We start from the raw sequence: 43711 nt of genomic DNA on the forward strand, positions 1-43711 counted from the left end.
GCGCCTGGCCACTTACAGTGCGCGGCTGGCTGAACATCAGGGGCGCTTGTCGGCGCGCATCGGCGATTTGTTCCAGTTGGTCAGCGAGGCCGATTTCATCCGCCAGCTGGCCAAAGATGAGGTGACCGATGTCGGACACATCGAGCGTGCTCTGAAGGCTAAGGCCACCCGCACTGGCCGCGTATCGGCGCGCATCCTCGAAGACATACTTGCAGGCGTCATTCTGATCGACAGCGAAGGCGCGGCGATCGGCAAGTGCAACGGCCTGACCGTACTGGAAGTCGGCGATTCGGCGTTCGGCATGCCGGCGCGCATTTCCGCCACCGTCTATCCGGGTGGCTCGGGTATCGTCGACATCGAGCGCGAGGTCAATCTCGGCCAGCCGATTCACTCCAAGGGTGTGATGATCCTGACCGGTTTTCTCGGCAGTCGCTATGCGCAGGAATTCCCTTTGGAGATTTCCGCCAGCATCGCTCTGGAACAATCCTACGGCTATGTCGACGGCGACAGCGCTTCGCTCGGCGAGTGCTGCGCGCTGATCTCGGCCATCTCGCGTACGCCGCTCAAGCAGTGTTTCGCCATCACCGGATCGATCAACCAGTTCGGCGAGGTGCAGGCGGTTGGCGGCGTCAACGAAAAGATCGAGGGGTTCTTCCGTCTTTGCGAGGCGCGTGGATTGACCGGTGAGCAGGGCGCGATCATTCCCTTCGCCAACGTCACCACGTTGATGCTCGATGAGCGCGTGCTGGAGGCGGTGCGCCAGGAGCGGTTCCATATTTATGCGGTCCGTCATGTGGACGAGGCGCTATCGCTGCTGGTGGGCGAGCCGGTAGGTGCCGCAGACGAGGACGGGCAGTTTCCAAAAGGCAGTGTCAACGCCCGGGTGGTGGAGCGTCTGCGCGATATCGCCGAAATCGAGTTGGAAGACGACAACAAGGGCGACGCGGCCGCCTCGGAGCCGGCTCTGGCGACGGCACAGGCGAAGGGAACTGAGCGGAGCGAGTAAGCCTCGCGATTTGGCTAATAACTGGACGGAACGATACGGGCGGCGACGGGTCTGCAGTGGAGGAGAGTTCCCACTCTCTGTCCACATGGTTATCCACAACTTTTGGGGATAAACAGGTTGGCCGCCCATTCGTCCAGGATGGCGGCGCGCAACCTAGCGCGAGGATCGCCGTCATGTCTCACACGCTCTGTCTGAATCGCCAGTGCCTGGGCCTGGTTACCCGTATCGAATGCATTATCCGCCCACTGGCTGGAGGCAACGGCTTGTGGACGTTGCTTTGTGCGGCCGGCATCGATGCCAGTCAACCTACCGCGATCAAGGCGCAAGGCCCATTCCATGGCCCTCGCGAGGCTGAATCGGTGCTAAAGGCGATTGCGAGCAATCTCCATGGGCAGGGTTATAGCGAATCCGTTTCGCCCTCCATCTGGCAACTGCACATGCACGCGGAGCTGCGCAAGATCAACGCCAATCAGGCCCGCTATCTGGGCGGTTGGGAATCCAGGACCTGATTTTCGGTCCGACCAGCCCGTGTCTTGGCAAGCGGCGTTTTCGATAGAACGCCACTTTGCTGGATTTCTATCCACAAGAGAAATACCTGGGCACAGCGCCTTCTTGAAGACTCTGTCGCGCTGCGTATACTCGCTTGCCGGTATCTGCCCGCAGTGAGAACAGATGGAACGATTGATCGAGAACACCATGTACGCCGCCCGCTGGTTGCTGGCGCCTATCTACTTTGGCCTGGCGTTCGCCCTGCTCGCACTGGCGATCAAGTTCTTTCAGGAAATCTGGCACATCCTCCCGGCCGTGCTATCGCTGAGCGAAGGCGATCTGATTCTCAAACTGCTCTCGTTGATCGACATGGCACTGGTTGGCGGCTTGCTGGTGATGGTGATGCTTTCCGGCTACGAAAACTTCGTCTCGCAGCTGAATGTCGACGAAGGCAAGGAGAAGCTCGATTGGCTGGGCAAGATGGACTCCGGATCGCTGAAGATGAAAGTCGCCGCCTCGATCGTAGCGATTTCGTCGATCCATCTGTTGCGTATGTTCATGGACGCCCAGCAGCTCGAGAGCGAGCAGTTGATGTGGTACGTGATCATTCACCTGACATTCGTCTTCTCGGCGTTCGCCATGGGCTATCTGGACAAGCTCACCAAACATTGACGCCCATGCGGCTCCGCGAAGCGCTGCGCTTTGGCTTCGCACCCGGATTTAAGCGGCAGACGCCGTGAGCGCGCCAATGCTGCCAAGACAAAGCCCGGCCGCGAGCTGTGCTAGGCTGTCGGCCCTTTTTTCTGCGGAGCCCAGGCATGACCGATCTCAACCTTACCACCGACGAAACGCGCGTGAGCTACGGCATCGGTCGTCAGCTGGGCGACCAGTTGCGCGAGAACCCGCCACCGGGCATCAGTCTGGATGCGGTGATCGCTGGCATTCGTGACGCCTTCGGCGGGGCCGCCAGTCAGGTCAGCCCGGAAGATCTGAACGCCAGCTTTGCTGTGATTCGCGAGCGCATGCAGGCCGAAGCGCAGCGCAAGGCAGAAGCTGCTGCGGGTGAAGGAAAGGCTTTCCTGGCCGAGAATGCCAAGCGCGACGGCGTTACCACGCTGGCGTCGGGTCTGCAGTACGAAGTGCTGACTGCAGGCGAAGGCGCCAAACCCAGTGCTGCAGATCAGGTGCGTACTCATTACCATGGCACCCTGATCGACGGCACCGTATTCGACAGTTCCTACCAACGCGGTCAGCCGGCCGAGTTTCCGGTTGGCGGTGTGATCGCCGGTTGGACCGAAGCGCTGCAACTGATGGGCGTTGGCAGCAAGTGGCGTCTCTATGTGCCGAGCGACCTGGCTTACGGCGCCCAGGGTGTCGGCAGCATTCCTCCGCACAGCGTGCTGGTATTTGACGTCGAGTTGCTGGCCGTTCTGTAGACCAAAGGCTACGGGCGCAACGCCCGGGCGTAGGAGAACAGGAACAGGTTGCGCACCTGCTCCTTGAGCACACAGGGTTCGCTGGTGCTCAACTCCTGCAGGTCAAGATCGCCCTGGTCACGAAGCTCCTCCAGGGCGTCTCCCTCCAGTGAAACGCATATCGCTCCGGTGTGGCGGTCGAGAATCCTCAGGTAGGGGTGTGGTCGGTCCAGCCAGGCATCGATCAGATAAGTCATGTTCACCTCCAGTTGATTTCCTTAATGAGAATAATTGCTATTTGCAAACATGCAAGCGCAAAAATCCTCAGCGTCGATCAATGGTGGGCTGGTATTCGTGCAGATCGAGGGGCGGGGCGTTTGAAAAGGGTGCCCAGACGCGCTCGCTGATGGGCTGATTCAGTGGGTGCGGGCGACAGCGAAGCGGCTGAGTTCCACCAAGGCGTCCCGATAGTCGCTGGCGGGGAGAAGTTCGAGGCAGGCAATGGCCCGATCAGCATAGTCACGCGCCAGGCGGGCGGTGTACGCAAGGGCGCCCGAGGTTTCCACCGCGTTACGAATGCTTTCGAGATCTTCGATGCCGCCCTTCTGAATAGCCTTGCGCACCAGTGCGGCCTGTTCTGTGGTGCCCTCGCGCATGGTGTAGATCAGCGGCAAGGTCGGTTTGCCTTCGGCCAGGTCATCACCGACGTTCTTGCCCAGGGTTTCAGCGTCCCCTTGGTAATCCAGCAGATCGTCGACGAGCTGAAAGGCGATGCCCAGGTAGTCGCCGAAGGTGCGGAGCGCCTCGCGCTGCTTGTCACTGGCGCCCGCCAGGGTGGCGGCGCTATGCGTAGAGGCTTCGAAAAGCATGGCTGTCTTGCCGCGGATGACCTCCATGTAAATCTCTTCCGTGGTGCTAGCGTCGCGCACCTTGGATAGTTGCAGCACTTCGCCTTCGGCGATCACCCGCGTGGCCTGGGAAATGATGCGCATGACCGGCATCGAGCCCAGGTCAACCATCATTTCGAACGAGCGTGCATAAAGAAAATCGCCGACCAGCACGCTTGGGGCGTTGCCCCACAGGGCGTTGGCCGTGGAGCGGCCACGGCGCATGCCCGACATGTCGACCACGTCGTCATGCAGCAGCGTCGAGGTGTGCAGGAATTCGATGATGGCGGCCAGCAGGCGCAGCTGCTCGCCCTTGAGTCCCAGTGCGTTACCGCTTAGCAGAACCAGCAGGGGGCGCAGGCGTTTACCGCCGGCCGAGGTGATGTAGTCCCCGATCTTTTCCACCAGCGGTACGCGGGAAGTCAGTTGGTTGCGGATGATGCCGTCAACGGCGGCAAAATCTTCAGCCACTACTTGGTAAAAGGACTGGGGTTGCATCGGGGACGAGTACTCCTCGGAGATTGCGCGGCATGCTATGGGGCAGGTCAGACACTGTCAAGGCAAGGCCCGCCGGCTATTGCGCCGGCATGGGTGGATGCGTACAATCGCGGACCCTGAACTTTCCCCCTGGGCATTTCCCTGCCTTACGCAATTGCAAGGGCGTCCCTTCCGGCCCCGAGCAGCCATGCCAGCCACCAACTATTTCACTTAAGCGCTGGGTGAGCAGGATTAACGGAGATACACAGATGTACGCAGTTATCGTTACCGGCGGCAAGCAATACAAGGTCGCCGAAGGCGAATACCTCAAGATTGAAAAACTCGAAGTTGCCACTGGTGAAGCAGTCACTTTTGACCGCGTTCTGCTGATCGGCAACGGCGACGATGTCAAAATCGGCGCTCCGGTGGTTGATGGTGCCAAGGTCACAGCTGAAGTGATTGCCCAAGGTCGTCACGACAAGGTCACCATCATCAAATTCCGCCGTCGTAAGCACCACATGAAGCGTCAGGGCCACCGTCAGTGGTTCACTGAGGTCAAAATCACCGGTATTCAGGGCTAATCGGGCCTGAATCCCCTTATAGGAGTATTGAACTCATGGCACACAAAAAAGCTGGCGGTTCTACCCGCAACGGCCGCGACTCAGAAGCCAAACGTCTTGGCGTGAAGATGTACGGCGGCCAGGCCATCAAGGCCGGTAACATCATCGTGCGTCAGCGCGGCACCCAGTTCCATGCCGGTTACGGCGTTGGCATGGGCAAGGATCACACCCTGTTCGCGAAAGTGGAAGGCGTGATCAAGTTCGAAGTGAAGGGCGCTTTCGGCCGTCGCTACGTGAGCGTCGTCGCAGCTTAACTGCGGCGTTGCTGGAAAAGCCCTGTCATGCGACGGGGCTTTTTTGTTTCTGTATCCTGTGAGGCTCTTGCAAAGAACTGCTCGGTGCTCATTCAGTTTTCGCTGGGTTTTTTGCAAGACCCTTACGTTTCTTGTTTCTTAAGCCCGTCCTGCGACGGGAGGCGTTCCCATGAAATTCGTCGATGAAGTATCGATTTTTGTAAAGGCCGGCGACGGCGGCAACGGCATGATGAGCTTTCGTCGCGAGAAGTTCATCGAGAAAGGCGGCCCCAATGGTGGCGACGGCGGCGATGGCGGCTCCGTTTATCTGGAGGCTGACGAAAACCTCAACACGCTGGTCGACTATCGCTATACCCGCCGCTTCAATGCGCCTAATGGCCAAAAGGGCGGCAGCACCGAGTGCACCGGTGCCAAGGGCGAAGATCTGATTCTGCCGGTGCCGGTCGGCACCACCGTAATCGATGCAGCCACCCAGGATGTAATAGGTGATCTGACCAAGGCCGGTCAGCGTTTGCTGGTTGCTCAGGGCGGCTGGCACGGTCTGGGTAATACCCGCTTCAAGTCCAGTACCAACCGTGCGCCGCGGCAGACGACGCCCGGCAAGCCGGGAGATGCACGTGATCTGAAGCTGGAGCTGAAGGTGCTGGCTGACGTCGGTCTGCTGGGCTTGCCCAACGCGGGCAAGAGCACCTTCATCCGCTCGGTCTCGGCGGCTAAGCCGAAAGTCGCCGATTACCCCTTCACTACACTGGTGCCGAACCTTGGAGTGGTCAGTGTCGGGCGCTACAAGAGCTTCGTGATCGCGGATATCCCGGGTCTGATCGAGGGTGCATCCGAGGGTGCCGGCCTGGGGATTCGCTTCCTCAAGCATCTGGCGCGTACGCGTCTGTTGCTGCATTTGGTGGACATGGCGCCGCTCGATGAGAGCGATCCAGCCGATGCGGCTGAGGTCATTCTCAACGAGCTGGAGAAATTCAGCCCGGCGCTGGCTCAGCGTGATCGCTGGCTGGTGCTGAACAAGGCGGATCAGCTGCTTGAGGAGGATCGCGAGGAGCGGGTTCGTCAAGTCGTCGAGCGTCTTGAGTGGACGGGGCCGGTGTTCGTTATATCTGCGCTGGAGAGTGAGGGCACCGAGGCGCTGAGCCAGGCCATCATGCGTTATTTGGACGAGCGCACCGTGCGCATCGCCGAAGAGCCTGCATACGCCGAAGCGCTCGCAGCGCTCGATCAGCAGATCGAGGACGAGGCGCGGGCGCGCCTACAGGAACTGGATGACCAGCGGGCGCTGCGTCGTACCGGGGTCAAGGCGGCGGTCGATGCGGATGACGACGACTTCGATGATGACGATGACGACGAAGGCGGTGCGGAAATCTTCTACGTACGCTAAGGGTTGGTTCGCGTAGTTGCGCATCTATAGCTGGGTGGTCGTTGGGCTGCTTCGTCTGCAGCTCATCGAATGGTTTGGCCGGATACTGGATAGAAGGCGGGATCCATGCGGGACAAGGTGAGCGGCGCGCGGCGCTGGGTGGTGAAGATTGGCAGCGCACTGCTGACGGCCGATGGGCGTGGCCTCGATCAGGATGCCATGGCTGTCTGGGTCGATCAGATGGTTGCGCTGCGCCAGGCTGGGGTTGAGCTGGTGCTGGTGTCGTCCGGTGCGGTGGCTGCCGGCATGAGTCGTCTCGGCTGGACGGTGCGGCCCAAGGCTGTTCATGAATTGCAGGCAGCCGCTGCGGTGGGGCAGATGGGGCTCATTCGCGCGTGGGAGGCCAGCTTCGGTCGCTGTGATCAGCAGACCGCGCAGGTGCTGGTGACTCATGACGACCTGTCTGACCGCAAGCGTTATCTCAACGCGCGAAGCACGCTGCGCACGTTGATCGATCTCGGCGTGGTGCCGGTCATCAATGAAAACGACACCGTGGTTACCGATGAGATCCGATTCGGTGACAACGATACCCTTGCGGCCCTGGTCGCCAATCTGGTTGAGGCTGACTTGCTGGTGATCCTCACGGACCGCGATGGCATGTTCGATGCGGATCCGCGTAGCAATCCCGACGCCAACCTGATTAGCGAGGCGCGTGCCGATGACCCGGCTCTGGATGCCGTGGCCGGCGCGACGGGTGGCGCGCTCGGGCGTGGCGGCATGCAGACCAAGCTGCGCGCGGCGCGTCTGGCGGCGCGCTCGGGCGCGCATACGGTGATCATCGGTGGGCGTATCGAGCAGGTCCTGGCGCGGTTGAAAGCCGGTGAGCAGCTGGGGACCTTGCTGGCGCCCGAGCGCAGTCGTCATGCGGCGCGCAAGCAATGGCTTGCGGGGCATCTTCAGACTCGGGGCTCGGTCACGTTGGACGCTGGGGCGGTGCATGCGCTCAAGCAAGGTAATCGCAGTTTGCTGCCGGTCGGTGTCAAGGCGGCGCAGGGCGGGTTCCGGCGTGGAGAGATGGTGGTCTGCGTGGGGCCGGACGGGCGGGAAATCGCTCGAGGTTTGGTCAATTACAGTGCGGCTGAAACTCAGCGGATTCTCGGGCATGCTTCGGACGAAATCGAGAAGCTGCTCGGTTACGTCGACGAGCCTGAGCTCATCCATCGTGACAATATGATTCTGGTATGAGGTGTTCGATGCGGTTGGCGCAGGCGCTGGTAGTGCTGCTGGCTTGGCCGGCGATAGGTGTGGCGCGCGAAGTGGGCGAGGTCGACACGGTTTTCAAGTGGCTCGGGCCGAACCACAAAATCGTGGTGGAAGCCTTCGATGACCCCAAGGTCGAGGGTGTGACCTGTTATCTGTCGAGGGCCAAAACCGGTGGCATCAAGGGTGGGCTCGGGTTGGCGGAAGATCGCGCCGAGGCGTCGATTGCCTGTCGTCAGGTCGGGCCTATTCGCATGAACGACAAGTTCAAAGACGGCGAGGTTGTGTTCAAAGAGCGCACTTCTCTGGTTTTTAAAACCATGCAGGTGGTGCGCTTTTTCGACGAGGCGCGCAACACCCTTGTCTATCTGGTCTATAGCGATCGCGTGATCGAAGGCAGTCCGCAGAATGCAGTGACGGCTATTCCAATCCTGCCATGGGCGCAGCCGTAATCAGGAGCGGCGATGCTCGTTAAGCTTTTCATCGGTAGCAGTGGATCGCAGGCATAAAAAAACCGGCTCAAGGCCGGTTTTTTCAAGAACGTGCAGCTCAGGCAGCAACAGCGCCGAGGGCCTTGATATGGCCGTTCAGACGGCTCTTGTGACGAGCGGCTTTGTTCTTGTGGATGATGCCTTTGTCGGCCATGCGGTCGATGACAGGCACGGCTGCGGTGTAAGCAGTACGAGCTTTATCCAGATCTTTTGCGTCAATGGCTTTGACCACATTCTTGATGTAGGTACGAACCATGGAGCGCAAGCTGGCGTTGTGGCTGCGACGCTTCTCAGCCTGAATTGCGCGTTTTTTGGCGGAAGGGCTGTTGGCCACCGTCGAACTCCTCGAAAACGTGGGATTACAAAGCAAATAAGGCCGCGAATCATGCCGATGCGGCGTTGTCTTGTCAAGCGTGCATGATCATTCAAGGCGCTGGCCGGACAGATGGGGTGTCGCTAAACTCGCGACCTCTTCCACTGTCGTAACTGGCCATCGATTCGCTGACCAGTACCTGGTCGGAATCAAACTGCTGCAACTCTAGGAAGACAAATGTCCGAAACATCCGGCAAAGGCGGCTTGCTGCGGTCCAGTGCGGTAGTCAGTGTGATGACGCTGCTGTCCCGGGTGCTGGGCATGGTACGCGATATGGTCGTGGCGAGCTACTTCGGTTCCGGCGCGTCGGCTGACGCCTTTTTCATTGCCTTCAAAATCCCGAATTTCCTGCGCCGTCTGTTTGCCGAAGGCGCATTCGCCCAAGCGTTCGTGCCGGTGCTATCGGAATACCGAACCAAACGGACATTGGTTGAGGTCAAGCTGCTGGTCGATCGCACGGCGGGCATGCTTGGGTTGATTCTGACGGGTATTACCGCCATCGGGGTGCTGGCTTCGCCTTACGTGGTGATGTTGTTCGCGCCGGGTTTTCATGACGAGCCGGCGAAGATGCAGCTGGCTGGCGAGCTGCTGCGGATCACCTTTCCCTATCTGTTGTTGATTTCCCTGACGGCATTTACCTCCGGCGTGCTCAATACCTATGGGCACTTCGCGGTGCCGGGCTTTACCCCGGTGCTGCTCAACGTCTGCATGATCACCTCGGCGATATTCCTTACGCCCTATTTCGATCAGCCCATCATGGCCCTGGCCTGGGGCGTGTTCATCGCTGGCTTCGCTCAGTTGGCCTTCCAGCTTCCCTATGTTGCCAAGCTGGGGTTGTTGCCGCGGCCGCGAGTAAAGTTCGGTGACGAGGGCGTGCGGCGGATCATGCTACTGATGGTTCCCGCCCTGTTCGGCGTGTCGGTGAGTCAGATCAACCTTCTGCTCGATACGGTGCTCGCTTCATTCCTGCAGACCGGTAGTGTGTCGTGGCTTTACTATGCGGACCGACTTTCGGAATTGCCGCTCGGGGCGTTTGGCATCGCCATCGGTACGGTGATCCTTCCGAGTCTGTCGCGTCAGCACGCCGGCGAAGACCCGAAGGCCTTTTCCAATACACTTAATTGGGCGCTGCGCATGGTGCTGCTGGTTGGGGTACCCGCAGCGCTGGCCTTGGGGATTCTGGCCGAGCCGCTAATCGCCAGCTTGTTCTTTTACGGCGCGATGAGCGAGGAAGCGGTGGTGCAGTCGGCCAATGCGCTCGAGGCTTACTCGCTGGGCGTGCTGGCATTCATGCTGATCAAGGTGTTGGCGCCGGGTTTCTTCGCGCGGCAGGATTTGAAGACGCCGGTGCGGGTCGCAATCACCTGCATGATCGCCAACATGGTCATGAATTTGATACTCATCTGGCCGCTCAAACATGTCGGACTGGCGCTGGCAACCTCGCTGTCGTCGATGCTCAATGCCGGTTTGCTGTTCTGGGGGCTATACCGGATCGGCGTGTTTCAGCTGGCGCCGGGCTGGGGGCTTTTCCTGCTGCGTTTGACCGGCGGTTGTGCCGCCATGGTGGCGGTGGTCTGGTGGCTCAACGCGCCATCGGTCGAGTGGTTCGCCTGGGATTGGCAACGGCGCGCATTGCAGTTGGGGTTGCTGGTGGCGGCGGGACTAGGCGCTTTCGCAGCCGGGCTGGTATTGCTCGGTTTGCGGCCGCGCCATCTTCGTCACTGATCAGCAGTTCGCGTACGCCGCAAACCTGTCCGGGACCGCCGGCTCATGCGTATAATCGACGACTTTTCAAGCAAGAAGTGCGGTATGCAGCTGGTTCGAGGTCTTCATAACCTGCGGCCCCGGCATCGGGGTTGCGTCGCCACCATCGGCAATTTCGACGGGGTTCACCGGGGGCATCAAGCCATCCTGGCGCGTCTGCGCGAGCGTGCCGCCGAGCTCGGGTTGCCCAGCTGCGTGGTGATATTCGAACCGCAGCCGCGCGAATACTTTGCACCGGACAAAGCGCCAGCACGGCTGACCCGGCTGCGTGAAAAGCTCCAGTTGCTCGATGAGCATGGCGTCGACTTGGTGCTGTGCCTGGCCTTCAATCGCCGTTTGCGCGAATTGAGCGCCGCCGAGTTCGTCCACGCGACGCTGGTCGAAGGTCTCGGCGTCCGACACTTGGAAGTGGGCGACGATTTTCGTTTCGGTTGTGACCGTGCCGGCGATTTCAATTTTCTATTGAAGGCGGGCGCCGCGGAAGGGTTTACGGTCGAGGCTGCCACCACTATCGAGGTGGGTGGTGAACGTGTCAGCAGTACACGGCTGCGCCAGGTCCTCGCCGATGGCGATCTGGCATTGGCACAGAAGCTGCTCGGGCGGCCGTTCAGCATTACCGGGCGAGTCATGCACGGACAGGCGCTCGGGCGTCAGCTTGGCGCACCGACTGCCAACATTCAGCTCAAGCGCAGAAACACACCGCTCAGCGGTGTGTTCATGGTCAGCACGGATGTTGACGGCGTTGTACAGCCAGCGGTGGCCAACATCGGCATGCGGCCGTCGGTCAAAAGCGACGGCCAGCCGCATCTGGAAGTGCATTTGCTCAATTACAAGGGTGACCTCTATGGTCGTCTGTTGCGCGTGACTTTCCACCACAAGCTGCGTGATGAGCAGCGCTTCGCCTCGCTGGAGGCGCTCAAGACGGCGATTGAAACGGATATCGCCGCGGCTCGCGAATACTGGCGGGCTTCACCCTTTACCACGAGTCAGGACTGAAATGACCGATTACAAAGCGACCCTCAATCTGCCGTCCACGGCATTTCCGATGAAGGCCGGTCTGCCACAGCGCGAGCCGGAGACCCTGCAGCGCTGGAACAGCATTGACCTGTACGGGAAGCTGCGGCAGATCGGCGAAGGTCGCCCGAAGTTCGTCCTGCACGACGGCCCGCCCTATGCCAACGGCAGCATTCATATCGGTCATGCGGTCAACAAGGTCATCAAGGATTTCATCGTTCGCTCCAAGACCCTGGCTGGTTTCGACGCGCCTTACGTACCCGGGTGGGATTGCCATGGCTTGCCGATCGAGCACAAGGTCGAGATCACCTACGGCAAGAACCAGCCGGCAGACCTGACCCGCGAGCGCTGCCGTGCCTATGCGGCCGAGCAGATCGAGGGGCAGAAGGCCGACTTCATCCGTCTTGGCGTTCTAGGTGATTGGAGCAACCCTTATCGCACCATGGATTTCGCCAACGAAGCCGGCGAAATCCGCGCGTTGGCGAAAATGGTCGAAGGCGGTTTCGTCTTCAAAGGCCTGAAGCCGGTGAACTGGTGCTTCGACTGTGGCTCGGCGCTGGCCGAGGCGGAAGTGGAGTATCAGGACAAGAAATCCGATGCCATCGACGTCGCCTTCGAGGTCGAGGACGCCGACAAGCTGGCTGCTGCGTTCGGCCTGCCGAATCTGGCCAAGTCCGCCAGCATCGTTATCTGGACCACCACGCCCTGGACCATTCCGGCCAACCAGGCGCTCAATGTCCATCCCGAATTCGTCTATGCGCTGGTCCATACCGGCGAGCGTCTACTGGTGCTGGCAGAAGAGCTGGTCGAGTCCTGCCTGCAGCGCTACGGCCTGTCGGGTGAAATCATCGCCCGTTGCGAAGGCAAGGCGTTGGAGCTGATCCGCTTCCGCCATCCGTTCTACGAACGCTTCGCTCCAGTGTATCTGGCCGAATATGTCGAAACCGGCGCCGGTACCGGTATCGTCCATTCCGCGCCAGCATATGGTGAAGACGACTTCCGCTCCTGCAAGCATTACGGCATGGAGAACGATGACATTCTCGGCCCGGTGCAGAGCAACGGTGTCTACGTCTCCGACCTACCGTTCTTCGGCGGTCAGTTCATCTGGAAGGCCAATCCGGCCATCGTCGAGAAGCTGCGTGAAGTCGGCGCGCTGCTCAAGCACGAGGCGATCCAGCACAGCTACATGCACTGCTGGCGGCACAAAACCCCACTTATTTACCGCGCCACGGCGCAGTGGTTCGTCGGAATGGACAAGGTCGCCCACGATGGCAGCTCGCTGCGCCGGCGCGCGCTAGATGCCATTGAACAGACCGAATTCGTTCCGGCCTGGGGGCAGGCGCGTTTGCATGGCATGATCGCCGGGCGTCCGGACTGGTGCATCTCGCGCCAGCGCACCTGGGGCGTGCCGATTCCGTTCTTCCTGCACAAAGAAAGTGGCGACCTGCATCCTCGCACCGTCGAACTGATGGAGGCGGTTGCGCAACGCGTGGAGCAGGGCGGCATCGAAGCTTGGTCGAAGCTGGATGCAGCCGAGTTGCTGGGTGAGGAAGCGGCGCAATACGAAAAAATCAGCGACACCCTGGACGTCTGGTTCGACTCAGGCACCACCCATTGGCATGTGATGCGCGGTTCGCATCCGATGGGGCATGAAAACGGCCCTCGCGCTGATCTGTACCTGGAGGGCTCCGATCAGCACCGTGGCTGGTTCCATTCATCGCTGTTGACCGGTTCGGCTATCGACGGCCATGCGCCGTACAAGGGGCTTCTGACGCACGGTTTCGTGGTCGACGAGAACGGCCGCAAAATGTCCAAGTCGCTGGGCAACGTTGTCGCGCCGCAGGAAGTCACCGATAGCCTGGGTGCAGACATTCTGCGTCTGTGGGTCGCTTCCACCGATTACTCAGGCGAGATGGCGGTTTCCAAGGTCATCCTGCAGCGCAGTGCGGACTCCTATCGGCGCATCCGCAACACCGCGCGCTTCCTGCTGAGCAACCTCGACGGTTTCGACCCGGCACAGCATCTGGTTCCAGTCGATCAGCTGATTGCACTCGACCGCTGGGCCATCGATCGTGCCCTGCTGCTGCAGAGGGAAATCGAGGAAGCCTACCGCACCTACAAATTCTGGAACGTGTATCAGAAAGTGCATAACTTCTGCGTGCAGGAACTGGGCGGCTTCTACCTCGACATCATCAAGGATCGTCAGTACACCACCGGTGCCGACAGTCTGCCGCGGCGATCCTGCCAAACCGCGCTGTATCACATCGTCGAGGCACTGGTGCGCTGGATCGCACCGATACTGTCGTTCACCGCCGATGAGATCTGGCAGTACCTGCCAGGCAAGCGGAACGAATCGGTGATGCTCAACACCTGGTACGAGGGGCTTAGCGAACTGCCAGAGAATGTCGAGCTGGGGCGGGAGTTCTGGGATAAGGTCATGGCAGTCAAGGCTGCCGTAAACAAGGAGCTAGAAACTCAGCGCGCCGCCAAGACCATCGGCGGCAACCTGCAAGCCGAGGTCGTGCTTTACGCCGAAGACGAACTGGTGAGCGATCTGGCCAAACTGGGTAATGAGCTGCGCTTCGTGCTGATCACGTCGGCTGTGCGGGTCGTTCCGCTCTCCGCGGCGCCCGCCGATGCGGTTGAAAGCGAGCTGCCGGGTCTCAAGCTGCAGGTCGGAAAAACTGCCAATCCGAAGTGTGGGCGTTGCTGGCACCATCTGCCCGACGTAGGCACTCACGCCGAGCATCCTGAAATCTGCGGTCGCTGTGTTGAGAATATCGAAGGCGCTGGAGAGGTTCGCCGCTATGCGTGATAGCGCATCTGATTGCGCGACCCTCCGTGCATTTCTGCCGTCTGTTGCGAGTGCCGGCCTCGTAGGGTGGGCTTCGGCTCGCCGCCGTCATTCGAGGGCAGCAGCATGACCGGTCGCCTTGGCAAGCTCTCGTGGCTTTGGCTCAGCGTGCTGGTCATTGCGCTGGATCAGGCGACCAAGCACTACTTCGAGGCCAACTTCAGTCTGTACCAGAAGGTCGAGGTGATCCCGAACTACTTCGCCTGGACGCTGGCCTACAACACGGGTGCCGCCTTCAGCTTCCTGGCCGACCATTCCGGCTGGCAGCGCTGGCTGTTCACGGTGATCGCCATCGGCGTCAGCGCGGTGCTGGTGGTTTGGATGAAACGCTTGAAGTCAGCCGAGACCTGGCTCGCAGTGGCTCTGGCACTGGTCCTGGGTGGCGCGCTCGGTAATCTTTACGATCGCGTGGTGTTGGGTCATGTCGTCGACTTCATTCTGGTGCATTGGCAGAACCGCTGGTATTTCCCGGCATTCAACATCGCCGACAGTGCCATCACCATAGGCGCCGTGATGCTGGCGTTGGATATGTTCCGTAGCAGTAAAACGGGAGAAACGGTAAATGACTGAACAACGCATCGGGCCGGACATGCAGGTCACCTTGCACTTCGCGCTAAGTCTGGAAAACGGAGAACAGGTCGACACCACGTTCGACAAGCAGCCGGCGACGTTCAAGGTTGGCGACGGAAATCTGCTGCCAGGGTTCGAACAGCAGCTGTTCGGGCTCAAGGCCGGTGACAAGCGCACCTTCCAGATGGCGCCAGAACAGGGTTTCGGCCAGCACAACCCGCAGAACGTGCAAACCATGCCGCGCAGTCAGTTCGAAAATATGGAGCTGTCTGAAGGCTTGCTGGTGATTTTCAACGATGCCGCCAAGACGGAGCTGCCAGGCATCGTCAAAGCCTTTGACGACCGGCAGGTTACCGTTGACTTCAACCATCCTCTGGCCGGCAAGGCACTGACCTTCGACGTAGAGATATTTGACGTCAAGCCGGTCTGAAAGACCCAGTGGCGTACATCCACCAAGCAGCACCAAGCAGCACATAGCCCCCGCTTAGATGATGGGCTTCACGCCGCGGCGGGCCTTGCGTCATAGCGCTGACCAGGCGTTACACTCACAACTCACCGCCTCGAGTGCCGAGAATTCACATGCAAATCAAACTCGCTAATCCGCGTGGCTTCTGTGCCGGTGTCGATCGCGCCATTGAGATCGTCAATCGTGCGCTGGAGGTATTCGGGCCTCCGATCTACGTGCGTCACGAGGTCGTACATAACAAGTTCGTGGTGGAAGACCTGCGGGAGCGGGGCGCGATTTTCGTCGATGAGCTGGACCAAGTACCGGATGGCTTCATCGTCATTTTCAGTGCCCATGGCGTGTCCCAGGCCGTGCGGATGGAAGGGGAAAGGCGGGGCCTCAAGGTATTCGACGCTACCTGCCCGTTGGTGACCAAGGTCCATCTGGAAGTGACCAAATACAGCCGGGAAGGGCGTGAATGCATCCTCATCGGCCACCAAGGGCATCCCGAAGTCGAAGGCACTATGGGGCAATACGACACGGCCAATGGCGGCTCGATCTATCTGGTGGAAGACGAGGAGGATGTCGCCAAGCTACAGGTGCGGAACCCGGAAGCACTGGCCTTCGTTACCCAGACGACCCTTTCGATGGACGACACCAGTCGAGTCATCGATGCGCTGCGCGCGCGCTTCCCCAGCATTGGCGGCCCACGCAAGGACGATATCTGCTACGCCACCCAAAATCGTCAGGATGCCGTCAAGCAACTGGCCGGGGAGTGCGATGTGGTACTGGTGGTCGGCAGTCCCAATAGCTCCAACTCCAATCGCCTACGCGAGCTGGCCGAGCGCATGGATACGCCCGCCTACTTAATTGATGGCGCGGAAGACCTCAAGCAAGAGTGGTTCGAAAACATCGACCGTATCGGCATTACGGCCGGCGCCTCGGCACCCGAGGTGCTGGTGCGCGGCGTAATAGATCGGCTGCGCGAATGGGGCGCGACCGGTATGGACGAGCTGGATGGCCGGCCCGAGAACGTGACGTTCTCGATGCCGAAGGAGTTGCGGGTGAGGGCGGTTTAGAGCCGCTAGATATGCCAACCTGCAGAAAAACAAACCCGGCGATTGCCGGGTTTGATTCACGCACTGTCGGTTTGTCTACTTCCAGCACGCTTCAACGCTTTTTGTGCCGCTATTAGCTTTGACCCCACGAGCATTTAAAGACAAATTGCCGCAGGCTGCATCTCCGAAGTTCTGTGTTGCGGTCAAGGTGTAGCCACCATCGTTGGCATTCGTGCCGACCGTCAAAGTGTACTTTCCGTTATCCGATTTGACAGTTGTACCGGTAGTACCGCGCAGTCCCAGCTTGGCGATGTCCGCCGCAGTCGTCACATAGCGATTGTTCTGGGCGAAAAAGCGCTCCTGACTTGCCGCTGCATCATTGAGCAACGCTTGCCCTTCACTGCGATTACCACGGTTAACATATTCCGTGTAATTAGGGTAAGCGATAGCCACAAGTATTCCCAGAATGCCGACAACTATCATTAATTCAATCAAGGTGAAGCCTTTAGAACGTGCAGTCACGGCTGCTCCCCCTCTTCCACTCTGCGCACGGAGTCTGGATACAGATAAACCGACTCGATGATCGGGTGCGGCGAGGCTTCGGCTCCACTGAAGCCTATCAGGTATCCAGGCTTTAGCTGGAGTATTGCCGGCGTTCCGTTTATCACCGTTTTGTTTGGCAGGGCGTACGTTGTCGCTTCGACGACCACTAGATTCTGACCAAGCCGCACATCGTCGATAGTGCCTACGGCTTCGAAGGTCGCTGCGTGTGTTAAGCCCGATAGAAATATCAGCGATAGCGCTGTAAGCGAAAGGTGCAATCTGATGCGCATATGGTTACTCCCCTATTGGACGCCAGCTTTGGCGACCGAGACTGGAAGGGTCTGGGAACACTGGCTTGCATTCGAGGCCGGTGCATAGCTCGTATTTAGTATCTGGACCTTGACCCAAGGTCAGGCCACCTTCGCCGTCCTGACGTACCGCGGAAATAACAGTATCGGGACTGTTGGCGCTGCGATGGTCGACGAATGCATGGTGAAAGGTACGTCCGCCGGTCTGGGGGTTGATTGCGTAAGTCCAGGTTTCGACGCCCGACGAGCAAGGGTCCGCATTGGGGACTAGGGTCTGGAAAAACAGAGTCCTGCCTAAAGTGACCATGTTCTCGATCATCATCTCGCTGTCTAGTGGCAAGTCGAAGAACCAGCCGTATTTAAGGCCGCCTTCATCTGTCCACTGAGGCTCAGTGGGGGATGGCGGAATTGCCCATTTCACGCCGTTTTCGCTCAACAGACGAGCATCCCGACCAGTTACTTCGCTCTCGAGCGTATCGTTCATCGACTGAGCTTGTAGGTTTTCTCTCACCAAACTGGCTGGCTGCAAGCTGCCGTTGGGGTTGAGTGTATCGGTGTCCCAGATGCCATAGATGCTTTGCGTCGTGGAGGAGCCGTCCTTGTCACCCTCTTCGAAATATTTGCCTGTGCCGAAAACAATTAGATAACCATGCAGCGTGGGGTGACGGATGATCGAAGGTGCTGCGGTGATCGGTTGGCGTTCACCTGTGCCAGTTACTGCCTTGAAAATCGGCTTGTTGGAGTAAGAGACTTTGAATCCGGTTTCCGCAGTGTTTGTTTCGCTTTCCTGGCGGGTATAGGGGCCCACCATATCTTCTGGAGTAAGGTTGAATCGCCAGAGATTTCCTTGAATGTCACCGGCATAGGCAAAGTCCGCCACCCCGTCCGCATTAAAGTCCGCCAATTTTGGAGTCGACAAGCCATTGGCTACGCCTTCCGCGCCGCTGACTTCCAGGCTCTTGGTGAGTTCGCCGGTTTCCATGTCGATGATCAGCAAAGCTGCCTTACCGTTGTCCTTGTTGGCGCTGTCGTAACCATTTCCGGTCACCACGGCCCACTTGCCGTTATGCAACCTGGCGATCGTAGGTTGTGGAAAGCTGTACCCCAAGCGCACGTCGTTATTGCCCGGGATCGACTTGTCGTGGAATTCCCACAAGAGCTTGACGCCAGCTGGGTCGGTGACGTCGAGCGCGAACAACCCCTTTCCGCCTGCTCGCAAGGTGCCGACCAGAACGGTACGCCATTCTCCGCCGATGAAAACATCCGCAACCACTGGTGAGCCATCTACGTAAAATTGGTGATGAGCACCTTGGTAGCTTTTGCCTGTGAGCTTGTGCAGCTTTTGAAAAACTGCACTTGGAACGAAAGCAAAGGTCTCGTTCCCCGTTGCGGCGTCGAAACCGTGAAGCATTCCATCATTGGCTCCAACATAGACGCGGGGCGACCGTTCGCTTTGCAGCGCGACGAATTCGGCGTAATTGCTTTCCGGGTGTAGACGTTCTGCATAGCTGCTCAAGTAGCGAGCCCCGCGTACCGTCACGGGTTTTGAGGCAATCATGTCACCGAGGACTGTGTTGCGCTTACGAAAAAGTGTTCCTTCTTTACTCCGGTCACCTTTGAGGAAATTTAAGCGCAACTGCGCGTTAGTGCTATCTGTTTCCAGCGTGTCGCCATCATCCGGATTTTGCCGCAGGAAATAAGCGAGGGTGCCAGCGGTATCGGGGTTCCCCGCGTGGCTCCAGCTCAGATCGGTGAGGCCATCAGTATCGCCCAGCGTTCCGTTTGTACTGGCAATGGTGATATTCCGACCTGTGCTGCGGCTGGCAAGCTGTTCACGAGCGCTCCATTCCTCGGTGGTCGTGACCTCGTAAAGGCCAGTTACGGCGTTGAGCGTTTTGGTCTTCAGATATCCCTTGATATCGCCCGCCCAGCTTTCATCGCTTGAGTACGACGTTTGATAGGCATAGCTGACCAATCCACCCGTTCCGTCATCCTGCATGCCCGAGTTTATGGCTGGGCTGGCAGCAGAGGTCGTACGTTCAGCAATACGGCTTAGAATGTTAGCGAAGGCTGCAACAAGACTGTCAGGCGAGTCTGCGCTGAAGAACTCGCCGCGCGAGTTAACTGCTGCGTGCCAGACGTCATACACGTTATCAGGATCGTCGTTTCCAACTCCTGGCCAGCGTTTGCCGTTGGTACCCATATTCATCAGTTCGCTATGGTTGGCGAACGTTGATCCGCTCCACGTGGGGGCGGTAGCCAGTTGCAGTGAATTGGTTAAGCCCAAACCAACGGTAAAGTTGACCATGTGCTGCCAATTGGCGGGATTGTTGCGCGGGTCTTTCCTGTCGTTCGCTTCGTTTCCGGTTTCGAACGGTACATATGGCCGAATGTTATTGGCAATATTCGGACGAAGATCGTTTGCCCAGTAATAATATGCCCAGTCAGCTAAGGTGTTTGCTTGATCGTCCTTATAAGGATACTCAAGGCCCCCATCATGGTTGGTCGAGCCACTGGGACGCCCGTTCCACATGCCGTCGGTCATCAATATGTGATAGCTCGCCCTACATGAGTACTGGCTGCCGTCTTCATCTCTGTAGGCTTTAGTATTGTCCTTTAGGAAATCGCCTGCGCGCATCATTGCGTTATGCAGGGGGGTGCCGCCTGACCTTGGTAAGGTGCTTAGCCAATTAAAGAAGTTTACTCGGTGCTCGCCGGAAAAGCGCCCAATGGTATTGGTGTTACATGTCCCGCTGGTTGTACCTGCGCCTATTGCGCAGGTATTGAGTGCGCCCCAGGTGAGGCGGACATTTTCTGGCAAGGTGTAAAAGGCGAGATTCGCGGCGGTCCGTGTGGCGAGGTTTCTTGTGCGATAAAAGGAATACCAAATCGCAAAATTTCGCCGTTCGTCCCCAGTAACTGAAACCTTGGTGAAACAGCTATCTGCTGGCTTTGTCGTTGGCTTGATCGGGCACGTGGAAGTGTTGGTGTTGTATATATAGTAGAAAAAATTGTCAGTTGTAGTTGTTGTGCATCCTCTCCAGGTGCACCGCTCAGATACGTCGTATAACGTTGCTTTACTGCCGCCTGGGTTGTATCCGTCAACGGGTACCGCCGAGTAGTCTGTGGGAGCATTGTACTCCTGAACTATTATTTCTCCAGAACTGTCCAGGCTCAGTTTTTTTGGCAGCCTGTACGAGTGGTTCGGCTTGTAGTACATGGAGTTTGTTGCGTTGGATTGTAACGCGATACCCCAGTTGGATCGGCCATCAGGCGCGTAATCCCATGCCATACTTCCCGAGTCATCTAACGTTACCAACAAGTTAGGTGCAACCCCTTCGGTAAGTGAGAGAGGCTGTTGAGAAATCGCGGCGCTTAAATTTAGAGGGGCCGTGAAAATGGCGGAGCCGATCGCTGCTGCAATCAAAGTTTTCGTGATGCCGGAATAATCAACCGTCATATCCATATTCCTTTAATTGTTCAAGCCGACGTAGACATTGGCGGTTGTCGACTGCACGGCTAGCCGGTCGTCGGCTTGTCCATTAATCTGATAAAAGTAAGTGCCTCGGCCTTCCATGACCGCTCCATATTCGGCATTCAGGGCTGTGGCGTCGTCTTCGCCAATTGAAATCAGATATGTATTCCAGTAAGCGCTAAAGTCGGTGGAGGTCACGTTATCATTCCCGGCTATTCTGCCGCGATAAGGCATCCATGTGATGAACTCGGTTGTGCCGGCGGCATCCGTGTCTGCGCCCGATTTGTTTTCAGCCGAACTGTTTTTAAGATATTTCAACGGGTCGAGCATGTAACTCAGACGATCGGCATTGCCGCTAATGTTCAGCAAACAGGGGCGGTTGGCTCCGTTCGCTTGTAGCACATTGTCTTTCTGGCAATTGCTTTGGGTAGGCTCAAGTTTGTCGCGTAGATATGCTGGACCATAGAAGCGAAACTCAGCTTCACGTAATGCAGCGTTGGCTGCTCCCTGCAAGCGCAAGTTCTCTGCGCGGTTACCGGTTATTCTGGTTTCCAGTACGACCCCTCGCATGCTGGAGGCCGCGAGTACAGTCATGATGAGCAGCATTACGAGCGCGACTAACAGCGTAGCGCCGCGCTCCCGGGCAGGCTGAAAGGCGGTCATGGCATCAAGTTCCTGATAGTTTTTGTAGCGTGAGCTACCTGATAGATGCGGTTGTCATCTCCATCAGCGAGGCGCGCTTTTATCGTGGCGTCAGCGGCGTCATACCACGTGTTGTAAACCACGGATTCGCTATCCCGCTGGCCTTCGTTACTGGCAAGTAGAATTGAGTAACGCACTGCGCGTATCGGACCGCTGCCCTCGCTCCATGTGCTTGCGCTTACGAAGCGGTTACTGCCATCCGTAAGTTTCCTTTCCAATAAGTCCTTGCCGCCCACTCCGAACTCAAGGCGAAAGTCGGCAACGCCAGTGATTAGCTCTACATAGCTAGGATTGCCGACAGTTACGTTGCTGCACTCCAGCGTGCCGGAGTTCAAGGCTTTCGGATCGGTACCAGGAACGTATTTGATAGCCAGTACAATGAGACTGCTAGTGGGTGGGGCTTTGAATGCAGTGGTATCGGTGAATGCCGGGCTGGCATTACCGTGGCAATCCAGTTCACCACTGACTACTGGCTGATAGCGTAGGCATATGCCTTGTCCGTCAGTCGTAGCGGAAACAGCACTTCCTTTGCCGAACTGCTTGCATCCGGGATAGGACTGCGCAGGGAATGCTTCTTCGATCAGCTGGTCCGGTGCGCGGCGATAGCCCGCTTTGCCAAGGTACTCGTTAAGTATCAGGGCAGCAAAGCGGCTGTTTTCTTGGTTGCCGGTCTGGTTCTGCTGAAAGAGCTGAGTGCGCTTGTTGTCGAGATATATCTGGCTTATGCCGAGAAGCAAAAAGCTGCTGATGGCGAGGGCTACTAGAAGCTCGATCATCGACAGCCCGCGCTGCGCAGTGAATTTATAAGATCTCATAGTTCGACTCGAGTTCTGTAAATACAGGTGGTGTCGCTTGGCGCTCTGTCATCAGGGCAGGTGCCGGCTTTTACTGTCCATGCCAGCTGAATCTCCAACATGGAACCTTTGTCGTCACAGGTGCCTGGGGTAGAGCTGCGGCAGACATAAAAGGCGTCTTTAAATAAGGCCGCTGCATTCGGGAGCGTTGTCTGCGCCGTCTCTACCCAACAGTTGCGCATCTCCAGCGCGCTTTTGGGGTTACTTACACACGCAGCCGGGGCAGTTGAGAAATCACTGCCCGCTTCCTTGTAAAACGGCGAGGTATCTTTGAACCCGCTGTAAAAAGGCTCTTTCGGCGGCGCTTTTTCAAACAACTCATCGGGATTGGCTCGAATGATCTCTACATAGTCATCTGCCAGCATTACCGCTGCGTTTCTCTGAACCGAGTCTTGCGTGTATTGGATGCTGCGACCTTGCATCGCTACCATGCCAAGGATGCCGATAGTGGTGAGCACAAGCGTCACCATCACTTCGATCAAGCTAAAGCCTTTGCTATGTTTCATGTTCGTCCTTATGGCTGGCAGCTAGTCAAGTCGCTGCCGTCGAGGTTTTCCCCACGCGGATGCAATCGCGCTGCTCCGCTGGACTGCACCCCCACGACGAATCCCGTATCGGGATTAGCATCAAGGCAGAGCGTAATCACGGCGGGGGTTGCGGTGCCGTTCGCCCGGTAAGTCACGGCTGCTACGTCTGCGAGCATCTGCGCTTGGGCAGGTAGGTGTTCAAGCCGGCGTTCATTGCTGCCAATGCTGAGAACCCAGGGGCCGTCATCGTCTACTGCAATCGTAGCGGCGGTCCTGTGCGTTACTGCCTCGCTGCGGGCGTACTGTAAGAAACCAACTAACTCCTCGGCTTTGCTCTGCAAGCGTGTCTTCTGAATAAAAAACGTGAAATTCGGGACGGCTATGGTCACCACTATGGTTAGCAATGCCAGGGTGATCATCAATTCAATCAGTGTGAATCCATGCATGTCGCGACGGCGTGACATGGCGTGCTCCATTGAAAATTCTTGAGCGGATAATGGGTTCGCTGCGGTTTGTTGTCCTGAGCCTGGTGATGATCGGCCAGTTTGTGGCGATGGCCGGTAAGGTCCCGTTCTGCTTGTGTGAAGCGCTTCGCAAGATGATGGCAGCGCACCGAGAACTCATCTATCTCTGCAGAACGTGCTGCCTGCATTTTCCTCGGCGCTGGCTTTACGTAGGCGGCCTTGGCGGCTGAGCTTGAGTTGCCAGGCAACCTTTGTATCGTGGCACTGAAAGAACGCCCCATTGTTTAGCGTCGTCCCATTGCTACGGAATTGAACGGATTTTCCCAACCCTTTCCATTGCAGTTGCTCCCCAAGTCGCAGCCTGGTGACATTGAATACTTGTTGGGAGCCAGTGCTACGTATTAACCAGCCGTCGACCCAATCGGAATTACATGTCGCTGAGTCCTTCGTTCCACAGATCTCAACGGATTCTTTCCTCATGACGGCGGCTGCTCTGGTGCTCTGGATTGCCGTCCAGGTCTGGTCGAGCAGAGCTTGTTGGCGGCTTCGCGTAATAAGAGTTTCAAACGCTGGAACAGCCATGGAAATGACAACCCCAGCTATTGCTAGCGTGGTCAAAAGTTCTATAAGCGTAAAGCCTTGACTTCGGTTCCCCATAGTGCGGTTCCTTTGCACGTATGATATTCAGCCTTCCTGGCTGCTGTTTTTTGCGCTGGTTGCTCAATAGTAGAGACGACCTTTTAAAGCAGCCCGCCATTTAGTCCAAGTTAAAATGGCGTGAAATGTGAACCAGATGGAGAGGCGTGTGAGTTCAGAAGTGATCATCGTCGGTGCTGGCGCAATCGGCCTGTTGTCAGCCTATCGGCTAGCTCAGGTTGGTGTGCCGGTTTTGCTGCTGGAGTCTAGTTTAGCCGGCACCGAAGCCTCCTGGGCTGGTGGAGGTATCGTTTCGCCGTTGTACCCGTGGCGTTACACCTCGGCGGTGACGGCGTTGGCGCATTGGTCGCAGGATTACTATCCGCAGTTGGGTAATACGCTTCTGCAGCAGGCGGGCATCGATCCTGAGGTTCACGAGACGGGGCTGTACTGGCTGGACCTGGAGGATGAGGACGATGCACTGGCCTGGGCCGAGCGCGAAGGGCGTTCGCTGCATCGCGTTGACATGGATGCTGTGCATGCAGCGGTTCCTTCGCTTGGTGAAGGATTCTCAAAAGCCGTGTTCATGCCGGGTGTCGCCAACGTGCGTAACCCTCGGCTGCTACAGGCATTGCGGGTGGCGCTGAGCCAGCTGCCAAACGTAGACATCGTTGAGCGTTGCCCCGTCACTGGATTCCTTCGTGAAGGGCAGAGGGTCGTAGGTGTGCGAACGGCCCAAGGAGAAATGCGTGCCGATCGCGTCGTCGTCGCGGCTGGAGCCTGGAGTGGCAAGTTGCTGGCGACGCTTGGGTTGGAGTTGCCGGTTAGGCCCATGAAAGGGCAGATGATCCTTTTCAAGTGCGCCGAGGACTTCCTGCCGAGCATGGTGCTGGCCAAGCGGCGTTATGCGATTCCGCGCCGTGACGGTCATATCCTCGTAGGCAGCACGCTGGAAGACGTCGGTTTCGACAAAACGCCTACCGAAGAGGCTCTGGATAGCCTCAGAGCGACCGCTATCGATTTGCTGCCTGCTCTGGCAGATGCTGAGGTGATCAAGCACTGGGCCGGGCTGCGGCCCGCATCGCCGGAGGGGGTTCCTTACATCGGCCCGGTGCCTGGTCATGACGGGCTCTGGCTCAATTGCGGACACTTTCGTAACGGCCTGGTGCTGGCGCCCGCTTCGTGCCAGCTGCTTGCCGATCTGATGACTGGCAACAGACCATGCGTCGATCCTCAACCGTACGCGCCTAGTGGCCGGCTCTGATATCCGTACCGGTTTCGGAACCCGTTCGCGGCCATGGCGTGCGCAACCCTTCGAGTCCGCCTGTTTTGCTGTTAAATTGCGCGGCTTTGCGGCGCCTGGATAACCGCGCCGATTTCTTCGCTCAAGAGGTTCATGTGGCCAAGAAAACCACTTCCTTTTCAGGCCTTGGTGGGCTGGTGTTTTCCACCGATGCCGGGCGGCACTGCCCCGATTGCAGCCAGCCGCTGGACGCCTGTATCTGCAAGCAGTCGGTCATTGCGCAAGGCGACGGCATCGCCCGGGTCCGCCGGGAGAGTAAGGGCCGCGGTGGCAAGACCGTGACAACCATTGCAGGCGTACCGCTTGCCGAAACCGAGCTCAAGGAGCTTGCCGGTGCGCTCAAGCGCCGTTGCGGGACGGGCGGCGCGCTCAAGGATGGGATCATAGAAATCCAGGGCGATCATGTTCAGCTGCTACTGGATGAACTGACCAAGCGTGGATTCAAGGCAAAAAAATCCGGCGGTTGAGGTCAGTACCTTACCCAATCACGTTTTGCGCTTATTTCTTTGCGCACAGGCTGTCCAACCGGGATAGCCTTTCTGTCGTGTTCTAGGCTCGGCAGACTCACCCTTTTCTCAGGAGGCTTAAATGCCCGTACGACGCACACGTAAAGATGACGGCAGCCAATGGACCGCAGCGGACAGCCGTAGCGTTTACGGCATTCGCCACTGGGGCGCCGGTTACTTTTCGATCAGCGACGACGGCCATGTCGAGGTGCGCCCGCAGGGGCCCGCGGGCGAGGCGATCGAGTTCACCGGACTGATCGAACAGTTGCGTGATGCCGGACTGACGCTGCCGTTGCTGGTGCGCTTCCCGGACATCTTGCAGGACCGCGTGCGTCGTCTGACCGGCGCGTTCGATGCCAACATCGAGCGCCTCGAATATCAGAGCAAATACACTGCGCTGTATCCGATCAAGGTCAATCAGCAGGAAGCGGTGGTGGAGAACATCATCGCCACGCAGAACGTCGCCATTGGCCTCGAGGCCGGCTCCAAGCCCGAGTTGATGGCCGTGCTGGCACTAGCGCCGAAGGGCGGCACCATCGTCTGTAACGGCTACAAGGATCGTGAGTTCATCCGCCTGGCACTGATGGGGCAGAAGCTCGGCCATAACGTTTTCATCGTCATCGAGAAAATGTCCGAAGTGGGCATGGTCATCGAAGAAGCCGCGGAGCTGAAGATCCTCCCGCAGGTTGGACTGCGCGTACGGTTGTCCTCCCTGGCATCGAGCAAGTGGGCCGACACGGGCGGCGAGAAATCCAAGTTCGGCCTGTCAGCTGCTCAGCTGCTCACCGTCATCGAACGCTTCCGTGCGGCAGGCGTGGAGCAGGGCGTGCGGCTGCTGCACTTCCACATGGGTTCGCAGATCGCCAACCTGGCCGACTATCGCGACGGCTTTCGCGAAGCCATCCGTTATTACGCCGAATTGCGCGCGCTCGGTTTGCCCGTCGATCACATCGATGTGGGCGGTGGATTGGGTGTGGACTACGACGGCACGCATTCGCGCAATGCCAGTTCGATCAACTACGACATCGATGAGTATGCCGGCACCGTGGTTGGCATGCTCAAGGAGTTCTGCGACCGGCAGGAATTGCCGCACCCGCATATCTTCTCCGAGAGCGGTCGGGCCATGACGGCGCACCATGCGGTGCTGGTGATGCAGGTCACCGATTTCGAGCGCCACAACGACGAGGCGCCGACGATAGAGAACTATGACGAGCTGCCCGAAATCGTGCAGTCGCTGGCCGACTTGCTGGGGCCGTCAGATCCTGAAATGGTTACCGAAACCTACTGGCGCGCGACACACTACATGAGCGAGGCCGCTGCCCAGTACGCCTCAGGCAAGCTGAGTCTGGCGCAAAAGGCGCTGTCCGAGCAGAGCTACTTTGCCATTTGTCGTCGCCTCTATAACCAGCTTAAGGCGCGCCAGCGCTCGCACCGCGCTGTGCTTGACGAGCTCAACGACAAGCTTGCGGACAAGTACATCTGCAACTTCTCGGTGTTCCAGAGCCTGCCGGATACTTGGGCGATCGACCAGATTCTGCCAATCGTGCCGTTGCAACGGCTGACCGAAGAGCCGGTGCGCCGTGCCGTGCTGCAGGACCTGACCTGCGACTCCGATGGCAAGATCAAGCACTACGTCGACGAGCAGAGCATCGAGAACAGCATGCCGGTGCATGAGATCCAGGCGGGGGAGGAATACTTCCTCGGTGTGTTCCTGGTGGGTGCCTACCAGGAAATCCTCGGCGACATGCACAACCTGTTCGGCGATACCGATTCGGTCAACGTCTATCAGCGCGAGGACGGCAGCTTCTACCACGCGGGCATCGAAACCCACGACACTATCGAGGACATGCTGCGCTACGTGCATCTGTCGCCCGAGGAGCTGATGACCTACTACCGCGACAAAGTGTCCAGTGCGCGGCTCAGCGCCAAAGAACGCACCCAGTACATCGACGCGCTGCGGCTGGGGCTGACTCGCTCCTCGTATCTCACGCCCTGATCGCGCGACATCGCCGGTGGGCTGGTTGATTAGGCTGGGCAGCAGTTTTGGGCGCAATGATCGTTCCCGTACGCACGCACGAGCGGGCACGCGGGAGCCTTAACGTCCTCCGGTCGCGCGGGGCCTGCGCTGGTAATAGCGTTCATGAGCCCACCCCTGGTCGCTCCAGCCGCACCTTCACGCCGGGCTCCAGTCGATATAGGTAACGACCAGCCGAAGCGATATCGCCATGCCAGAAGGCCCATCCATCGTCATTCTTCGAGAAGAAGTCGCCGAATTTGAAGGCAAAACCATCGACCGCGCCGAGGGCAGCGCCAAGCTCGACAAGGCGCGGCTGGTGGGCCAGACGGTTCGATCGTTTCGCAGCTGGGGCAAGCATTTTCTCATCGAGCTGGACGAGGTCTCGCTGCGCATTCATCTGCTTCTGTTCGGCAGCTATCGGATCAACGAGCGCAAGGACTCCACACCGCGCCTGAGCCTGGGTTTTGCCGATGGCGAGCTGAATTTCTACGGCTGCTCGGTGCAGCCCATCGAAGGTTCGCTCGACGAGGCCTACGACTGGAGCGCGGACGTCATGAGCGACGCCTGGGATGGCCGCGCGACGTTGAAAAAGCTGCGCGCGCGGCCACGCCTGTTGGCCTGCGACGCGCTGCTGGATCAGACGCTGTTCTCCGGTTCTGGCAACATCATCAAGAATGAAGTGCTGTTTCGTACCCGGATCCATCCGCTGTCACTTATTGGTGATTTGCCGGCGACCAAGCTGCGCGAGCTCGCCAGGGAGGTTCGCACCTACAGCTTCGAATTTCTTCAATGGAAGCGCGAGGGTACGCTCAAAGCGCACTGGCTGGCGCATACCAAATCCATCTGCCCGCGTTGCAAGGTCCCCTTCGTCAAAGCCAAGTCGCTGGGTCGCAGCAAACGCCGCAGCTTCTATTGCGAGGGTTGCCAGAAGCGGTACGGCGACAGCGACCGGGCGGTGGTCGAGGCATCGATCGTCGAAGAATAACGCCGCCACGTTGTATGCTTCGCCGACCTGAATTTCCGGTTGAGGGCGAACCTTCAATGCGCACCGCTTTGCTGTTAGCGCTGGCCAGCCTGGCTTGCATTGGCTCCGCTACTGCCAGCGAGGTGCTGCTCGACTTACGCGTGGGTGTTGCACCTTTGCAGGCGGAGTACGCGCGCTCCCCCGCCGAGCGTGAGCGTGGGCTGATGGGGCGCGCAGAGTTGGCGGCGGACCGCGGCATGTTGTTCCGCTTCGACGATTTTCGCCGGCATTGCCTGTGGATGAAGGACACGCCGCTGCCGCTGTCGGCCGCCTTCATGGATGAACACGGGCGCATTGTCGATCTCGTCGACCTGACGCCGCTGGATAAGACCATCCGTTGTTCGCAAGAGCCGGCGCGCTATGCGCTCGAGGTCAACCAGGGCTGGTATCGCGAGCATCAGCTCGAGGTGGGCGACCGGGTGACGGGTATCCCGGGGCTCGATTGACGGACAGACCCATTCGATGAGCCGACCGGCCCAGCGACGATGACGAAGGGAATTCTTATGACGGGACGATTGATCTATCTGATGGGCCCTTCCGGCGTGGGCAAGGACAGCCTGCTACAAGCCGCCCGCGAGCCGTTGCTGGCACGCGGATGCCGAATCGCCCGACGCGTCATCACCCGTTCCGCCGAAGCCACAGGGGAAGATGCCATCGCCGTGACCGAGGCGGAGTTCGAGCAGTTGCGTCATCGCGGTGCCTTCTCTCTGCATTGGCAAGCCCACGGGCTGCATTACGGTATTTCCACGCAGATCGACGACTGGCTGGCGGCTGGCGAGGACGTGCTGGTCAACGGGTCGCGGGGTTATCTGACCGAAGCGCGTAGACGCTATCCACAGCTACAGGCGGTGCTGCTTACGGTGGCATTGCCTGTGCTGCGTGAGCGGTTGCTGGCTCGGGGGCGTGAGCCGCTGGAGGAAATCGAAGCCCGTTTGGCGCGAAATGAGCAGTTTCGCTCGACGGCGGAGCAGAATGAGGCGCTGCTACTGGACAATTCCGGCCCTCTGGAGCAGACCGTACGGCGCCTGTTGCAGCTGATCCACGAGGGTCGCGAGCGCTCTTGACGGCCCTCGTTCACTCCAAATCCCCTTGCCACGCCGTTAATCCAGCGGCAGCTCGGTCGTCCGCTTCACTTCACTCATGGCGATATGACTGTGCGCTTCCTGCACATGGGGGCGCTGCAACAGCTGATCGCGCAGAAAGCGTTCGTAACTGTCGATGTCCTTGGCCACCACCTTGAGCAGATAGTCCGACTCGCCGGCCATGGTGTGGCATTCCAGCACTTCGGGATAACCCACCACGGCGCGCTCGAATTCGTCCAGGTTGCTGCGCCCGTGAGCGGAGAGCTTGATGTTGACGAACACCGTCATGTTCAGCCCGAGCTTCTTGGGATTGAGCAAGGCGACCTTGCGTTCGATCAGCCCTTCCTCCTGCATGCGGTTGATGCGGCGCCAGCAGGGGGATTGCGATAGCTCCACCTTTTCCGCGATCTCTGCAGCAGACAAATCGGCGTTGTGTTGCAGCAGCAGCAAAATCTTGCGGTCGATGCTGCTCAGCGGGGTCTGCATGGTTGTGCCTATTTTGTTGTTGTAAGTGGATGAATCATGCACCTGAAGGCGTTTACACCGCAAAAGTAGAAAGAAAATCTCTCCTCGGCACGGCCAGACTCTTATCCAACGCGCAACGGTGGGGTGATCCCCTGCCGGTCGCTGGCGTGGGACGGCTTGCCGTGCAGCCGCCCACGACTTTTTAGGCGGACAGTGAACAACACTGTCCAGACTCCGATAAAAACAAATAGGAGCGCCACATGTCACTGGCCGAGATCCGCCTGGATGACAAGTACCGGCTCGCAACCGGACATCTGTACCTTACCGGCACCCAGGCGCTGACCCGTCTGCCCATGCTGCAGCACCAGCGCGACCAGGCGCAGGGGTTAAGCACCGGTTGCTTCATTTCCGGCTACCGCGGCTCGCCACTGGGAGGCTTGGATAAGAGCCTCTGGGAGGCGCGCGATTTCCTCAAGCAGAACGCCATCCACTTTCAGCCGGGCCTCAACGAGGAACTGGCGGCGACGGCGGTCTGGGGCAGCCAGCAAACCAACCTGTTTCCCGGTGCCAAGTACGATGGCGTATTCGCCATGTGGTACGGCAAGGGCCCGGGTGTGGACCGCTCAGGCGATGTCTTCAAGCACGGCAACGCGGCGGGTGTCTCGCCCCATGGCGGCGTGCTGCTGCTGGCTGGAGATGACCACGGCTGCAAGTCATCGACCTTGCCGCACCAGAGCGAGCACGCGTTCATCGCCGCGTCGATCCCGGTGTTGAATCCGGCCAACGTCCAGGAAATTCTCGACTACGGCATCATCGGCTGGGAGCTGTCGCGCTATTCCGGTTGCTGGGTGGCGCTCAAGACCATCGCCGAGAACGTCGATTCGTCGGCTGTGGTGGAAGTCGATCCGCTACGCGTCAAGACGCGCATCCCCGATGATTTCGAGCTGCCCGAAGACGGCGTGCACATCCGCTGGCCAGACCCGCCATTGGCCCAGGAAAAACGTCTCAACCTCTACAAGATCTACGCCGCGCGGGCCTTCGCCCGGGCCAACAACCTGAATCAGGTGATGCTCGACTCGCCAAATCCGCGCTTGGGCATCATCACCACCGGTAAGTCCTATCTCGACGTGCGCCAGGCGCTGGACGATCTCGGCCTGGACGAGGCGCTGTGCGCATCGGTCGGCTTGCGGGTGCTCAAGGTCGGCATGAGCTGGCCGCTCGAACCGGTCTCGGTGCATGAGTTCGCCCAGGGCCTGGACGAGATCCTGGTGGTCGAGGAAAAGCGCAGCATTCTTGAAGATCAGCTCACCGGGCAGCTCTATAACTGGCCGGTCAGCAAGCGACCGCGGGTAGTCGGCGAGTTCGACGAACAGGGTAATTCGCTGTTGCCGAACCTGTCCGAATTGACCCCGGCGATGATCGCGCGAGTGATCGCCAAGCGCCTCGCACCGATCTACACCAGCGACAGCATACAGGCGCGTCTGGCCTTTCTCGCCGCGAAGGAAAAGGCTCTGGCGGCACGCAATTACGACACTGTGCGCACGCCGCATTACTGCTCTGGCTGCCCGCACAACACCTCAACCAAGGTCCCCGAAGGCAGCCGCGCGGCCGCCGGCATCGGCTGTCATTACATGGTGCAGTGGATGGATCGGCGTACCGAGACCTTCACTCAGATGGGCGGCGAGGGCGTCAACTGGATCGGCCAGGCGCCGTTCACCGACACGCCGCACATGTTCCAGAACCTCGGCGACGGCACCTATTTCCACTCCGGCAGTTTGGCCGTGCGTGCCGCGGTGGCGGCGGGCGTGAACATCACCTTCAAGATCCTCTACAACGATGCGGTGGCCATGACCGGTGGCCAGCCCATCGATGGCGAGCTGCGCGTCGACCAACTGAGCCGGCAGATCGCCGATGAAGGCGTGAAGCGCATCGCCCTGGTCAGCGACGAGCCGGACAAATACCCGACCCGCGACACCTTCGCGCCGATCACCAGTTTCCATCATCGCCGTGATCTGGATGCCGTGCAGCGCGAGCTGCGTGAGTTCAAGGGCGTCTCGGTGATCATCTACGATCAGACCTGCGCCACCGAGAAGCGCCGTCGGCGCAAGCGCGGCAAGCTGGAAGATCCGGCCAAGCGCGCCTTCATCAACCCCGCTGTGTGCGAGGGTTGCGGCGACTGTGGCGAGAAGTCCAACTGCCTGGCGGTCCTGCCGCTGGAAACCGAGCTGGGGCGCAAGCGCGAGATCGACCAGAACGCCTGCAACAAGGATTTCTCCTGCGTCGAAGGCTTCTGCCCGAGCTTCGTCACCGTGCACGGCGGCGGGTTGCGCAAGCCGGAAGCCGTTGGCGCCAGCCTCGATCCGGCGCAGCTGCCCGAGCCGCAGCATCCGACCCTCGAGCGCCCCTGGAATGTGCTGATTCCTGGTGTCGGTGGCAGCGGCGTGACCACCCTCGGCGCGCTGCTGGGCATGGCCGCGCACCTGGAAGGCAAGGGCTGCACGGTGCTCGATCAGGCCGGGCTGGCGCAGAAGTTCGGCCCGGTGGTGACACACATCCGCATCGCCGCCAAGCAGGACGACATCTATGCCGTGCGCATCGCCGCCGGTGAAACGGATTTGCTGCTGGGCTGCGATCTGGTGGTCGCGGCCGGCGACGATTCGCTGACCCGCCTCAACGACCAGATCAGCCATGCGGTAATCAACAGTCACGAGTCGGCGACCGCCGAATTCACCCGCAACCCCGACGCCCAAGTGCCAGGGAAGGCCATGCGTGAGGCACTGATCGACGCGGTGGGCGCGGAGAAGACCCACTTCATCGACGCCACGCGGCTGGCGACCCGACTGCTGGGCGACAGCATCGCCACCAATCTTTTCCTACTCGGTTTCGCGTACCAGCAGGGATTGCTGCCACTGTCGGCTGAGGCCATCGAAAAGGCCATCACCATCAATGGCGTATCCACCGAGCTGAACCTGCAGGCGTTTCGCTGGGGCCGTCGTGCAGTGCTCGAACGCGAGGTGGTGGAGCAACTGGCGCGCCCGGCCGAGGTGGCCGAGCCAAGCCTGGCCGGACCGATCTGCCAGACCCTGGAAGAGATCGTCGACTGGCGGGTGGACTTCCTCACCCAATACCAGAACGCGGCGTACGCCGAGCGCTATCGGGCGATGGTCGAGCGCGTGCGTGAGGTGGATACGGCCGATGACCTGGCCCTGTCCAAAGCGGTGGCGCGCTACTACTTCAAGCTTTTGGCTTACAAGGATGAATACGAGGTGGCGCGACTGTACAGCGAGCCCGAGTTCCGTCAGCAGCTCGAAGCCCAGTTCGAAGGCGACTACAAACTGCAGTTCCACCTGGCGCCCGCCTGGCTGGCCAAGCGTGACAGCGCCACTGGCGAGCCGCGCAAGCGTGAACTCGGACCATGGGTGCTGAATGCCTTCAATGTGCTCGCGAAGCTGAAGTTCCTGCGTGGGACGCCGCTGGACGTATTCGGTTACGGCCATGATCGGCGGGTCGAGCGCGAGCTGATCGGCGAGTACGAACGCAACCTCGCTGAGCTTCTGGCGCAACTCAAGCCAAGCAACTACCGCACCGCCGTGGCGATAGCCGCGCTGCCGGAACAGATCCGTGGCTACGGCCCGGTGAAGGAGCGCTCCATCGCCAAGGCTCGCCAGCAGGAGAAGTTGCTCAAGGAGCAGCTGAATCGCGGCGACGAGGTGCAGACCGTGCGGCTGTTCGAGCCGGCGGCTTGAGGTTGGCCGCCATGTCCGGTCTGCTTTCGTGGGAGGCCCGCCCTCGGGGCGAAGCTTCTCGGGCGCCGAGCCGTCGCCGTTCGCCGCGGGTCGCGCCTCCCACAAGGGGAGCGTCGTACACAGATCGCTTTTGTGGGAGGCCCGCCCTCGGGGCGAAGCTTCTCGGGCGCCGTGCCGTCGCCGTTCGCCGCGGGTCGCGCCTCCCACAAGGGGAGCGTCGTGCACAGATCGCTTTCGTGGGAGGCCCGCCCTCGGGGCGAAGCTTCTCGGGTGCCGAGCCGTCGCCGTTCGCTGCGGGTCGCGCCTCCTACAAGGCGAGCGCTGTGCGCGGCCTGTTTTCTTGAAAAATTAAAACGGCCCCGACGAATTCGGGCCGAAGCAAAACAACAAAGAGGAATCCGCAATGTCCGTCTTCACCCATCCCGATTTCGATCATCACGAGCAGGTGGTGTTCTGTCACGACAAGGCATCGGGTCTGCGTGCGATCATCGCCATCCATGACACCACGCTCGGCCCGGCGCTGGGCGGCTGTCGGATGTTCCCTTATGCCAGTGACGACGATGCCGTGCGTGATGTGCTGCGTCTCTCGCGCGGCATGACGCTGAAATCCTCGCTGGCCGGTCTCAAGCTCGGTGGCGGCAAGGCGGTAATCATCGGCGACCCGCACACCGGCAAGAGCCAGGCGTTGCTGCACGCCATGGGCGATTTTGTCGACAGTCTCGGCGGACGCTATATCACCGCGGCTGACTCCGGCACCGGCGAGCCGGAAATGCAGGCCTTCGCCCAGCGCACGCGTCATGTCATTGGTGCAACGCCGCGCGCCACACTTGACGGCAGCATCGCCAGTGGCGACCCGTCTCCTTCCACCGCCCTTGGTGTATTTGTCGGCCTGCGTGAAGCGGTGCGCCAGCGTCTTGGTCGGGACAACCTTCAAGGGCTGAAAGTGGCGATCCAGGGCGTTGGTCACGTTGGCTTCGGACTGGCCCGGCACCTCAAGGCAGCCGGTGCCGAGCTGTGGGTGTGCGACATCTTCGAGGCCAACGTACAGCAGGCGGTGGACGAGCTCGGTGCACACGCCGTGCGTCCGCAGGATATCCACGGCCTGGACGTGGATGTGTTCGCGCCCTGCGCCATGGGCGGCATCCTCAATGCCGAAACCCTGCAGACCCTGCGCGCGCCGGTGATAGCCGGCGCGGCGAACAACCAGCTGGCGAACCCGCAGATCGGCGTCGAGCTGCAGCGGCGCAATCATCTTTACGCGCCGGACTACGCGATCAACGCCGGCGGCATCATCGACGTCTATTACCAGCGTATCGGGGGCAGCGCGGCGCAGACCGACACTCACGTCAAGGGCATCGCCGACACCCTGCGCGAGATCTTCAATCGCGCCGCCGCCAGTGGCGAACCGACCTCGATCATCGCTGACCGCCTGGCCCTCGAACGGCTGCACATCGGTGAATCCAGGGTGCAGCCGAGCGAGCAGCGATTGCACGCCTAGCGATCTTCCGGGCGGCCCTGTGCCGCCCGGTTTCTGTCGGCAGCCCAGCCGTACTGCCGAGCCATTGACGGAGGCGTTGAGCAGCTCAGCCAGGCGCAGCAAGGGATGGCGTGCAGGCATCTGGCGTTCCAGGGCCGTACTCGCAAAGCGGACGGTCCTGGCTCCGCTATCGGCGTATCCGTTGTACCTCCCTGACAAAAACAACAAGCAGGAATCCGCAATGACAGACAAAAGCAGCCTCGTCGCCGGCACGCTCGGTGGCGCTTCCGTTCGTACTCAGCAAAGCGCGGCGCGGGGTCTCTGGTCCTCGCGCTGGGTATTCTTCCTGGCCGCTACCGGTTCGGCGGTTGGCCTCGGCAATATCTGGAAATTCCCCTACATCACCGGCCAGAACGGCGGCGGTGCCTTCGTGTTGGTGTATCTCGCCTGCATCCTGCTGATCGGTATCCCCTTGCTGATGGCCGAGGTGATGATCGGGCGCCGTGGTCGGCAGAACCCTGATGGCGCCGTTGCGCGCCTGGCCCGCGAGGCGGGTGCTAGCTCGCGCTGGCGCATCGCCGGGTGGCTCGGTGGGCTAACCGGATTTCTCATCCTGAGCTTCTACCTGGTGGTGGCTGGATGGGCCCTGGCGTACGTCCCAACGACCTTTAGCGGCGGCTTCAATGGCGTCGGTGGCCAAGCCAGTGGCGATATGTTCGGCGCGTTGCTGGCCGACCCGCTGCGGCTGATCGTCTGCGGCAGTCTGGTGCTGGCGGCGACCATGCTGATCGTCGGCCTTGGTGTGCGTGGCGGGCTGGAGCGCTCGCTGCGCTTCCTCATGCCGGGCTTGTTCATCCTGTTGTTGGCGTTGGTCGGCTATGCCGCGGTGAATGGCGAATTCGCGCGTGGCGTGGAGTTTCTCTTCGTGCCCGACTTCTCCAAGCTGACCGCGACCAGCGTACTGGTGGCCCTGGGGCATGCCTTCTTTACCCTCAGCCTCGGCTGTGGCGCGATGATGGTCTACGGGTCCTACCTGCCGGAAGGCACCTCGATTGCCAAAACCTCAATTCTGGTCGCGTTGGCTGATACAGCCGTCGCCCTGCTGGCGGGGCTGGCGATCTTTCCTCTGGTGTTCGGCAACGGCCTTGAGCCGGGCGCTGGGCCGGGGTTGATCTTCGTCACCTTGCCGATCGCCTTCGGTCAGATGCCGCTGGGCCAACTGGTCGGCGGGTTGTTCTTCGTCATGCTGGTGATCGCCGCGCTGACCTCGGCGATTTCGTTGAGCGAACCGAGCATTGCCTGGATGACCGAGCGCTTCGGCATGACTCGCTTGAAGGCTGTGCTGGCCAGCGGTGCGCTGCTGTGGCTGCTCAGCCTGGGCAGCGTGTTCTCGTTCAATCACTGGGCGGAATACCAGCTGTTCGGCAAGACCTTCTTCGACAGCCTCGACTATCTGACCACCAACTGGCTGATGCCCTTGGGCGGGCTGTGCACGGTGCTGTTCGCCGGCTGGGTATTGCAGGAGAAGGTGGTGCGTGACGCCATTGGTATTCGTCAGGGCGGGCTGTTCCGCGCTTGGTGGACACTGCTGCGCTTCGGTACGCCCTTGGCCATCGTGCTGGTGTTTCTCAACCTGAGCGGGTTGATCTGATGTGTGATTACGGTTGAACGGCAGGGTAGTGGGTCCGCCTACATAGCCGATCCAGTCGGTGCGGTGCGACGGGCCGTCGCACCTGGCTGTCAATTTTTCGTTACGACTGGGCCGACGCGATGTCGCCACCGGGCGGTTCCAGAAGGCTGTAAAGAAATGTTGCCAGCGGGTTGGCCGTAGCGCTGTTGATGACGCTTGCAGCGGGCTTGTGCGGCTCCTTTCGCTGGTTTGTGATGGGCGCAGCCAAACCGTGCAGCGGCACCCAAAACAAGAATCAGGAGGCGAAAATGAACGCCGTGACCAAGATCGAACAGCGCAACCCTATCGGTACCGACGGCTTCGAGTTCGTCGAATTCACCGCGCCGAACGCCGAGGGTATCGAGAAGCTGCGTCAGCTGTTCAACCAGATGGGCTTCACCGAGACGGCCAAGCACCGCTCCAAGGAAGTCTGGCTATTCCAGCAGAACGACATCAACATCGTCCTCAACGGTAGCCCCACCGGGCATGTCCACGCGTTCGCCGAGAAGCACGGGCCGAGTGCCTGTGCCATGGCGTTCCGGGTGAAAAACGCCGCCCAGGCCGCCGCCTACGTCGAATCCCAGGGCGCCAAGCTGGTCGGCAGTCATGCCAATTTCGGCGAACTGAACATTCCCTGCGTCGAGGGCATTGGCGGCTCCCTGCTGTATCTCGTCGATCGCTACGGCGACAAGTCGATCTACGACGTGGATTTCGAGTTCATCGAAGGCCGCACGCCGAACGACAACGCGGTCGGCCTGATGTGCATCGATCACCTGACCCACAACGTCATGCGTGGGCAGATGGACGTCTGGTCCGGGTTTTACGAGCGCATCGCCAATTTTCGCGAGATCCGTTATTTCGACATCGAGGGCAAGCTCACTGGCCTGTTCTCCCGCGCGATGACCGCGCCGTGCGGCAAGATCCGCATCCCGATCAACGAGTCGGCCGACGATAAGTCGCAGATCGAGGAGTTCATCCGTGAGTACCATGGCGAAGGTATCCAGCACATCGCTCTCTCCACCGACGACATCTATGCCACCGTGCGCCAGCTGCGTGCCAACGGGGTAGATTTCATGAGCACGCCGGAGACCTACTACGAGAAGGTCGACACCCGCGTCGCGGGCCACGGCGAGCCCACCGAGGTGCTGCGCGAGCTGAACCTGCTGATCGATGGCGCGCCGGGCGACGATGGCATCCTGCTGCAGATCTTCACCAACACGGTGATCGGTCCGATCTTCTTCGAAATCATCCAGCGCAAGGGCAATCAGGGCTTTGGCGAAGGCAACTTCAAAGCACTGTTCGAGTCGATCGAGGAAGACCAGCTCCGCCGTGGCGTAATCAGCGGCGAATAAGCCGCTGACGGCGAAGAAGAAACGATTCAGGGAATGTCATGAACGACCGCGAAATGAAAGAAACAACCGGCTCACCGATGCTGAAGCTTTACGGCTACTGGCGTTCCAGCGCAGCCTACCGGGTGCGCATCGCGCTGAACCTGAAGGGGTTGGCGTTCGAGAATCTGCCGGTGCATCTGGTCAAGGACGGCGGCCAACAGCATTCGGCCGATTACAAGGTGCTCAATCCGCAAGAACTGGTACCGCTGCTGGTCGATGGCAACGAGCGCATCAGCCAATCGTTGGCGATTCTCGAATACCTGGAGGAAGTCTTCCCGCTTCCGACCCTGCTGCCGCACGATCCGGCCGACCGCGCGCGGGTGCGTTCACTGGCAATGCACATCGCCTGTGATCTGCATCCGCTGAACAATCTACGAGTACTGCAGTACCTCAGTGGACCGCTGGGCGTCGAGGATGAGGCCAAGCAGCAATGGATCCGTCACTGGATCGCCACAGGTCTGGCCGGCGTCGAGCAGGGGTTGGCCGCGTTCGACGGCAAGCTGTCACTCGGCAGACGGCCGGGTTATCTGGAGGCATGTCTGGTTCCACAGGTATACAATGCGCGCCGTTTTTCCTGTGACCTCAGCGCCTACCCGCGCATTTTGCAGATGACCGAGCAGTGCGAAACCCTCGAAGCATTCGCCAATGCCGCTCCGGAGGTGCAGCCCGACGCTCAATGAAATAAAGGTCGATCCGCCTTGCCACTCCGTCGCGTCACAAGCGCGGCGGGTTCGATTTCCGTCACAGATAACAACAAGCAGGTGACGCATGACCCGTGAAACACCCAAGAACCTCTGGCTTTCCCGCTGGGGCTTCATCCTCGCCGCGACCGGTTCGGCCGTCGGCCTTGGCAACATCTGGAAATTTCCCTACATCACCGGACAGTACGGCGGTGGCGCCTTCGTGCTGATGTATCTGGCGTGCATCCTGGCCATCGGCATCCCGGTGATGATGACCGAGATCGCCATCGGCCGCCGCGGCCGTGGCAGCCCCATCGATGCGATCGGCCGCGCCGTGCGTGAGAACGGCAGCAGCGCCCTGTGGAAGGGTGTCGGCGGCATGGCCATGGCGGCCGGTTTCCTGATTCTGTGCTTTTACGTGGTGGTAGCCGGGTGGGCCTTCGCCTACACGGTCAAGATGCTCGACGGCTCGCTCGCCGCCAGTTCCGTCGACAGCCTGGCGCAGGTGTTCGAGGCACACAACGCCAACCCCTGGCAGCTCGGCGGCTGGAGCGTGCTGGTGGCGTTGCTTACGCTGTGGATCGTCGCCAAGGGCGTGCAACAAGGCATCGAAAGTGCGGTGCGCTGGATGATGCCGGGGCTGGCCGTGATGCTGCTGATCCTGGTGGGTTACGCCTTCACCAGCGGCGGCTTCGACGAAGGCTTCGCCTTCCTGTTCAGCTTCGATACGTCCAAGCTCACCGGTGAAGCGCTGCTGGCTGCGCTCGGCCACGCCTTTTTCACCCTCAGCCTGGCCTCCGGGGCGATTCTCACGTACGGCTCCTACATCCCTGACGGCCAGTCCATCACTCGCACCACCTTCATGGTGGCCATCGCCGACACCGCGGTGGCGCTGCTGGCGGGCCTGGCGATCTTCCCGATCATCTTCGCCAACGGCATGGATCCGACCGCCGGCCCCGGGCTGATCTTCATGAGTCTGCCGCTGGCCTTCCAGCAAATGCCGTTCGGCACCCTGTTCGGCACCTTGTTCTTCGCCATGGTATCGATCGCGGCACTGACCTCGGCCATTTCGATGATCGAGGCGACGGTCGCCTACCTCAACGAGAAGCACGGCGTCAGCCGCCTCAAGGCCGCCGTGGGCGCTGGTGCGGTGTTGCTGGTGATCAGCTTGCTGGCGATGCTCTCGTTCAACCTGATGGCCGGCTGGACGCCGCTGGGCAAGAACTTCTTCGACTGGTTGGACTACCTGACCTCGCGCTGGATGATGCCGTTGGGTGGGATCTTCGTCGTGGTCTTCGCCGGCTACGTACTGCGCAGCGAAATCATGCGCGACGAGCTGGACCTGCCACCGCTGGGCTATGCGCTGTGGTTGTTCATGGTGCGCTATGTCTGCCCGGTGCTCATCACCATGGTGTTCCTGCACGCCCTGGGCTGGCTGGGCTTCGACCCGCTGGTGCGCTGGTACTGGATCGCTGGAGCCATCGGCGCGCTGACCATCCTCGGCGAGGGTCTGCGGCCACGGGTGATGCCGGCGCTGGCCGGACGCTGACTTCACCGGCCGGTTATTGAGATAGCCGAGCGGCACACCTGGCAACGGGTGTGCCGTTTTTTTGTTCGTGGCTCAGGGTGTGCTATCGCGGTGTCGGAAGTTTGCTCAGATCTCCGATCACCTTGCTAGAACCCACGGCTGACGGCACTTGAGCGCTATTCGGAAGCGATGATCGGCTGTAAAGGTTCGTTGATCGTGGCCGACAGAATGGCTAACGCAACGGATGCTTATTCGGACGAGGGATTGCCAATTCGATCCAGCCCCATCCGGACACGCACCCATGCCTAGCCGTCTCAAGTTCAGCCACAAGATTTTGCTGGCCGCGTCACTCGTAGTGATCGCGACCTTCGCTCTGTTCACGCTCTACAACGATTATCTACAGCGCAACGCTATTCAGGCCAAGCTGGAAAGCTATCTGGACGAGATGGGCAAGGTCACTGCGCACAACATCCAGAACTGGTTGTCCGGCCGCCTCGTGTTGCTGGAAAACACAGCGCAGACCATTGCCCGCGACAGTTCCGGATCGGCCGTCGAGGCGCTGGTGCAGCAGCAGGCGCTCAGCTCTACCTTCGCCTTCACCTACCTGGGGCGCAGCGATGGCGAATTCATCGTCCATCCGCGCTTCGAGTTGCCGGCAGGCTACGATCCGCGTCAGCGTCCCTGGTACAAGGACGCGATCAATGCCGGCAAGACCACGCTGACCGAACCCTATCAGGATGCGGCCACCAACGAGCTGATCATCACTGCGGCGACCCCGGCCAAGGCCGGTAGCCAGAACCTGGGCGTGGTCGGTGGCGACCTCAGCCTCAAGGTGCTGGTGGACATCATCAATGCCCTTAACTTCGACGGCATGGGCTATGCCTTTCTCGTCAGCGGCGACGGCAAGGTGCTGGTCCATCCTGACCAAAGCAAGGTGATGAAGACCCTCGCCGAGCTCTATCCGCAGAACACTCCCGCGTTGACCAGCGGCTTTACCGAGGCCGAGCTCGATGGTCAGGAGCGCATCCTTAGCTTCAGTCCGGTAGCCGGCCTGCCGTCGGTAACCTGGTACGTCGGTATCTCGGTGGACAAGCAGAAGGCCTACGCGGCGTTGTCCAGTTTTCGTACCTCGGCCCTGGTTGCTGCGGTGATTGCTGTGGTGTTCATCCTGATCCTGCTGGGTATGCTGATTCGCGTGCTGATGCGCCCGTTGACCGAAATGGGGCAGGCAATGGAGAACATCGCCGCGGGCGAGGGTGATCTCACGCGACGCCTGAAGGTCGAATCGAACGACGAATTCGGCACGTTGGCCACGGCGTTCAATCGATTCGTCGAGCGTATTCATGGGTCGATCCGGGACGTGGCGTCCGCGACCGAACAGGTCAACGAGGTGGCGCAGCGGGTGCTCGCGGCCTCCAACTCATCGATGGTCAATTCCGACGAGCAAGCCAGCCGGACCAACAGCGTTGCCGCGGCGATCAACCAGCTCGGCGCTGCTGCCCAGGAAATTGCCCGCAACGCTGCCGACGCCTCGCAACAGGCCAGTGGCGCCAGCCATCAGGCCGAAGACGGACGCAAGGTAGTCGAGCAGAACATCGAGGCGATGCGGCAGCTGTCGAACAACATCAGCGCGTCCTGTGCGCAGATCGAAGCGCTGAACAGCCAGACGGTCGGCATCGGGCAGATCCTCGACGTGATCAAGGGCATCTCCGAGCAGACCAACCTGCTGGCACTCAACGCGGCCATCGAAGCGGCCCGCGCTGGTGAAGCCGGGCGTGGTTTCGCAGTGGTTGCCGACGAGGTGCGCAGCCTGGCGCATCGCACCCAGACCTCGGCGCAGGAAATCCACGGGATGATTGAAAAGCTGCAGGTCGGCGCGCGTGATTCGGTGAGCACCATGACCGAGAGCCAGCGCCAAAGCGAGGCCAGCGTGGGCATCGCCAACCAGGCCGGCGAGCGCCTTGGCAGCGTGACCCAGAGCATCGGCGAGATCGATGCGATGAACCAGTCGGTGGCCACCGCCACTGAAGAACAGACTTCGGTGATCGAGTCGCTGAACATGGACATCACCGAGATCAACACGCTGAATCAGGAAGGGGTAGAGAACCTGCATTCGACGTTGCGTGCCTGTGGGGATCTGGAGCAGCAGGCTGCGCGGTTGAAACAGTTGGTGGGGAGTTTTCGGATCTGATCAGGGGGTGATGAAAAGGGCGCTTCGGCGCCCTTTTTGTTTAGCTGAGTTTGCCATCCGCTGCCCTACATCCGTGGGATGCCTAGTTCTCTCACGGTATCCATGCCGCTCGCCCGCTGCGCAGCGATTCCATTCGGCCTGCTGAATGGGGCATTCGGCGTTGTCTGGTAGTTCGGTGGGCAAGGATTCGGGTTCGTGGGTTACCCCGATTGGCCGGGTGGCTGAGGCATTGGTTTCGCCCTGCTGGGCGAGTCACTTTTTCTTGAGTGGCCAAGAAAAAGTAACCAAAAAGAAGGCCACCCCCTGCATCCGGGTTTTGCTTCGCAAAACTTCCCTCCCTCCGGCGCCGCTCCGGGGTCGTCGCGAAGGGACATCCATGTCCCATTGCTCCTCGCTCGGCATCCATGCCTCGCGTCCCCCTGCGCAGCACCTGCGCTCGGCCTTCTGAAGGGGATCGGGTCCGAGTCGTCTGAAGTTTTTGAACAGCGACAGCAACAAAGCACGTCAATCGCCGGAGGGCTTGGTAGGGTGGAAAACTGCGAAGCATTTTCCACCACAATCCACGCTGCAATCGGTATCGAATTTTGCCGACAAAATCGGTGGGTAAGCTTCGCGTTACCCACCCTACAGAGGGCCTCTGCAAACGCGTCGTTGCACAGCCCAACAGACGCCACCGAATCGCCCCATCAGGAGGCCGAATGGAATCGCTGTGTAGAGGGGCGAGCGGCATGGATGCTGCGAGAGCCGTGAAGGGCCATGGATGGCCCTTGCGCGGCGCCC

41 protein-coding genes (1 of these 41 cut by a window edge) are annotated in these 43711 nt (G+C 59.9%); 29 read left to right on the forward strand and 12 right to left on the reverse strand.

What is annotated here, in order from left to right:
- From UF78_RS03655 to UF78_RS03670, 4 genes are all read left to right on the forward strand, one after another.
- Positions 1–1006 carry the 3' portion of a Lon protease family protein gene (locus UF78_RS03655; RefSeq protein ID WP_045160678.1) on the forward strand. It extends 1448 nt beyond the left edge of the window, so only the last 1006 of its 2454 coding nucleotides appear in the window; the start codon falls outside the window, past its left edge; its stop codon occupies positions 1004–1006.
- Between the two features lie 173 nt (positions 1007–1179).
- Positions 1180–1515: a hypothetical protein gene (locus tag UF78_RS03660; protein WP_045160679.1), complete on the forward strand. Its 336-nt coding sequence runs from the start codon at positions 1180–1182 to the stop codon at positions 1513–1515.
- Positions 1516–1678: 163 nt separating this feature from the next.
- On the forward strand, positions 1679–2167 hold the full coding sequence (locus UF78_RS03665) for a TIGR00645 family protein (protein ID WP_019339708.1): 489 nt from the start codon (positions 1679–1681) through the stop codon (positions 2165–2167).
- A 146-nt stretch (positions 2168–2313) separates the two neighbouring features.
- Positions 2314–2931: an FKBP-type peptidyl-prolyl cis-trans isomerase gene (locus UF78_RS03670; RefSeq protein WP_045160682.1), complete on the forward strand. Its 618-nt coding sequence runs from the start codon at positions 2314–2316 to the stop codon at positions 2929–2931.
- A gap of 8 nt (positions 2932–2939) precedes the next feature.
- Here UF78_RS03670 and UF78_RS03675 read toward each other — a convergent pair whose 3' ends face one another.
- Positions 2940–3167, reverse strand: coding sequence for a hypothetical protein (locus UF78_RS03675; protein WP_045160683.1), 228 nt, complete (start codon positions 3165–3167; stop codon positions 2940–2942).
- 159 nt (positions 3168–3326) lie between these two features.
- Positions 3327–4295: a polyprenyl synthetase family protein gene (locus UF78_RS03680; RefSeq protein ID WP_045160684.1), complete on the reverse strand. Its 969-nt coding sequence runs from the start codon at positions 4293–4295 to the stop codon at positions 3327–3329.
- A gap of 248 nt (positions 4296–4543) precedes the next feature.
- On the opposite strand from UF78_RS03680, the gene rplU reads away from it, so the two are divergent.
- From rplU to UF78_RS03705, 5 genes are all read left to right on the forward strand, one after another.
- Positions 4544–4855: a 50S ribosomal protein L21 gene (gene rplU / locus UF78_RS03685; RefSeq protein ID WP_003302133.1), complete on the forward strand. Its 312-nt coding sequence runs from the start codon at positions 4544–4546 to the stop codon at positions 4853–4855.
- A 35-nt stretch (positions 4856–4890) separates the two neighbouring features.
- Complete coding sequence (gene rpmA / locus UF78_RS03690; RefSeq protein ID WP_003281574.1) at positions 4891–5148, forward strand: 50S ribosomal protein L27; 258 nt, start codon at positions 4891–4893, stop codon at positions 5146–5148.
- Positions 5149–5317: 169 nt separating this feature from the next.
- A complete protein-coding gene (gene cgtA, locus UF78_RS03695; RefSeq protein ID WP_045160685.1) occupies positions 5318–6535 on the forward strand; it encodes an Obg family GTPase CgtA in 1218 nt (405 codons plus the stop codon).
- Between the two features lie 105 nt (positions 6536–6640).
- Complete coding sequence (gene proB / locus UF78_RS03700) at positions 6641–7759, forward strand: glutamate 5-kinase (RefSeq protein WP_045160686.1); 1119 nt, start codon at positions 6641–6643, stop codon at positions 7757–7759.
- 8 nt (positions 7760–7767) lie between these two features.
- On the forward strand, positions 7768–8226 hold the full coding sequence (locus UF78_RS03705) for a CreA family protein (RefSeq protein WP_045160687.1): 459 nt from the start codon (positions 7768–7770) through the stop codon (positions 8224–8226).
- Positions 8227–8323: 97 nt separating this feature from the next.
- Here the strand turns inward: UF78_RS03705 and rpsT are convergent, their stop codons facing one another.
- A complete protein-coding gene (rpsT, locus tag UF78_RS03710) occupies positions 8324–8599 on the reverse strand; it encodes a 30S ribosomal protein S20 (RefSeq protein ID WP_025240452.1) in 276 nt (91 codons plus the stop codon).
- A 216-nt stretch (positions 8600–8815) separates the two neighbouring features.
- Here rpsT and murJ point away from each other — a divergent pair, with 216 nt between their 5' ends.
- The 6 genes from murJ to ispH all read left to right on the forward strand — a co-directional run bounded on the left by murJ (position 8816) and on the right by ispH (position 16364).
- Entirely contained in the window at positions 8816–10363 is a 1548-nt protein-coding gene (murJ, locus tag UF78_RS03715) for a murein biosynthesis integral membrane protein MurJ (RefSeq protein ID WP_045160688.1), read from the forward strand.
- Positions 10364–10447: 84 nt separating this feature from the next.
- Positions 10448–11398, forward strand: a complete 951-nt coding sequence (gene ribF / locus UF78_RS03720; RefSeq protein WP_045160689.1) for a bifunctional riboflavin kinase/FAD synthetase — start codon at positions 10448–10450, stop codon at positions 11396–11398.
- 1 nt (position 11399) lies between these two features.
- Positions 11400–14231: an isoleucine--tRNA ligase gene (ileS, locus tag UF78_RS03725; RefSeq protein ID WP_045160690.1), complete on the forward strand. Its 2832-nt coding sequence runs from the start codon at positions 11400–11402 to the stop codon at positions 14229–14231.
- 105 nt (positions 14232–14336) lie between these two features.
- Complete coding sequence (lspA, locus tag UF78_RS03730) at positions 14337–14840, forward strand: signal peptidase II (RefSeq protein ID WP_045160691.1); 504 nt, start codon at positions 14337–14339, stop codon at positions 14838–14840.
- Positions 14833–15270 (forward strand): FKBP-type peptidyl-prolyl cis-trans isomerase, encoded by a 438-nt coding sequence (fkpB, locus tag UF78_RS03735; RefSeq protein WP_045160692.1) that lies wholly within the window; start codon positions 14833–14835, stop codon positions 15268–15270. Before lspA ends, fkpB begins: the two co-directional genes overlap by 8 nt.
- Positions 15271–15419: 149 nt before the next feature.
- The gene (gene ispH, locus UF78_RS03740) at positions 15420–16364 is read left to right on the forward strand and encodes a 4-hydroxy-3-methylbut-2-enyl diphosphate reductase (RefSeq protein ID WP_045160693.1); all 945 of its coding nucleotides are present in this window, start codon (positions 15420–15422) and stop codon (positions 16362–16364) included.
- Between the two features lie 75 nt (positions 16365–16439).
- Here ispH and UF78_RS03745 read toward each other — a convergent pair whose 3' ends face one another.
- The 7 genes from UF78_RS03745 to UF78_RS03775 are packed head-to-tail and all read right to left on the reverse strand — an operon-like array spanning position 16440 to position 23216.
- Complete coding sequence (locus UF78_RS03745) at positions 16440–16865, reverse strand: type IV pilin protein (RefSeq protein WP_155397597.1); 426 nt, start codon at positions 16863–16865, stop codon at positions 16440–16442.
- Complete coding sequence (locus UF78_RS03750; RefSeq protein ID WP_045160695.1) at positions 16862–17176, reverse strand: PilY2 family type 4a fimbrial biogenesis protein; 315 nt, start codon at positions 17174–17176, stop codon at positions 16862–16864. The genes UF78_RS03745 and UF78_RS03750 overlap by 4 nt, the downstream gene beginning before the upstream one ends.
- A 4-nt stretch (positions 17177–17180) precedes the next feature.
- Complete coding sequence (locus tag UF78_RS03755) at positions 17181–20654, reverse strand: pilus assembly protein (protein ID WP_080890546.1); 3474 nt, start codon at positions 20652–20654, stop codon at positions 17181–17183.
- Positions 20655–20666: 12 nt separating this feature from the next.
- Positions 20667–21332 (reverse strand): pilus assembly PilX family protein, encoded by a 666-nt coding sequence (locus UF78_RS03760; RefSeq protein WP_045160697.1) that lies wholly within the window; start codon positions 21330–21332, stop codon positions 20667–20669.
- Positions 21329–22186 (reverse strand): PilW family protein, encoded by an 858-nt coding sequence (locus tag UF78_RS03765; protein ID WP_045160698.1) that lies wholly within the window; start codon positions 22184–22186, stop codon positions 21329–21331. Before UF78_RS03765 ends, UF78_RS03760 begins: the two co-directional genes overlap by 4 nt.
- Complete coding sequence (pilV, locus tag UF78_RS03770) at positions 22183–22731, reverse strand: type IV pilus modification protein PilV (protein WP_045160699.1); 549 nt, start codon at positions 22729–22731, stop codon at positions 22183–22185. Before pilV ends, UF78_RS03765 begins: the two co-directional genes overlap by 4 nt.
- 8 nt (positions 22732–22739) lie before the next feature.
- Positions 22740–23216 carry a GspH/FimT family pseudopilin gene (locus UF78_RS03775; RefSeq protein ID WP_045160717.1) on the reverse strand — a complete coding sequence of 159 codons (477 nt, stop codon included), beginning with the start codon at positions 23214–23216 and terminating at the stop codon, positions 22740–22742.
- 11 nt (positions 23217–23227) lie between these two features.
- Here UF78_RS03775 and UF78_RS22970 point away from each other — a divergent pair, with 11 nt between their 5' ends.
- Entirely contained in the window at positions 23228–23446 is a 219-nt protein-coding gene (locus UF78_RS22970; protein WP_196298635.1) for a hypothetical protein, read from the forward strand.
- Here the strand turns inward: UF78_RS22970 and UF78_RS23265 are convergent.
- Complete coding sequence (locus UF78_RS23265; RefSeq protein WP_045160700.1) at positions 23373–23873, reverse strand: GspH/FimT family pseudopilin; 501 nt, start codon at positions 23871–23873, stop codon at positions 23373–23375. The two genes, UF78_RS22970 and UF78_RS23265, sit on opposite strands and share 74 nt — an antisense overlap.
- A 136-nt stretch (positions 23874–24009) precedes the next feature.
- Between UF78_RS23265 and thiO the strand changes: the two genes are divergently transcribed.
- From thiO to phnN, 6 genes are all read left to right on the forward strand, one after another.
- On the forward strand, positions 24010–25116 hold the full coding sequence (thiO, locus tag UF78_RS03785; RefSeq protein ID WP_268988801.1) for a glycine oxidase ThiO: 1107 nt from the start codon (positions 24010–24012) through the stop codon (positions 25114–25116).
- A 134-nt stretch (positions 25117–25250) separates the two neighbouring features.
- Positions 25251–25622 (forward strand): translation initiation factor Sui1, encoded by a 372-nt coding sequence (locus UF78_RS03790; RefSeq protein ID WP_045160718.1) that lies wholly within the window; start codon positions 25251–25253, stop codon positions 25620–25622.
- 121 nt (positions 25623–25743) lie between these two features.
- Positions 25744–27657 (forward strand): arginine decarboxylase, encoded by a 1914-nt coding sequence (gene speA / locus UF78_RS03795; protein WP_045160702.1) that lies wholly within the window; start codon positions 25744–25746, stop codon positions 27655–27657.
- 229 nt (positions 27658–27886) lie between these two features.
- Positions 27887–28663: a DNA-formamidopyrimidine glycosylase family protein gene (locus UF78_RS03800; protein ID WP_045160703.1), complete on the forward strand. Its 777-nt coding sequence runs from the start codon at positions 27887–27889 to the stop codon at positions 28661–28663.
- A 56-nt stretch (positions 28664–28719) separates the two neighbouring features.
- Positions 28720–29148, forward strand: coding sequence for a DUF192 domain-containing protein (locus UF78_RS03805; protein ID WP_045160704.1), 429 nt, complete (start codon positions 28720–28722; stop codon positions 29146–29148).
- 57 nt (positions 29149–29205) lie between these two features.
- Complete coding sequence (gene phnN / locus UF78_RS03810) at positions 29206–29766, forward strand: phosphonate metabolism protein/1,5-bisphosphokinase (PRPP-forming) PhnN (RefSeq protein ID WP_045160705.1); 561 nt, start codon at positions 29206–29208, stop codon at positions 29764–29766.
- Positions 29767–29802: 36 nt separating this feature from the next.
- Here the strand turns inward: phnN and UF78_RS03815 are convergent, their stop codons facing one another.
- On the reverse strand, positions 29803–30270 hold the full coding sequence (locus UF78_RS03815) for an Lrp/AsnC family transcriptional regulator (RefSeq protein ID WP_019340442.1): 468 nt from the start codon (positions 30268–30270) through the stop codon (positions 29803–29805).
- 239 nt (positions 30271–30509) lie between these two features.
- Between UF78_RS03815 and UF78_RS03820 the strand changes: the two genes are divergently transcribed.
- The 7 genes from UF78_RS03820 to UF78_RS03850 all read left to right on the forward strand — a co-directional run bounded on the left by UF78_RS03820 (position 30510) and on the right by UF78_RS03850 (position 42931).
- Positions 30510–33995 carry an indolepyruvate ferredoxin oxidoreductase family protein gene (locus UF78_RS03820; RefSeq protein ID WP_045160706.1) on the forward strand — a complete coding sequence of 1162 codons (3486 nt, stop codon included), beginning with the start codon at positions 30510–30512 and terminating at the stop codon, positions 33993–33995.
- Between the two features lie 403 nt (positions 33996–34398).
- Positions 34399–35493: a Glu/Leu/Phe/Val dehydrogenase dimerization domain-containing protein gene (locus UF78_RS03825; protein ID WP_045160707.1), complete on the forward strand. Its 1095-nt coding sequence runs from the start codon at positions 34399–34401 to the stop codon at positions 35491–35493.
- 220 nt (positions 35494–35713) lie between these two features.
- Complete coding sequence (locus tag UF78_RS03830) at positions 35714–37123, forward strand: sodium-dependent transporter (protein ID WP_045160708.1); 1410 nt, start codon at positions 35714–35716, stop codon at positions 37121–37123.
- Positions 37124–37410: 287 nt separating this feature from the next.
- Complete coding sequence (hppD, locus tag UF78_RS03835) at positions 37411–38493, forward strand: 4-hydroxyphenylpyruvate dioxygenase (RefSeq protein WP_045160709.1); 1083 nt, start codon at positions 37411–37413, stop codon at positions 38491–38493.
- A gap of 77 nt (positions 38494–38570) precedes the next feature.
- The gene (gene maiA, locus UF78_RS03840) at positions 38571–39212 is read left to right on the forward strand and encodes a maleylacetoacetate isomerase (protein ID WP_045160719.1); all 642 of its coding nucleotides are present in this window, start codon (positions 38571–38573) and stop codon (positions 39210–39212) included.
- A gap of 88 nt (positions 39213–39300) precedes the next feature.
- Positions 39301–40761, forward strand: coding sequence for a sodium-dependent transporter (locus tag UF78_RS03845; protein ID WP_045160710.1), 1461 nt, complete (start codon positions 39301–39303; stop codon positions 40759–40761).
- Between the two features lie 280 nt (positions 40762–41041).
- Positions 41042–42931, forward strand: coding sequence for a methyl-accepting chemotaxis protein (locus UF78_RS03850; protein WP_045160711.1), 1890 nt, complete (start codon positions 41042–41044; stop codon positions 42929–42931).
- The last annotated feature ends 780 nt before the right edge of the window (positions 42932–43711 follow it).

Origin of the sequence: Stutzerimonas stutzeri (genome assembly GCF_000952685.1) — a bacterium.
GTDB classification, from domain to species: Bacteria; Pseudomonadota; Gammaproteobacteria; order Pseudomonadales; family Pseudomonadaceae; genus Stutzerimonas; species Stutzerimonas stutzeri_E.

Excerpts from the sequence above, each read along its gene's own strand:
- UF78_RS03660 (WP_045160679.1), top strand. The coding sequence starts at position 1,180 with ATGTCTCACACGCTCTGTCTGAATCGCCAGTGCCTGGGCCTGGTTACC.
- UF78_RS03665 (WP_019339708.1), top strand. The coding sequence starts at position 1,679 with ATGGAACGATTGATCGAGAACACCATGTACGCCGCCCGCTGGTTGCTG.
- UF78_RS03670 (WP_045160682.1), top strand. The coding sequence starts at position 2,314 with ATGACCGATCTCAACCTTACCACCGACGAAACGCGCGTGAGCTACGGC.
- UF78_RS03675 (WP_045160683.1), bottom strand. The coding sequence starts at position 3,167 with ATGACTTATCTGATCGATGCCTGGCTGGACCGACCACACCCCTACCTG.
- UF78_RS03680 (WP_045160684.1), bottom strand. The coding sequence starts at position 4,295 with ATGCAACCCCAGTCCTTTTACCAAGTAGTGGCTGAAGATTTTGCCGCC.
- rplU (WP_003302133.1), top strand. The coding sequence starts at position 4,544 with ATGTACGCAGTTATCGTTACCGGCGGCAAGCAATACAAGGTCGCCGAA.
- rpmA (WP_003281574.1), top strand. The coding sequence starts at position 4,891 with ATGGCACACAAAAAAGCTGGCGGTTCTACCCGCAACGGCCGCGACTCA.
- cgtA (WP_045160685.1), top strand. The coding sequence starts at position 5,318 with ATGAAATTCGTCGATGAAGTATCGATTTTTGTAAAGGCCGGCGACGGC.
- proB (WP_045160686.1), top strand. The coding sequence starts at position 6,641 with ATGCGGGACAAGGTGAGCGGCGCGCGGCGCTGGGTGGTGAAGATTGGC.
- UF78_RS03705 (WP_045160687.1), top strand. The coding sequence starts at position 7,768 with ATGCGGTTGGCGCAGGCGCTGGTAGTGCTGCTGGCTTGGCCGGCGATA.
- murJ (WP_045160688.1), top strand. The coding sequence starts at position 8,816 with ATGTCCGAAACATCCGGCAAAGGCGGCTTGCTGCGGTCCAGTGCGGTA.
- ribF (WP_045160689.1), top strand. The coding sequence starts at position 10,448 with ATGCAGCTGGTTCGAGGTCTTCATAACCTGCGGCCCCGGCATCGGGGT.
- ileS (WP_045160690.1), top strand. The coding sequence starts at position 11,400 with ATGACCGATTACAAAGCGACCCTCAATCTGCCGTCCACGGCATTTCCG.
- lspA (WP_045160691.1), top strand. The coding sequence starts at position 14,337 with ATGACCGGTCGCCTTGGCAAGCTCTCGTGGCTTTGGCTCAGCGTGCTG.
- fkpB (WP_045160692.1), top strand. The coding sequence starts at position 14,833 with ATGACTGAACAACGCATCGGGCCGGACATGCAGGTCACCTTGCACTTC.
- ispH (WP_045160693.1), top strand. The coding sequence starts at position 15,420 with ATGCAAATCAAACTCGCTAATCCGCGTGGCTTCTGTGCCGGTGTCGAT.
- UF78_RS03750 (WP_045160695.1), bottom strand. The coding sequence starts at position 17,176 with ATGCGCATCAGATTGCACCTTTCGCTTACAGCGCTATCGCTGATATTT.
- UF78_RS03755 (WP_080890546.1), bottom strand. The coding sequence starts at position 20,654 with ATGACGGTTGATTATTCCGGCATCACGAAAACTTTGATTGCAGCAGCG.
- UF78_RS03760 (WP_045160697.1), bottom strand. The coding sequence starts at position 21,332 with ATGACCGCCTTTCAGCCTGCCCGGGAGCGCGGCGCTACGCTGTTAGTC.
- UF78_RS03765 (WP_045160698.1), bottom strand. The coding sequence starts at position 22,186 with ATGAGATCTTATAAATTCACTGCGCAGCGCGGGCTGTCGATGATCGAG.
- pilV (WP_045160699.1), bottom strand. The coding sequence starts at position 22,731 with ATGAAACATAGCAAAGGCTTTAGCTTGATCGAAGTGATGGTGACGCTT.
- UF78_RS03775 (WP_045160717.1), bottom strand. The coding sequence starts at position 23,216 with ATGTCACGCCGTCGCGACATGCATGGATTCACACTGATTGAATTGATG.
- UF78_RS23265 (WP_045160700.1), bottom strand. The coding sequence starts at position 23,873 with ATGGGGAACCGAAGTCAAGGCTTTACGCTTATAGAACTTTTGACCACG.
- thiO (WP_268988801.1), top strand. The coding sequence starts at position 24,010 with ATGGAGAGGCGTGTGAGTTCAGAAGTGATCATCGTCGGTGCTGGCGCA.
- speA (WP_045160702.1), top strand. The coding sequence starts at position 25,744 with ATGCCCGTACGACGCACACGTAAAGATGACGGCAGCCAATGGACCGCA.
- UF78_RS03800 (WP_045160703.1), top strand. The coding sequence starts at position 27,887 with ATGCCAGAAGGCCCATCCATCGTCATTCTTCGAGAAGAAGTCGCCGAA.
- UF78_RS03805 (WP_045160704.1), top strand. The coding sequence starts at position 28,720 with ATGCGCACCGCTTTGCTGTTAGCGCTGGCCAGCCTGGCTTGCATTGGC.
- phnN (WP_045160705.1), top strand. The coding sequence starts at position 29,206 with ATGACGGGACGATTGATCTATCTGATGGGCCCTTCCGGCGTGGGCAAG.
- UF78_RS03815 (WP_019340442.1), bottom strand. The coding sequence starts at position 30,270 with ATGCAGACCCCGCTGAGCAGCATCGACCGCAAGATTTTGCTGCTGCTG.
- UF78_RS03820 (WP_045160706.1), top strand. The coding sequence starts at position 30,510 with ATGTCACTGGCCGAGATCCGCCTGGATGACAAGTACCGGCTCGCAACC.
- UF78_RS03825 (WP_045160707.1), top strand. The coding sequence starts at position 34,399 with ATGTCCGTCTTCACCCATCCCGATTTCGATCATCACGAGCAGGTGGTG.
- UF78_RS03830 (WP_045160708.1), top strand. The coding sequence starts at position 35,714 with ATGACAGACAAAAGCAGCCTCGTCGCCGGCACGCTCGGTGGCGCTTCC.
- hppD (WP_045160709.1), top strand. The coding sequence starts at position 37,411 with ATGAACGCCGTGACCAAGATCGAACAGCGCAACCCTATCGGTACCGAC.
- maiA (WP_045160719.1), top strand. The coding sequence starts at position 38,571 with ATGCTGAAGCTTTACGGCTACTGGCGTTCCAGCGCAGCCTACCGGGTG.
- UF78_RS03845 (WP_045160710.1), top strand. The coding sequence starts at position 39,301 with ATGACCCGTGAAACACCCAAGAACCTCTGGCTTTCCCGCTGGGGCTTC.
- UF78_RS03850 (WP_045160711.1), top strand. The coding sequence starts at position 41,042 with ATGCCTAGCCGTCTCAAGTTCAGCCACAAGATTTTGCTGGCCGCGTCA.